The following is a 55,881-nucleotide window of genomic DNA, read 5'->3' as shown; positions in this document are numbered from 1 at the left end:
CCGTCCGGGCCGCGGTGCAGGCCTCGCCGCTGGAGGTGGAGGTCCGTGTCGCGGTGCTGCTGGCCGATTTGGTGGACCGAGCCCAGGCGCGCGACATCGGCCTGCGGCTGAAGTTCCCCAACAAGGTGGCGGACCTGGTGGCGCTGCTCGTCGAACACGCGAAGGCGGAGACTCGTGTGGGGGAGCCGGACGCCGCGCTTCGCCGGCTCCTGGCTCGCCTGGGGCCGCCGCAGCTTCCGCTGTGGGCAGCGGTCGTTCGCGCCCGGGTCGGAGTCCGCCAGCCGGACGCGCTCCCAGCGGTGGAGGCGCTCATTGCCCGCGTGGAGGCGCTCGCCGCCGCGAAGCCGCCGTTGACGGCGAAGGACCTGTCGCTGACAGGAGGCGACATCATGGCCGCCCTGGGCGTGGGGCCTTCTCCCATCGTGGGCGAGGCCACCCGCTTCCTCGTCGAGTCCGTCCTGGATGATCCGAGCCTGAACACGGCCGACGCCCTGCGGCAGCGGTTGCAGGCGTGGCAGGCGCAGGTTGCTCGCTGAGCCGGCGGGCTGCACGGAGTGACGGGGAGCGGGAAAGGGCGCCCTTCGCGTCCTCCCCGCGTGCGCCCGGACGCGCGGGCGTGTAGGAAGGAGCACCATGCGAGTCGTCGTTGCGATGAGCGGCGGGGTGGATTCCTCGGCCGCGGCTGCCCTGCTCAAGGAGCAGGGCCACGAGGTCATCGGTATCACCCTGCGCGTCTGGTCCTACGAGGGCAAGGCGACGTGTGGGAGTTGCTGCAGCCCGGATGACATCGATGACGCGCGGGCCGTGGCCCAGACGCTGGGGATTCCCTTCTACGTGGCCAACGCGGAGGAGATCTTCCAGGACCGGGTCATCAACCCCTTCGTCCAGTCATACCTGGGCGGGCGCACGCCCATCCCCTGCGTCGCCTGCAACCGGGACGTGAAGTTCAACTTCCTCCTCAAGCGCGCCCGAGCGCTCGGCGCCCGGCTGGCCACGGGCCACTACGCCCGCGTGGAGGAGGTGGACGGCCGCTTCGTCCTGCGTCGCGCCGTCGATGCCGCCAAGGACCAGAGCTACTTTCTCTTCACGCTCGGCCAGGACGAGCTGCGCGATATCCTCTTCCCCGTGGGCGGCATGACAAAGGCGGAGGTCCGCGCCGTCGCGGAGCGGCACGGCCTGGTCACCAGCCAGAAGCCGGAGAGCATGGAGATCTGCTTCGTGCCGGACGGCGACTACGCGGGCTTCGTGGAGAAGGTCGCCGGGCCGCAGCCGGCCGGGGACATCGTGGACACCGAGGGCAACGTGCTCGGCACCCACCAGGGCATCCACCGCTACACCGTGGGCCAGCGCAAGGGGCTCAACCTGGGGGGCGGCGAGATTCGCTATGTCCACCGGCTGGAGCCGGAGACGCAGCGCGTGGTGGTGGGCCCCGCCGAGGGCACCGGCCGCGACAACTTCGGTCTGCTCCAACCCCACTGGGTGGACGGGCCGCCTCCGGCCAGTCAGCCGGTGGAGGTCCGCATCCGGCACCGCCACTCGGGCGCGCAGGGGCGGGTGCATGTCTCGCCGCACGGGCTCGTCTCCGTGAAGCTGGACGCGCCCGCGCGCGCCGTCACCCCCGGGCAGGCCGCGGTGGTCTACGATCAGGACCGCGTGCTCGGCGGCGGTTGGATTGTCTGACCCGCGTTGCCTCGGAGGGTGCAGCACATGGCGCAGCGCCTCGTGGGATGTCTGATCGCGGTCGTCACCGTCTTCGCGGCCGCTGGCTGCAAGGAGCGCTCGGACAAACCCGTCGCGGGGCTGCTCGCCGCCGGTGCGCCGGTGCTGCGCGCGGAAGGCAAGCAGTGGCGGCCCATCGCCGTCGGCTCGCAGTTGCTGGGGCATGACGAGCTGAAGGCCACCGGCCCCGCGGTGCTGGAGTTCTTCGGTGGTGGCCTGCGCTTCCTGGAGAAGGGCGACACGCTGGAGGTGGGCGAAGCGGACGAGGCGAAGCTCCATGGCGTCAACCTGCCGTCCCGCCACATTGTCGAGGGCAAGCTCCAGGAGGCGCCGCGCCCGCTGCGCATCATCGCCGCGCGCTACACCCAGGTGCAGGTGACGCCCGCGAGTGCCCAGCAGGAAGACCCGTACAGCTCCAACGGCTACTTCGTCGCCTTCTTCACGCCCAACGGGCTGTCGCCCAACAAGACCTCTGACGAACCGTCGCGGGATGGCCCTCGCAAGCCGTTGCCGCCTCCGCCACACCGCCCCCGCGTGCCCCACATCCACGCAGGCAACCTGGGCGAGGGCGGTCTGGTGGCCACCGTGGAGGATGGCTTCATCGTGGCGGAGACGGACGACCTGGCCACCGCCGTGCTGCTGGAAGGGGGCGATGTGCCGCTGGGCCGCACGGTACGACTGATGGTGCCCGCCGGCACGGAGGTGGTCCTGCGCACGCAGCAGGGACGCAAGATTGAAGTCGAAGGGCCCGCGGACGTCCGGTTGCGGTGAGGGGACGGGGAGGGTGGTTTGTCCTTTGGGGGCCCGCTTCGGTAGAGTCCTCGGTCGCCCAGCGGGAGGTGTGCATGACGCGCAGTGAGCTCATCGAGCGCATCGTGGAGCGTGCCACGCATGTTCCACGGCGTGAGGTGGAAGCCATCGTCCACGCCGTCTTCGAGGAAATGTCCCAGGCCCTGATCGCCGGACGGCGAATCGAGCTGCGGGGCTTCGGCGTCTTCTGCGTCCGCACGCGCCGGGCTCGCACGGGCCGTAACCCCAAGACGGGCCAGCGCGTGTCGGTGCCCGCGCGGCGCACGTTGTCCTTCGCCGCCGGAAAGGACCTGCGCGAGCGGCTCAATGCCCCACCCGCCATGGCGGCTTCCCCCGTTCCGGACACCCCACCCGGGGAGGCGCTGTCGCCGCTGCCGCTCGCCGCGGGGGCTTCGTTCTCCGTGCCCGTCACGGGTTGACGGTGAGGCTTGGAGTCGTTCCGCGAATTTGACCGGCTCAGGGGTGGGGCGTACTTTGCCCTCCATGCCGTCGCTACAGGCCGCAACACGGATTTCGTGTGGCCGTTGCGACCGCGCCCGAGGACTTTCAAGCCATGCGTGATGCTCACCGGATGAAGGAGAAGTTCGACGTCTCTCTGGACAACCGGCAGATCGTCAGCCTGCTCATCGCCGGCATTGTCGTGATGGGCGCGGTCTTCGTGCTGGGGGTCGTCGTCGGCAAGAAGCTCGCGGGCAACGCGGATGCCGTGGCCGCGCCGGACCTGCTCTCCGCGTTGGATGCCAACGCGCAGGCGCTCCAGAATGTGCAGCAGGAGCAGCCGCTCACCTTCCCGGACGAACTGACCCGCAAGGCCGCTGCCGAGCCGGTGGCCCCGCCGCAGCCCAAGCCCGTTGTCGCCAAGGCTCCGCCGCCGACGGAGAAGCCCGCCGCCGCGAAGCCGCCCGAGCCGAAGCCGGCCGCCGCGCAGCGCGCCGCGCTGGCGCCCACGCCGGACCCGGACACGGGGGAGCTGCCGCCGGAGGAGCCCAAGGCCGAGCCGGAGCGCGTCGTGGTCGCCGAGGCCCCCACCGCTCCGACTCCCGCGAAGGCCGTGCCGGTGTCGGGCAAGGTGGAGGCGTCCGCCGTCCCCACGCGCACCACCACCACGGAGGGTGGCGGCCTGAAGGAGGCCATTGCCCGCGCCACCCAGCAGCCGGCGCAGCCCGCCTCGCCGCCCGCGCAGGCCGTGAAGGGTGGGGCCTTCACGCTCCAGCTCTCGGCGTTCCAGGACAAGCAGGAGGCCGACCGCTTCGCCGCTCGGTTGCGTGATCGGGGCTATGCCCCCTATATCCTGACGGCCGAAGTGGCCGGTAAGGGCACGTGGTACCGCGTCCGCATGGGAAGCTTCGCCTCCCGGGATGCGGCCACCCGGTATCTGTCAGACTTCAAGCGTGAGACTTCGCTCGACGCATTCGTGGCCGGCACGAACTAGAGCGGGACGAGGAAGACGGGAAGCGCCATGACGACGACGAAGCGGGTGGAGAAGCCCTGGGGATACGAACTCATCTGGGCTCACACCGAACGCTACGTGGGCAAGCTGTTGCACGTGAAGCAGGGCCACAAGCTCAGCCTGCAGTTCCACAACCGCAAGGATGAGACCATCCACGTGCAGAGCGGCAAGCTGCTCTTCGTCGTCGACGAGGGCCAGGGGCTCATCGAGAAGGAGATGAACCCCGGTGAGAGCTACCACATCAAGCCGCTCACCAAGCACCGCATGGTGGCGCTGACCGACTGTGACATCCTCGAGGTCAGCACCCCGGAGCTGGACGACGTGGTCCGGCTCGAGGACGCCTACGGGCGCACCGGCACCAGCAACCCGTAGCCGTTGTCCACCGCGGCGGCCCGCCTATTCGCGGGCCGCGTTGTTCGGGTTGCGGGTCCACTTGTCCACCGTGCCGTCCCCGTCCAGGTCCTCGCCGATGCGATCCACCTGGCCACCTTCCCAGTACTCCCAGTAGTCGATGCGGCCCGTCCCGCGCGTGTCGCGCTCCTTGCGCACCAGCTTGCCGCCTTCGTAGTACGTGAAGCTGTCCGGGCGGCCATCACCGTTGGTGTCGCGCTCGCGGCGCGTGTTGACGCCCTTCTCATGGAAGTAGGTGGCGTCCACGCGTCCGTCGAAGTCCAGGTCCAGTGACTCACGCGCCTTGTCGCCGTTGGCGTCGAAGTAGCGCGTCAGGTCCACGCGGCCGTCCCAGTTCAGGTCCAGCTCCTGGCGCACCTTCCGCCCGTCCACCGTGTAGGTCCACACGTCCGGGCGGCCGTCGCCGTTGGCGTCCTGCTGCGTGACTTCCTCGTTGGCCCCGCGTTCCGGGCGGATGGCCTCCCCGGCCTGCCGGCCCCTCGCGGTGCCCGCGCCATCCTGCTCCGCCGACTTGCTACTGGCGCAGCCTGCCAGGGCCCCCGAGGTCATGAGGCCTAGGAAAATCAACTGCTTGTAGCGTGGCATCGAGAACTCCCAGGGTCTGGGGGCCGCTTGGCGACGTCATTCGCACGAGATGCTTTCGCGCGACACGTCATTTCATATATTTTCACATATCGCCATGGCCCGAAAGAAAGTCAGCACCACCATCTACATCACCCCGGAGCAGAACGAGCTCCTCAAGGCGCTGAACCAGAAGACGAAGGTGCCCGTGGCCGAGTACATCCGCCAGGGCATCGACCTGGTCCTGGAGAAGTACAAGGCGCAGTTGCCGGGGCAGTCGACGTTCGACGAGCTGTGAGAGAGAGGCGTGACGTGAAGAGCATGCGTGGGAAGCGGGTAGCGGTCCTGGGCGGCGCCGGCTTCGTCGGGTCGCACCTGTGTGAGCGTCTTCTGGATGACGGCGCGGCGGCGGTCATCGCCGTGGACAACCTCATCACTGGCAACGAAGAGAACCTGCGCACGCTGAACGGGCGGCCGGGCTTCTCCTTCGTCAAGGCGGACATCACCGAGCGCATCCCGGTGGAAGGGCCGCTGGACTACGTCTTCAACATGGCCTCGCCGGCCTCGCCCATCGACTACGCGCAGCTCCCGCTGGAGACGCTGCGTGTGGGCTCCATTGGCACGGAGAACGGGCTGAAGCTGGCGGAGGCGAACAAGGCGGTGTTCCTGATGGCCTCCACGTCGGAGGTATACGGGGATCCGCTGGTGCATCCGCAGCGCGAGGACTACTGGGGCAACGTGAATCCCATTGGCCCCCGGTCCGTCTACGACGAGGCCAAGCGCTATTCGGAGGCCATCACCGCGGCCTACGGGCGCACCAAGGGCGTGCAGGTCCGCATCGTCCGCATCTTCAACACCTACGGTCCGCGCATGCGCCTCAATGACGGCCGCGTGGTGCCGGCCTTCGTGGGCCAGGCGCTCAAGGGCGAGGACTTCACCGTCTTCGGGGACGGCAGCCAGACGCGCTCGTTCTGTTACGTGAAGGACTTGGTGGACGGGCTGGTCCGGCTGATGCTGTCGGATGAGTCGAACCCGGTGAACATCGGCAACCCCCGGGAGATGACCATCCGTCAGTTCGCGGAGGCCGTGCGCGCGGCGGCGGGTGGGGGTGGGAGCATCATCGAGAAGCCGCTGCCCAAGGATGATCCGAAGCAGCGTCAGCCGGACATCACCCGGGCTCGGACGCTGCTGGGCTGGGAGCCGAAGGTTCCGCTGGAAGAGGGTCTTCGGGAGACCATTGCGTGGTTCCGAGAGGTTGCCGGCACGAAGCCCCCGGCATAGTTTGCCGGCGCGAAGATCCTGCATGGCCTGCAGGCGGGAGGTTGCGTGAAGGTCCTGGTGACAGGTGGCGCGGGCTTCATTGGCTCGCATGTGTGCGATGAGTTCCTGCGCGGTGGTCACGACGTCATCGCGTTGGATGACCTGTCCGGCGGCAAGCGGGAGAACCTGGACCCGCGTGTGCGCCTGGCGGTCCACGACATCCGCAGCCGCGAGGCGTCGGAGCTCATCAAGTCCGAGAAGCCCGACGTGCTCTGCCACCTGGCGGCGCAGATGGACGTGCGCCGCAGCGTGGACGACCCGAGCTTCGACGCGGACGTGAACATCCGCGGCATGCTCAACCTGCTGGAGGCCGCCCGCGTCTCCGGGGTGAAGAAGGTCATCTTCAGCTCCACCGGCGGCGCCATCTACGGCGAGCAGGACGTGTTCCCCGCGCCGGAGAGTCACCCCACGCGGCCCATTTCTCCGTACGGTGTCTCCAAGGCGTCCGGTGAGCTGTACCTGGGCTACTACCGGGCGCAGTACGGCCTGCCCTACGTGGCCCTCCGCTACGCCAACGTCTACGGCCCGCGGCAGAACCCGCACGGTGAGGCGGGTGTGGTGGCCATCTTCAGCCAGCGGCTGATCGCCGGTCAGGGCTGCACCATCTTCGGCGAGGGCAAGCAGACCCGCGACTTCGTCTTTGGTCCGGACGTGGCGCGCGCCAACCGGCTCGCCTTCGAGAACGACTACGTGGGCGCCATCAACATCGGCACGGGCGTGGAGACGGACATCAACCGCCTCTACGCGCTGCTGGCCGAGGCGGCGGGCTCCAGCGTCTCCGTCGCCCACGCGCCCGGCAAGCCGGGGGAGCAGATGCGCTCCTGCGTGGACAACGCGCTGGCCAGGAAGGTGCTTGGCTGGGAGCCGAGCGTCGACGTGCGCGAGGGCCTGCGCCGCACGCTTGAGTACTTCCGTCAGAAGGCCGGCGCGCCCGCTCGCGCGCACGGCTGAGCGGCGTCCAGCGCCCCCGCTGGCGGTCGAGGCGGGGGAGGGCGGTACCCCTTCCCACGGACGTACCCGGGCCGGCCCTGAGGGCCGGGGACCGGGCGTGCCGGGAGGGGCTCAGGGCCTGTCCCAGGGGAGTTCGCCCGGGATGGGCGCTGATGAATTGGGAACAAACAAGCTCTCCCGGTGGGTTGCTCATCGGGCGTACGCGTGCGCGTAGATTTTCGCGCGATTCCCTGTTACGCACGCCCGCTTCTTCCGACGAGCGCCCTGAACATGCCGGCTGAAAACGCGCATATCCGCAACTTCTGCATCATCGCCCATATCGACCATGGAAAGTCGACGCTGGCGGATCGTCTCCTCGACAAGACGGGGACTCTGACCAAGCGCGAGGCGCAAGCCCAGTTCCTCGACAACATGGCCATCGAGCGCGAACGGGGCATCACCATCAAGGCCCAGTCCGTGCGGATGAACTACACCGCGAAGGACGGCAAGCAGTACGTCCTCAACCTCATCGACACGCCGGGACACGTCGACTTCGCCTACGAGGTCAGCCGCAGCCTGGCCGCGTGCGAAGGCGCGCTCCTGGTCGTGGATGCGACGCAGGGCGTGGAGGCCCAGACGCTGTCCAACGTCTACATGGCGTTGGACCACAACCTGGAAATCATCCCGGTCATCAACAAGATCGACCTGCCGAGCGCGGACGTGGATCGCACGCGCGCGGAGATTGAAGACGTCATCGGCATCGATGCGTCCGTCGCCGTGCCGTGCTCCGCCAAGGAGGGCATCGGCATCCAGGACATCCTGGAGTCCGTCGTGCAGAACGTGCCGCCTCCGAGCGGCTCCGCGGACGCGCCGCTCAAGGCGCTGATCTTCGACTCCTGGTACGACAACTACCGGGGCGTGGTGACGCTGGTGCGCGTGCTGGAAGGCACGCTCAAGCTGAAGCAGAAGATCAAGCTGTTCAGCAACAACAAGGTCTTCGAGGTCCAGGAGCTGGGCGTGTTCAGCCCGTTCTCCCGCCCGGTGCCGCAGCTCATCGCGGGCGAGGTGGGCGTGCTCGTGGCCAACGTGAAGGAGCTGCAGGACGCCAAGGTCGGTGACACCGTCACCGAAGAGTCGCGTCCCACGGCCGAGCCGTTCCCGGGCTTCCAGGAAGTGAAGCCCATGGTGTTCTCCGGCATCTTCCCGGTGGACTCCGCGGACTACGAGAACCTGCGCGACGCGTTGGCGAAGCTGGTGCTCAACGACTCGGCGTTCACCTATGAGCCGGAGTCGTCCACCGCGCTGGGCTTCGGCTTCCGCTGCGGCTACCTGGGCCTGCTGCACATGGAGATCGTTCAGGAGCGCCTGGAGCGCGAGTACAACCTGAACCTCATCACCACCGCGCCCAGCGTGGTGTACCGCATCACCACCAGCAAGGGTGAAACGCTGCTGGTGGACAACCCGGCCAAGCTGCCGCCGGTTCAGCACATCGAGAAGTTCGAGGAGCCCATCCTCACCTGCCACATCCACGTCCCCAACGACCACCTGGGCGCCATCCTCAAGCTGTGCCAGGAGCGCCGCGGTGTGCAGAAGGACATGAAGTACCTGGGCAGCAGCGGCCAGCGCGTGCAGGTCACCTACGAGATGCCGCTGGCGGAGGTCGTGTTCGACTTCTTCGACAAGCTCAAGAGCGTCTCGCGCGGCTACGCCAGCCTCGACTACGAGCTGGCGGGCTACATCGAGTCCGACCTGGCCCGGCTGGACATCCTCATCAACGGGGACCCGGTGGACGCCCTCAGCGTCATCGTGCACCGCGAGCGCGCCTACCTGCGCGGCCGCGAGGTGTGCCAGAAGCTGAAGGAGGTCATCCCGAAGCAGATGTACGAGGTCGCCATCCAGGCGGCGATTGGCGCGAAGATCATCTCGCGTGAGACCATCTCCGCCATCCGGAAGAACGTGCTCGCCAAGTGCTACGGTGGTGACATCAGCCGCAAGCGCAAGCTCCTGGAGAAGCAAAAGGAGGGCAAGAAGCGCATGAAGCAGGTCGGAACGGTGGAGATTCCGCAGGAAGCCTTCCTCGCGGTCCTCAAGTCGGAGCAGTAGCCCATGAACGCGGCCATGCCTTCCGCCACCCCTCCCGCGAAGCTCTCCGAGGCGATGGCGGCCCGCCGCACGCCGGAGATGCTTCGCGCCCGCAATGTGCTGGTGTGGCGCGAGCGCCTCACCAGCCTCTGGGCTCCGTTGATCATCCTGGCGCTGCTGTACGTGCCGTACACGGTGATCATCGAGTACTCGCGCGCGTCCGCCGTGTGGGCCCAGCCGGTGATGAAGGGGCTGGGGCTGCTGCTGGTCCTCTACTTCGTGGCCCTGCTGGTGTGGCGCAACGTCTCCCCCAAGGAGAAGGCGCTGCGCGGCGTGCGCCATGATGCGAACGAGCTGCTGGAGGAGAACGAGCGCATCCTCCGCAAGCCCGGCGTGAGCGCGAAGGTGGCGGGGCCGGTGCTGGACCGCATCGCCGAGCAGGCGCTGCGCGTGGAGCAGGCCTCCGCCGCGGGTGACGCGGAGCAACTGCGCACCGAGGTGAAGGGCCTGGAGGCGTTGACCGCGCAGCATCTGGGCGCGTTCCGCAAGCAGTCCGCCATGGACTTCCTGGGCGGGTTCGGCAAGGCGCTGCTGGTGGCGCTGGTGTTCCGCACCTTCATCGTGGAGCCGTACCGAATCCCCTCCGGCTCCATGCTCCCCACGCTGGAGATTGGCGACCAGGTCTTCGTCAACAAGTTCATCTACGGCGTGCGCGTCCCGTTCCTCAACTTCGTGCCGTTCGTCATCGTCCGGCCGCCGGAGCGTGGAGACGTCATCGTCTTCAACAACCCGGTGAACGAGTCGGTGGACTACATCAAGCGCGTGGTCGGCGTGCCGGGCGACGTGGTGGAATTCATCAACGGCGTCGTCCACATCAACGGCCAGCCGCAGAAGCGCGAGCTCGTCTCCAACGAGTTCACCGTCCACAACATCACCGACGACGGGCGCTGGTACGACCAGCAGGAGACCCTCTACGAGGAGAACCTGTCCGGCGTGGCGCACGCCGCGTTGCAGACGCTGCCGCGCATGCCGCGCCGGGAAGGCCCCTACGAGGTTCCTCCGGGCCACGTCTTCGCCGTGGGTGACAACCGGGACAACAGCGCGGACAGCCGCCACGGCCTGGGAGTCACGGGGTACGGCAAGGCGGAGTACGTCCCCTACGGCCACATCAAGGGCAAGGCCATGGTGGTGTGGCTGTCGCTGGGCTATCACGGGCTGCTGCACGGCCTGTTCGGTGGCACCGGCCTCCGCGTGGATCGGTTCTTCGAACCGGTCCGTTGAGGCGTTCGCTGAAAGCAGGCAGGCCGCCGCGCCGCGCACGACGCTTGACGTGCCGCACGCCCCGGGGTACGCGGCGCCCCCGGCCATGAGACACCTGCTTGGAATCGAAGGCTGGCGCCGGGACGAGCTGGAGTCACTGCTCGACCGGGCGAAGGCACACCTCCCCGGCGGTCCCGACACCACCCACCTGCTTCGCGGCAAGGTGGTGGCGAATCTCTTCTTCGAGGACTCCACCCGGACCCGAACGTCGTTCCACATGGCAGCGAAGGGTCTGGGGGCCAGTGTGCTCAACTGGACTCACACCGGCTCCTCGGTGTCCAAGGGTGAGACGCTGCTGGACACCGCCCGCAACATCGAAGCGACGGGGCCGGTGGCCATCGTCATGCGTCATCGCTCGTCTGGAGCGCCGCACCTGGTGGCGAAGCACGTGAAGTGCGCCGTCATCAACGCGGGTGATGGCACGCACGAGCACCCCTCCCAGGCGCTGCTGGACGCCTTCACGCTGCGCCAGCGCTGGGGCTCGCTGGACGGGCGCACGGTGCTCATCGTGGGCGACGTGCTGCACAGCCGCGTGGCCCGCTCCAACCTGCACTGCCTCAAGGCGCTGGGCGCCCAGGTGGTGATGTGTGGCCCGCCCACGCTGCTTCCGCCGGGGCTGGAGTCGCTGGGCGCGGAGGTGACGCACAACCTGGATGCTGCGCTCCCTCGCGCGGACGCGGTGATGTGCCTGCGCGTCCAACTGGAGCGGCAGGAGCAGGCGTTCCTGCCGTCCACGCGTGAATATGCACGGCTGTTCGGCCTCAACGCGGCCCGCGAAGAGCGGATGAAGGCGGGCGCGGTGGTGATGCATCCGGGCCCCATCAACCGGGGCGTGGAGCTGGCGCCGGCGGTGGCGGATGGCGCCCGCAGCGTCATCCTCGAGCAGGTGTCCAACGGCGTCGCCGTGCGGCGGGCCATCCTGGAGGTGTGTACGGCATGAGCTCCACGGTGCTCTTCAGGCGGGGGCGTGTCATCGACCCTCGCAACGGGGTGGACGGCGTCCGCGACGTGCTGGTCCGCGACGGCAAGGTGGTGGAGGTGTCGGTGACCCTGCTGCCAGTGCCCTCCAGCGCCGAGGTGGTGGATGCCACCGGCAAGTGGGTGCTGCCGGGCTTCATCGACCTGCACGTCCACCTGCGCGAGCCGGGCGAGGAGGGCAAGGAGACGGTCCTCACCGGCTGCCGCGCCGCCGTGGCGGGTGGTTTCACCGCCGTGGTGGCCATGCCCAACACCAAGGTGGTCAACGACAACGCCATGGTGACGGAGCTGGTGCTGAACCGCGCCCGCGCCGCGGGCCTGTGTCATGTCTATCCCGCCGGGGCCATCACCAAGGGCCTCAAGGGCGAGGAGCTGGCGGAGATGGGCGAGCTGGTGTCCGCCGGCTGCGTGGCCATCACCGATGACGGCCGCCCGGTGATGAACGCGTCGCTGATGCGGCGCACGCTCCAATACGCCACCCAGTTCGACGTGCCCGTCATGGTCCACGAGGAGGACCTGACGCTGTCCGCGGGCGGGGCCATGCATGAAGGCACCACGTCCACGCGGCTGGGCCTGCGCGGCATCCCCGCTTCCGCGGAGGTGGCCATGGTGGCGCGAGACCTGGTGCTGCTGGAGGAGACGAAGGGCCGGCTGCACGTGGCGCACGTGTCCTGCGAGGGCAGCGTGCGGCTCATCCGCGAGGCCAAGCGCAGCGGTCTGCGCGTCACCTGCGAGGTGGCGCCACACCACTTCATCCTGGATGACCGCGCGGTGGGGGACTATGACACCCACGCGAAGATGGCCCCGCCGCTGCGCGCGGACACCGATGTGCAGGCCCTGCGCGAGGCGCTGGTGGACGGGACGGTGGACGCCATCGCCACGGACCATGCGCCGCACGGGGTGTTGGACAAGCAGGTGGAGTTCGAGAAGGGCATCAACGGCATCGTGGGGCTGGAGACGGCCCTGGGGCTGACGCTGGAGCTGGTGCATGCGGGCGTGCTCACCGCGAACCGCGCGGTGGAGCTGCTGACGCACGGGCCCGCGAAGGCGTTCGGCCTGCCGGGCGGTCACCTGGCGCCTGGGGCGCCAGCGGACGTCACGGTGGTGGATCCGGACGCGGAGTGGACGGTGGACGCCCACCAGTTCCATTCCCGCAGCCGGAATACACCGTTCCATGGCCGGAAGCAGAAGGGTCGCGTTATCCAGACGTGGGTCGCGGGCCACAAGGTGTTCGACAAGGGCCAGGTCGGCCAGAGCAAGGAGTCGCGGTGATGACGAAGCGGGCAGTGCTCGCCCTGGCGGATGGCACCACGTTCGAAGGCCGTGCGTTTGGCGCGGTGGGCGAAACGGTGGGTGAAGTGGTGTTCAACACGACCATGTACGGTTACCAGGAGGTCCTCACGGACCCCTCGTACGTGGGCCAGATTGTCACCATGTCGTACCCGGAGATTGGCAACGTCGGCGCCAACCCGGAGGACGAGGAGGGCTCCCGGGTGCACGCGGTGGGCATGGTGGTGCGCGCCCTCAGCGAGCAGCCGTCCAACTGGCGCGCGAAGGAGTCGCTGGACGCGTACCTGAAGCGCAACGGCGTCGCCGGCATCGAGGGCATCGACACCCGCCGCCTGGTGCGCCACCTGCGCACGCATGGCGCGCAGATGGGCGTCATCTCCAGCGAGGGCCTGTCCCCCCTGGCCCTGGTGGAGCGTGCCCGCTCCGCGCGCGGCATGGAGGGCCTGGACCTGGCCACGGGCGTGTCCACGAAGGAGGCCTACACCTTCACCCAGCCCTCGCCGGACGTCTTCACCGGCTTGGGAGAGGTGCGGGTGCCGGCCGAGCCCCGCTTCGACGTGGTGGCCTATGACTACGGTCTGAAGAAGTCGATGCTGCACTTCCTGGTGGATGTGGGCTGCCGCGTGACGGTGGTGCCGGCCAACACCTCGGCGGAAGAGGTGCTGGCGCGCAAGCCGAACGGCGTCTTCCTGGCCAACGGCCCTGGAGATCCGGCGGCGGTGAAGGGCGCGGACCGCACCGTGGCGGCGCTGCTGGGCAAGGTGCCGGTGTTCGGCATCTGCCTGGGGCATCAAATCATGGCGCTGGCCCTGGGCGGCCGGACGTACAAGATGAAGTTTGGCCACCGGGGCGGAAACCAGCCGGTGAAGGACCTCACGACGGGCAAGGTGGAAATCACCGCGCAGAACCACGGCTTCGCCGTGGATGACGCCAGCCTCAAGGGCCTGGCCGTCGTAACGCACATCAACCTCAACGACGGCACGGTGGAGGGCCTGGCCGTCCCGGACGCGCGGGCCTTCAGCGTGCAGTACCACCCCGAGGCCTCGCCCGGCCCCCATGACGCGCGCTATCTCTTCGACAGGTTCGCGAAGCTGATGGCGGGGTAGGATGGCGCCACCGAATATGACCTCGTCGCTGTCACCGCTCTCCTATCAGCCGTATCTGGATCTGCTCATCGCCTTTGGCAGTGCCGAGCCGCGCAAGGAGGATTTGCTCCAGGCCAAGGCGGAGTACTTCCGTCTGACGGGCGAGGTCTTCGAGGACGACAAGCTCTTCGAACTGCGGATGGCGTCCTTCCTGGACTTCTACCTCTATGACCGCGTCTCGCCGCTGACGAACAAGACGCCGGCCACGGAGTTCTACGAGCAGCGCCTGGCCGGTTCCGCGCCCGAGGAGGCCAACGCCTTCCGGAGCTTCACGGAGACGGTCCATGGCCTCTTCGAGGTCCGCAAGCTGGGCAAGGGCGAGGTCCGTCTTCGCGAGCTGTACTCGGGCAAGGACTTCGACGTGACGGAGCGCCGCCACGTCGCGGGCCTGGAGACGGGGGACATCATCGAGGCGCGCCTCATTCCCTTCGGTGGGCACCTGCTGTTCTCCTCCGCGTTCTGCTACCACCCCCGCATGGCCGTGAAGGCCATCAAGGCGGAGGTGAAGCGCCGAAAGAAGAAGGAGCCGGACCGCACGCCCAACGAGCTGGTGTGGGAGTGCGCCCGCCGTTCGCTCAACATGGAGCGCTACCGGCAGCTCGCCGTCGAGAAGATCTACGACTTCGAGCAGAAGGTCCTCTGAGCCCGCTGGCCACGGAGCCCCGGTGACGGCAAGTCCCGGGGCCTCCACGGGCCCGCTCAGATGCGGTGGATGCTCATCAGGTTGGTGTTGCCCGGGACGTTGAGCGGGACACCGGCCACCACCACGACGGGCGTGCCGGGCGCGCAGAGCTTCTCCTTCCGGCACAGCTGACGCACCTGGGTGAGCATGGCGTCCGTGGTGGACACGCGCGCCACCTGCATGCCCGTCACGCCCCAGTAGAGCGCCATGCGATTCACGGCCGTCTCGCTCGGCGTGAGGGCGATGATGCGCGCGTGGGGCCGGAACTCGGAGATGAGGCGCGCGGTGTGGCCGCTCTCCGTGTAGGCGACGATGGTGCCAATGCCCAGTTGCGTCGCCGCCGCCACGGCCGCCGCGGCCACGCCGGTGCCCAGGTCCTCGGAGCGCTCGAAGGGGGAGTGGTGCTGGTGCTTCACCACGCCGCGCTCCGTCTCCTCCACGATGCACGCCATGGTGGACGCCGCTTCGACGGGGTACTTGCCCGCGGCCGTCTCGCCCGACAGCATGACGGCGTCCGCGCCGTCGAGGATGGCGTTGGCCACGTCGGACACCTCGGCGCGGGTGGGGCGCGCATTGGCCACCATGCTCTCCAGCATCTCCGTGGCGACGATGACGAGCCCGCCCATGCGGTTCACCGCGCTCACCATGTGCTTCTGGATGGCCGGCAGGCGCTCCAGGGGCATCTCCACGCCCAGGTCGCCACGCGCCACCATGATGCCGTCCGCCACGGCGGCAATCTCTTCCACGCGCTCCACCGCCTGGGGCTTTTCAATCTTCGCGATGAGGGGCGTCTTCAGCTTCGCCACGTGCGCGCGCGCCTTCTTGATGTCCTCGGGCGTGCGGACGAAGGACAGCGCCACGTAGTCCACGCCCACCTCCTGCCCAAAGGCCAGGTCCACCGCGTCCTTGCGCGTAATCGTGGGCACCGACATGGGCGAGCCGGGCAGGTTGAGGCCCTTGTGATTCTTGAGCACGCCGCCCACCTCCACGCGGCACTGCACGTCCTGCCCGTGGACGCGCAGCACCCGCAGCCGCACGCGCCCGTCGTCCAGGAGGATTTCGTGGCCCTTGGCCACGTCCTTCACCAGCGACTTGATGGGGGTGGGGATGACGCCGTCCTGGCCCAGGACGTTGCGCGTCGTCACCGTGACGGACTGGCCCTGCTTCACCAGCAGTTGCCCCCCGTCGAAGCGGCCCAGGCGGATCTTCGGCCCCTGGATGTCCTGGAGGATGGCCACCGGCGTGCCCAGGCGCTTCGCGACCTTGCGGATGGTTTCCACTCGGCGGCGGTGCTCCTCGTGCGTGCCGTGCGAGAAGTTCAACCGCGCCATGTTCATGCCCGCGCGGATGAGCCCTTCGATGACCTCGGGCGTGTCCGAAGCGGGGCCCAGGGTGCAGATGATTTTCGCCTTGCGCATATTGCCGCGCATCCTAGGCGGCGGGGTGCCCGGCTTGACAGCCTTGCGCCCGCGAGACTAACTCTTCGACCCACGCGGGCCCGGCTTCGGGCCGCGCGGAGCCTTTGCGCTCTCGATGGCAGAGAGAGAAAGCCCGGCATCCCTGGGAGGGGGGCCGGGCTTTCTTGCAAGTGCCTCTCAGCAGGCCCTAGAGCTCGATTTCCTTGCCCGTGCCCAGCGGCGTCTTGGGCATCGAGTGGCCCGGCGGCAGGCCCTCCATGTCCATGTCGATGGGCGGCTCGCTCGGGGCGCCCGGGGCAGGGAAGCCGGGCGCGTCCAGCGGCCCGCTGCCGCCCACGCCGGGGCCTTCCTGCTGGAGGCCCTCGATCTCCTCGCGGGTGATGCCGGCCAGCGTCAGTACCTTGCGGGTGACGCGGATGCGGGCATGGCTGGTGAGCGCCATGGCGATGGAGTCTGACGGCCGGGCGTCCAGCGTCATCTTCTTCTTGCCCTGTTCCAGGAAGACGCGGCCCGAGTAGACGTTGTCACGCAGGTCGTCGATGCGGACCTCCGTCACCTTGGCGCCCAGCTCCGTCACCACGTCGTCCAGGAGGTCCTGTGCGAGCGGCTGGGGTGGCTGGCGCTCCGCCAGCCGGAAGGCGATGGAGATGGCCGAGGCCTCGTCCACGAAGACCGGGAGGACGATGCCCTTGTCCTTGGTGGCCAGGACCACGGCGTGGGCCTGGGCCTCCTCCAGCGGGACGACATCCTGCACCTCGAGCTCGACGAGCTCGGAGCAGGCCTTGGGGTCGTCTTCACCTTCGGTGATGCAGGGCTGACCCTGAGCCTTTCCCAGGGCCGCCAGCGCTACGGGTGGAGTGAACGCGGGAAACATCAGCAGCCCTCCGAGCGCCAGAAGCACGGCCGAGAGAGGTGCGACGAACAAAGTGGCGCGGTTGGGCGTTTTCACGCCTTTAAGCTACGCACCCGGCCATCTGTCGGGAGGGTTGCGCTCCAGGCCCGGTTACCCCCGACTGCGTGGGGTGCTCCCCGGGCTGGAGGGCAGGCGGACAGGCTCAACGACGGTCGTCGTCGTCCTCGTCCTCGTCGTAGTCCTCCTCGTCGTCGACGTCCTCGTCCTCGTCCTCATCGAGGTCGTCGTCCTCCGATTCGTCCTCGTCGTCTTCCTCGTCGTCGTCGTCGAGCATGTCCTCCAGGTCTTCGGACTCCAACGTCATGGACACGGCGAACCGCTTGTCGAGCGCGGCAATCTGCGCGCGCATCTCCGTGAGCGCTGCGACGAAGTCCTCCGTGAGGTTGGCGGGCGCCTTGGCGTCGCAATGCGGGCAGACGATTTTTTCAGTCCCTTCGATGAGGTCCTGAGCGTCCAGCTCGAAGCTCGCCTCGCACTTCTGGCAGGTGAAGTCGATGCTCATGGTCGGGCGCGGCATACAAAGCACTCCAACCAGCTGTCAACGTCCGAGACGGGGGGACATTGGTAGGGGGCCTTGCTTCCGCTAGCGTTCGGGGCATGGACCTTCCCAAGTCGGTGGTGCATGCGCTCCATGACCGGGCCGCGCAACAGGAGCAGCGCCCAGCCCTGTGGACGCGCCGTGGGGGCGCCTATGCGCCCACCTCGTGGTTTGAATATGCGCAACGGGTGCGGCGCTTCGCCCTGGGGTTGCACGCGCTGGGGGTCGGTGCGGGCCAGCCGGTGGGCATCCTGAGCTTCAACCGCGAGGAGTGGCACGTCGCCGATCTGGCGGCCATCGCCATGGGGGGCGTCCCTGTCGGTCTCTACACCACCAGCGCCCCGGAGCAGCTGGAGTACATCCTGGGGCACTGCGAGGCCACGCTCCTGGTGGTGGAGAACGAGAGGCACCTGCGCACCGCCCTGGCCCTGCGCGAGCGGTTGCCCAAGCTGCGCCACGTGGTCGTCATCGACGCGCCCACGGTGCTCCCGGAGGGCGTGCTGCGTTACGCGGACGTCATGGCCCTGGGCACCGGCGCCGACGAGAAGCCCTACTGGGACAGCGTCCACGCCCTGAAGCCGGAGGCCATGGGCACGCTCATCTACACCTCCGGCACCACCGGCCACCCCAAGGGGGTGATGCTCAGCCACCACAACCTGGTGTGGACGGCGAAGCAGCTCACGGACTCGGTGACGTTCGGCCAGCCCGCCGCGTCCTCGCTCGTGTCGTATCTGCCGCTGTCGCACATCGCCGAGCAGATCATCTCCCTCTACAGCCCCTTGCTGAACGGGGTGCAGGTGTACTTCGCGGCGTCGGTGGACACGATGCCGCAGAGCCTGCGGGAGGTGCGCCCCTCGTTCTTTTTCGGCGTGCCGCGCGTGTGGGAGAAGTTCAAGGCGAAGGCGGAGGAGGGGCTGGCCTCGCAGCCGCCCTCGAAGCGCCGGGTGGTGGCCTGGGCGCGCCGGGTGGCCTCGGAGCGGCATGAGCGGGTGATGCGCCACCAGAGCGTCCCGATGACGCTGGAGGCCCAGTATCTGCTCGCCAGGCGGCTCGTGTTTGCCCCGCTGAAGGAGCGCATCGGCATGGAGCGGGTGTCCTTCTTCGCCACGGCGGCGGCGCCTGTCGGCCGGGAGGTGCTGGACTTCTTCGCCTCCATCGACATGGTCATCCACGAGGTGTGGGGCATGACGGAGGTGACGGGCCCCGGCACGGTGAGCACCGAGTCCCACACGCGGCTGGGGTCCGTGGGCCGGGCAATGATGGGGGTGGAGCTGCGCATCGCGGACGACGGCGAGCTGCTGGTGCGCGGCGGCAACGTCTGCATGGGGTACTACAAGAACCCGGAGGCCACCGCCGAGCTGCTGGCGGACGGGTGGCTGCACTCTGGTGACGTGGGCCAACTGGACGCGGACGGCTACGTCCAGATCACCGGCCGCAAGAAGGACATCATCGTCACCTCGGGCGGGAAGAAGACGTCTCCCTCCAACATCGAGGAGCTGCTGACGGCCCTGCCCGGTGTGGGGCATGCGGTGGTGCTGGGCGAGCGCCGCAACTTCCTGGTGGCCTTGCTGACCTTGGACGTGGAGAAGGCGCGGGCCCTGGCCAAGGCGCAGGGGTGGCCGGAGGACGCGGCTCGGCTCGCGGAGGACGCCCGTCTGCGCCAGTTCCTCCAGGAGCGCGTGGAGCGCGACGTGAATCCGAAGCTGTCCCGCTTCGAGACCATCAAGCGCTTCGCGGTGCTGCCGAAGGACTTCTCCGTGGAGGGCGGTGAGCTGACGCCGAAGCTGAGCGTGCGCCGCAACGTGGTGGCGGAGAAGTACGCCGGCCTCGTGGAGTCGCTCTACGACGAGTCCCCGCAGGGCGGTTCTCAGACGGGCTGAGCGTGCCGGCGCCGCGGGAAAGCGAAAGGGGCGGGGAACCTCGCGGTTCCTCGCCCCTTCGTGCTTCAGGCCCACGCGAGACGCGCGGGCCTTGGGTCACGGCCTACTTGACGGCGCGCTTGTCCATGGGGACGTAGTCGCGGCGCGGGGCGCCCGTGAACACCTGGCGCGGACGGGCAATCTTCTGCTCGTTGTCCGTCACCATCTCCTCCCACTGCGCGCACCAGCCCACCGTGCGGGGGATGGCGAAGAGCACCGGGAACATCTCGACCTGGAAGCCCATCGCCTCGTAGATGAGGCCCGAGTAGAAGTCGACGTTCGGGTACAGCTTCCGCTTCACGAAGTACTCGTCCTCGAGCGCGATGCGCTCCAGCTCGACGGCGATCTCCAGCAGCGGGTTCTTGCCCGTCACCTCGAAGACCTCGTCGGCCACGCGCTTGATGACCTTGGCGCGCGGATCGTAGGACTTGTAGACGCGGTGACCGAAGCCCATCAGCTTCTTCTCACCCTCGCCGCTCTTCACCGACTTGATGAACTCCGGGATCTTGGAGACGTGGCCGATGTCGCGGAGCATGCGGAGCACCGCCTCGTTGGCGCCGCCGTGCAGCGGGCCGTAGAGGGCGCCGATGCCCGCGCTGACCGCCGAGTACGGATCCACCTCGGACGAGCCCACCGTGCGCACGGACGTGGTGGAGCAGTTCTGCTCGTGGTCCGCGTGCAGGATGAAGAGGATGTCGAGCGCGCGCTCGAGCACCGGGTGGACCTTGTAGGTCGACGTGCCGATGCGCTTGATCATCGCCAGGAAGTTGGCGACGTAGGACAGGTCGTTGTCCGGGTAGATGTACGGCAGGCCCATCGTGTGCCGGTAGGAGAACGCGGCGATGGTGGGCATCTTCGCGATGAGCCGCGTGATCTGGATGCGGCGGCTCAGCGGGTCCTTGATGTTCTTCGCGTCGGGGTAGAAGCTGGACAGCGCCGCCACCGTGGAGCTCACCATGGACATGGGGTGCGCGTCGTAGCGGAACCCGTCCATGAAGCTCTTCACGTTCTCGTGCACGTAGGTGTGGTGCGTGACGAGGTGGTTGAACTGCTGCAGCTCCTTCTCGGAGGGAAGCTCACCGTTCAGCAGGAGGTAGGCGACCTCGAGGAAGCTCGACTTCTCCGCGAGCTGCTCGATGGGGTAGCCCCGGTACTCCAGGATGCCCTTGTCTCCGTCGATGAAGGTGATGGCGCTCTTGCAGTTGGCGGTATTGAGGAACGCCGGATCGTAGCCCATCAACCCAAAGTCATCGTCGCCCGTTTTGATCTGGCGGAGAGCATTGGTGCGAATACAGCCGTTCTCGATCGGGACCTCGTAGGTCTTCCCGGTCCGATTGTCGGTGATCGTCAGCGTGTCCTTGGCCATGGGGCGGAGATTTCACAGGGGGGAGAGTGCTTTCAACAAAAAAGAACGATAAGTCTGCTGGACGGACACTGGGGGTCTCATCCTGCATCAGTTATCCGAACACCCACCCTGGACAACTGGCGCCAGAACCCAGGAAAGCTCTTTTCCACGCACTCTGGACCGGTGAGTGTCAGCGGCGTGCCGGACAGGACACACAGTGTCGCAGCGGTCATCGCGAGACGATGGTCCCCCTCGCTGCTCATCTCGAAGCCCGCAGGTGGCGTGCGGGGTGGCTGGATCAGCAGCTGTTCTCCTTGGAGCTCCGTGGTTCCGCCGAACGCCTTCACGAGCGTCCGGATGCCCTCGAGACGGTCGCTCTCCTTGACGCGGAGGATACCCACCTCCGTGAGCGTGGAGGGCGCGGGAAGCACGCAGGCGAGGGCGGCCAGCGTGGGGAGCAGGTCCGGGCATTCCTCGCCGGAGGCGCGAAGGCCCCCTGAAAGCTGGCCCTCCACCTTGAGCGTGAAGGGAGGGCCCGCGGGCACCGCGCGCAGGCCCACCTGCTCAATCAACCGGACAATGGCGTCGTCCGGGTGGGCACTGCCTGTGTCCGCGCGCACCACGGTGCCGCCCGTCTTCCACGCCACCAGCAGCAGGTAGCCCAGGGACGACCAATCCCCCGGAAGCGTGGGGACGGCCGGGGGCGCCGCGTACCCGGCCACGGTGTAGCTCGACGGGGAGCGCAGGATGTCGAAGCCGAAGCGGCTCAGCCACGTGAGGGTCAGCTCCAGGTATCCCGCGCTGGTGAGGGGCCCGTCAATCTCCACGCGCCAGGGGCGGCGCTCGCGCAGGTACAGCGCCGCGCAGCCCAGCAGCAGGCTGGAGGCGTACTGGCTGCTCTGGGCGCCCGGCACGCGGAACACGGGAGTGGCGTTCGACGTATCACGGGGCGCGCGCAGCTCCACGGGCCAGGGCGTGCCCTCGGTGAGCGTGAGGCCCATGGGACCCAGGGCCTCGCGCAGGGACGTGAAGAGCGGGCCGTGGGGCCGCTCGCCCAGGCGGGGTGTGCCGGTGAAGCGCGCCTGAGCGCCGGGCGTCACCGCCGCCTGGGTGGCCAGGATGCGGAAGGGCGCGCCACCGTCCGCGCAGTCGATGTCGCGCACGGCGTCCGGAGGCAGACGCAGGGCCTCGACGCCCTGGCGCAGCACGCGCACGTCGGCGGGGAGGTCCTCGTCCGCCTCGGCCTGCACCGAGGGCAGCGGCCACGAGCCCGTGAGGTGCCCCAGCACCAGCGCCCGCTGCGCGTCCGACTTGGACACTGGCGGGGTGAGGGGCGCGGCGTGCAGCGCGGATGGGTCCACCACGATACGGGAAGCCTTCGCCGTGCTCATGGTCGCTCCCCCTTCGTCCACGCGGGCCACAAGGCACGCCAGCTTGATTCGTCCACGTCACGCACCTCGGTGGCGCCAATGGCCGTCAGCAGCACCATGCGCAGCTCGCCCTTGGCGCCGGCCTTCTTGTCGGCGGTGAGCAGCGCCCGCACGTCCTTCATCGGCGCGCGGCGGAGCAGGGCGGCGGCGCGCTCGCGGCCCTGCACGCCGGGGCCATTGGCCAGGGCGGCTTCGACCTCGGCGGCCACGGGCTCCGGTGTCACGCCCAGGTGACGGCCCACGTCCAGGGCCAGCAGCATGCCCAGACCCACGCCGTCACCGTGGGACAGCTTGAAGCGGGACACGCTCTCCAGCACGTGGCCGAAGGTGTGGCCGAAGTTGAGCACCCGGCGCAGCCCCGTGTGCTCGTACGGGTCCTGCGCGCAGATGCGCTCCTTGAGGGCGCGGGCGTCCTTCACGAGCTTCTCGAGCGCGGGCGGCTTGCGCACATAGCGGCGGAAGAGCGGCGCGTCGAGGCTGACCACCATCTTCCAGGCCTCCAGCGCGCCCTCGCGGCGCTGCGCATCGGAGAGCGTGTCGAAGAACTCGGGGCACACCCAGCCTTCGTCCGCGTAGTGGAAGACGCCGGCCGGGTTCTTCACCACGCGCCCGCGCACCGTCATGTCGACAGCGCCCTTGCCGCCAACGCTGCTGTCCACCGCCGCCAGCAGCGTGGTGGGGACCTGCACCAGGCGCACGCCGCGCTTGAGGACATGCGCGGCCACGGTGGAGACGTCACCGATGGTGCCGCCGCCCACGGCCACGAGCGTGCCGGAGCGCGGAAGGGCCAGTCCGTTGGCGAGGACCTTCTCCAGGGCGGTGAACGTCTTGGCGCTCTCGCCGCCGGTGAGCTGGATGATGGCGCGGGGGCTGCGCGCCTCCAGGGTGGGGATGAGGGAGGGGTGGAGCTTCGCGACGGTGCGGTCCACCACCGCCACGCTGCCCTCGGGCAGGTTCCTGGCGAGGCGGGCGAAGGTGCCCCAGCGATCGGACGGCGGACGGTAGGCCCCGGGAGGAAGAGCACTCATGGCGCGTGGGGCCTCGCGTTGAAGTGGAGGACGAGGTCGGCGATGACGAGCGACACCATGGCCTCCAGCACCGGGACTGCCCGGGGCATGATGCACGGGTCGTGACGGCCGCCCTTCGCATGCTCCTGCAGCGTCGCGGGCGGCTTGAAGAAGGTGCGAATCTGCATCGGCTCACCGTTGGCGAGCCCGCCCTGGATGCCGCCGTATGCGTCCTTCACGGCGTGGAACTGGATGCCGGGCTGGCCAATGCGCTCGAGCAGGTCCGGCGGACCCCAGACGACGCCCGTGACGGCGCCGATGCTGCCCAGGGCCTGCGCGATGCGCGCCTTGAGCTTGCCGAAGATGGGCTCGCCCAGACCCACGGGCAGGCCCTCCACGCGCACGTCAATGGCGCCGCCCAGGCTGTCGCCCGCCTCCTTCGCGGTGAGGATGCGCCGGGACATCTCGTCGCGGATGGCGACGTCCGGGCAGCGCGTGGCGTGGGCGTCCACCTGCTCGCGGGTGAGTCCCGGCGCGGGCACGGCGGCCACCAGGTTGCCCACCTGGGACACGTAGGCGACGGTGCGGATGGAAGGCACGTCACGGGCGAGGTACGCCTCGGCGATGGCGCCGCCGATGACGCGGCAGAGCGTCTCGCGCCCGCTGGTGCGCCCGCCGCCGCGGTGGTCACGGTGCTTGAAGCGCTCGCGCCACACGGCGTCCGCGTGGCCGGGCCGGTCCTCGGCCTTCAGCTTCTCGTAGTCCCCCGAGCGCTGGTTGGTGTTGCGCACGATGGCGGCGATGGGCGTCCCCAGCGTCTTGTCCTCGAAGACGCCGGACAGGAGCTCCACCTGGTCCGGTTCGCTGCGCGCGGTGGTGATGGTGGACTGGCCGGGGCGCCGACGGTCCAGCGCGACTTGAATCTGCTCGCGCGTCAGGGGCACGCCGGCGGGGCAGCCATCCAGGATGGCGCCGAGAGCGGGCCCGTGGCTCTCTCCAAACGTCGTCAGGCGAAACAGTTCGCCGAAGGTATTCATGTCGCGGACTCCCAGAGTTGGCGCTGACGCCGGGCTTGCGCGATGAACCACGCCGCACCCAGCAGGACTGGAGTACCGCCGCGTTGGACAATCTCCGCGGCGATGCGCCGGCCCGGGGCTCCGTAGGCGATGACCGCCACACGGGCCCCGTCGAAGCGCAGGTCGTCAGGAGCGGGCACCCTATCGGGCCAGGTCCAGACGCCCGCCCCTGTGAGAGGCGCCTGGATGTCGGCGCGTCGCAAGACGCGCAAGTCGCAGCTCAGCTCCGCCGCCACGGACCGGAGCGCCGAGGTGGCGCCACCGTCCCCCAGGACGAAGACTTCGCGAGCCCCGAGCCGCTCGAGCACCGTGCGGGCGCCGAACGTGTCGGTATTGAAGGCTTCCCACCGGCCGCCCCGGCGGACCAGCGTGTTGATGGCGTCCAGCGAGGACCCCGTGTGCTTCGCCAGCCGCAGCTTGAAGGGGCTGGTGACGGCGAAGCCTCCGTAGTGAGGCAGGAGCGCGTCCACCACGGCCTCCACCGGCCCGTCCTCCGGCAGGTCGATGCGGTCGAAGGGCTGACGGTGGATGCGGGGCGAGCGCGAGTGGACGATGGACGTCCCCAGGATGCCCAGCCGCAGCGGCGGCGCCACCGTGTACCGGTCCGCGCCGCGCAGCGCTCGCACGGCGTCGTCCAGCAGCCGCTGGCCGGGCGCCGCGACCCAGGCGCCTCCCGCCGCGACGTAGTCCAACACGTTGTTCTGGGCGAGCAGCGCCCGCGTGGGCAACGCCACCGCGCCCATGCCCAGCACCGTGACTCGCGTGGCACCGAAGCGCTCCACCATCCGCCGCTGCGTCTCCATCAGTGTGACGAGGTGGGCCGGGTCCGTCATCGGCTCCACATGCTTCACCAGGGCGTCGGCGGGCAGCTCACGCTCCCATAACTGGAGCGCTTCCTCCGTGGAGAGCTGCCGGCTCGCGTGGTGCGACGCGAGCAGCTTTCCGGGAGGTGCCGCCAGCGATGCCTGCTGCCCCGACGCGTCCATCAAGTCCCTGTCCACGCGCCAGGCCGCGGCCACCCAGGGGGCGGGCAGCGGCTTGCCCCGCTCGGAGACGAGCAGCGGCAGCACCGCCGCCAGCGCCTCGGGCGAGATGGCGTCAGGGGCGTGCAGGTCCGTGCGGATTTCCAGGACGTCCGCCCCACGGCGCTGGCCGTCTCGCGCGAAGCGGACAGCGTCTTCGCCGAGCAGGGTGGGGGGCAGGGTGACGACGCGCCGGGCGGGCGTCACAGGGGCACCTCGGGGGCAAGGCAGCCTCGGAGGAAGTCCTCCAGGGCCACGGTGGGGACGCGGGCGTGCAGCACCTCGCGCTCATGGAACACCGCGGACAATTCTTCTTCGAGCGACATGTCGGCGCGCAGCCGCGGGCGCGTCCGGTCCGTGAGCAGCCGCTCACGGTAGGTGTCGAAACAGATGGGGACGACCAGGGTGAAGAGCCCGGTCAGCGCGTCGGGGTGGTGCGACAGGAAACCGCCTCCCACGGCCACCAGCCCTCCGGCCGGCAGTCCTTGCAGGGCGCGGCGTTCAGCGGCCCGGAACTCCTGCGGCGCTTCCGCCACCCATCTGCGCAGCGGGCGCCCGTGCAGGCGTTCCAGGTGTGCGTCCAGGTCCAGCCCGGGGCGCGCTAGCATGCGGGCCACCATGGGCAAGAGGCGCGACTTGCCCGCGCTCCGGTGGCCGGCGAGCACCACCGTCTGACTGGAGCCGGGGAGCGGGGAGGGGCCCGGGCGGGCTACCGCCTCCCTCAGTCCCGGCGCGAGCCGGGGATCCACCGAGGCGAGAATCTGTTCAACGAGGTGCCGCCGCTCCTCAGCGGACGGTGCCGACATAGACGTAGGCGGTGCCGAACGTGAGCGCATGCGCGGACTTTGCCGCGTAGGCCCCGGACTGGTCCATCAACTCCAGGAACTTGTCACCGGCCGGGAAGGAGGCGGACGTCTTGGGCAGGTACTGGTACGCGGCGCGGTTGCCCGTCAGCAGCCCTCCAATCGTGGGCATCACCGTCTTGCTGTAGAAGCGGAACAAGGCCCCGAAGGCCCCCGTCGGCTGGCCGAACTCCAGCACCACGACGTGGCCACCGGGCCGGACCACCCGCGCCATCTCCTTCAGGCACTTCACCGGGTCATCCACGTTGCGGATGCCGAACGAGATGGAGGCCACGTCGAAGCTGTCGGCCGCGAAGGGCAGGTCCATCGCGTCGGCCACCTGGAAGTCCACCTGGAGGCCCGCCTTCTCCGCCTTGGCGGGGGCGCTCTCCAGCATCTCCGGGCAGAAGTCCGTGCCCACGACACGGCCGGACACGCCCACCTTGCGCTTGAAGGCCAGGGCCAGGTCGCCAGTGCCCGAAGCGCAGTCGAGGACGCGGTCTCCTTCCTTCGCGGTGCTGAGCCGGACGGCCTTCCGGCGCCACAGCCGGTGGATGCCGAACGAGAGGACCTCATTCGTCACGTCGTACTTCGTGGCGATGGAAGAGAACATCTCACGGACTTCAGTACTCATCGCGCCCTCACGACCTGGGCCGGGCTTTCCGGCCGCCAAAGGTGTCGGTCCACCGCGTCTAGCACGGCTGGCAGCCGCCGCATCAACGTCTCGAAGCGTTCAGGCGTCAGGGCCTGGTGCCCATCGCACATGGCCTGCTCGGGCTTCGGGTGGACTTCAATCAACAATCCGTCCGCCCCCGCGGCCGCGGCCGCCAGCGACATGGGGAGGATGAGCGCCGGGTCGCCCGTCGCATGGGACGGGTCGACGATGACGGGCAGGTGGGAGCGCTGCTTCGCCCAGGCCACCGCCGCCAGGTCCAGCGTGTTGCGCAGCTCCGTCTCGAAGGTGCGGATGCCGCGCTCGCACAGCATCACCTGTTCGTTGCCGCCGTCGAGGATGTACTCGGCGGCCAGCAGCCACTCCTGCAACGTGGCCGACAGGCCTCGTTTGAGCAGCACGGGCTTGCGCACCTTCCCCAGCGCCCGAAGCAGCGAGTAGTTCTGCATGTTGCGCGCACCCACCTGGAGGATGTCCGTGGACTCCTCCATGAGGGGAATCTGCGCCGACTCCATCACCTCACTGATGATGGGCATGCCGTGGCGGCGCCCGGCCTCCGCCAGGACGTGCAGGCCCGGCTCACCCATGCCCTGGAATGCGTAGGGACTGGTGCGAGGCTTGAATACGCCACCGCGCAGGACATGGGCACCCGCGGCGGCCACCACCGAGGCGGCGTGCTGCACCTGCTCCGCGCCTTCCACCGCGCAGGGGCCAGCCATTACGACGAACCCGGGGCCTCCGACTTCCACGGGGCCCACTCGCACGCGAGTGCCTTCGGGCCGCTCCACGCGAAGCACCCGCAGCGCGCCCGGGGCCCGTCCGGACCCGGCTGGTTCGTCTGGCCGCTTGCCTCCCACGGACCCTCCCATTCATGGAGTTCAAGAGGTTTTGAACTCCTTGGTGCATGTATAGCCGAGATGGCTTAGAAGACAACCGAAGGTGATTGCGACGCAATCGCCGATGAGGAACGCTGATGAAGACGCACACTCCCGTTGAGAGCCAGCGCTGGGTGGCCGGAATGACGCCCCTTGCGGTGGTGGATCCGCTCGCGGGTGCGGACGTATTGGGCGTTCCGACCGTCTACTGGGAGCGTCCGCTGGCGCAGGACGCGGCGGCGGGGTGGGGTGAGGCGGCGGTGGTGGAGGCGCAGGACGCCTCCGACATTCCTGACGTGCTGGCCTCGCTGGGCCGCGTGCAGGTGCGCTGGCTGGGCGAAGCCCCGGAGTCGATGCCGGGCCCCTGGTTTGGCGGCATCCGTTTCGGTGACTCGGGCACGGTGGACACGGCGTGGGCGTCGCACGGTGTGACGCGCTGGACGCTGCCCGAGGTGCTGGTGTTCCGCACGGCGCGCGGCGCGTGCGTCGTGGCGTTCGCGCAGGAAGGCCGCGGGGGTGAGGACCTGGTGCGCTCGCGGCTGGAGCGCGTCCGTGCCTGCTTCCCGGAGTCGTACCGGCATGCGCGCGGCGAGCCCGTGGCGTTGGAGTTGCGCGCGTCGCGGCTGGACTTCGAGGTGCGGGTGCAGCGCGCGCTGGACGCGATTGCGTCCGGGCACCTCCAGAAGGTGGTGCTGGCGCGCCCGCTGGATGCGGAAGGGCCCGCGCCCTTTGATGTGGTGGACGTGCTGGCGCGGCTGCGTGAGCAGAATCCCCGCTGCGCCACCTTCCTGTTCCGCGCTCCGGACGACACGTGCTTCCTGGGCGCGACGCCGGAGACGCTGTGCCGGGTGGACGGTCAGGTGCTGGAGACGGAGGCCCTGGCGGGCACGGCCGCGCCCGGCCAGGCGGACGGGCTGCGGGGCCATGACAAGAACGTGCGCGAGCACGCGTCCGTGGTGCGCTACCTCGTCACCGCGTTGACGCCGCTGGCGGAGCAGGTGTCGTCGGACGCGGAGCCCGCGCTGCTGGCCTTGAAGAACGTCGTTCACCTGCGGACGGGGTTTCGCGCCGAGCTGCGGCCGGGGGTGACGCCGGCGCAGGTGGTGGAGGCGCTGCATCCCACGCCGGCCGTGGGCGGTACGCCTCGTGAGCGGGCACTGTCGTTCCTGGTGGAGCACGAAGGCCTGGACCGTGGGTGGTACGCGGGACCGGTGGGCTGGGTGGGGCCTGGGCGGGCGCACTTGATGGTGGCGCTGCGCTCGGCGCGCGTGAAGGGCGCGAAGGCCCGGCTGTTCGTCGGCGTGGGGCTGGTGGCTGGCTCCAACGCGGACTCGGAGTGGCGGGAGACGGAGATGAAGAGCCTGGCCATGTTGCGGGCCTTGGGAGGCGGGGATGTCGTCCGACGCTAACCTCAACGTGTTGTGGGCGCGCGCGTTGCTGGAAGAGCTCGTGCGCGGTGGGGTTCGTCACGCGGTGGTGTGTCCGGGTTCCCGGTCATCGCCCCTGGCCCTGGCCTGTGCCGGGACGGAGGGGCTGCGCACGTGGTCGGTCATCGACGAGCGCAGCGCGGGCTTCTTCGCCCTGGGGCTCGCGAAGCAGTCGCGCGCACCGGCCGTGGTGGTGGCGACCAGCGGCACCGCAGGCGCGCACTTCTACCCGGCGGTCATCGAGGCCGCGCTGTCTCACGTGCCCCTGGTGGTGCTGACGGCGGACCGGCCCCTGGAGCTTCAGGGCTGGGGCGCGCCGCAGACCGTGCCACAGGCGCGCTTCTTCGGAGAGCACGCGCGCTTCTACGCGGACCTCGGTCAGCCCGAGGCGCATGACGCGGCGTTGATTCACATGCGTGCCACCGTTGCCCGCGCGGTCGTCAGCGCGTGGCGCGCGCCGCGGGGCGCCGTGCAGCTCAACGTCCCATTCCGCGAGCCGCTGGCCCCCATCGCCGAGCCCTTCCCCGAGGCCTCCCTGAGCGCGCTCGCGAAGTCGGGCCGCGCCGGTGCGCCGCTGACGCGCATCGTCCCGCCCGAGCCGGTGCCGGACGCGTCCACCCTGGACGAGGTGCGCCGCCGGATTGCCGCGACCACTCGCGGCGTCATCGTGTGTGGCCCGCGAGATGAGATGGATGGATTCGCGGCGGCCATCAGCGCGCTGTCGCAGGCCACGGGCTATCCCGTGCTGGCCGAGTCCACCTCGCAGGCCCGCTATGGCGGCGGCCCGCTCACGCTGTCCTATTACGACGCGATGTTGCGGCATGCGCCGTTCGCGAAGGCGCACCGTCCGGAGCTCGTGTTGCGCTTCGGGGGCGGGCTCACGCCGAAGGTGCCTCAGCAGTGGCTGGACGGCTCGGGCGCGGACACCGTCCTCTTCAGTGACGGCGGCGGGTTGTTCGACCCGGCGCACCGTGCGTCCACGGTGGTGGAGGGCTCGGCGGTGGCGGCCTGTGAGGCCCTGACGCGAGGACTCGCGCGCGGCGTGGGGGCGTGGGCACGAGGCTTCCTGGCCGCGGAGCAACGGGTGCGCACGGCGCTGGAGGCCGCGTTCGCGGAGCAGCCCGATGTGCTCTCCGAGCCGCGTATCGCTCGCGAGGTGGTGGCGGCGCTTCCCGCGGGCGCGCCGCTCTTCGTATCCAGCAGCATGCCCATCCGCGACCTGGATGCCTTCGCTCCGGCGGGCACGGTGCCGCTGCGGGTGCTGGCCAATCGGGGGGCCAACGGAATCGACGGCATTGTCTCCAGCGCGCTCGGCATGGCGGCCGCTGCGGGCCGCTCCGCGGTGCTGCTCACGGGGGACCTGGCGTTGCTGCATGACGTGGGAGCCTTCGTCACCGCGTCGCGCACGCGAGTGCCGCTCACGGTGGTGGCGGTGAACAACGATGGGGGCGGCATCTTCTCGTTCCTCCCCATCGCCCAGGTCGCGCCGCGGGACACGTTCGAGACGCTCTTCGGTACGCCGCACGGTGTGGACCTGTCCCACGCGGCGGCGCTGGGCGGCGCCCGGCTCCACCGGCCGGAGACGCCCGTCGCGCTCAGGTCGGCCGTGCGCGAGGGCCTGGAGGGCGGGCTCCACCTGGTGGAAGTGCGCGTGGACCGCAACGCGAATGTGGATGAGCACCGGCGGCTGTTCGCTCGAATGGCGGCCTCACTGGGAGAAGGACCATGGGCGTGAAGCTGGCTTACGAGACGTGGGGTGAGGGCTCCCGTCCGCTCGTGTTGCTGCACGGCTTCACCGGCAGCCGCAGGGCCTTCGACGGGCTGCGTCCGCTCCTGGGCCGCGACGTGCGCGCGGTGGCGGTGGACCTCCCCGGTCATGGGGCCACGCCGCTGCCGGACCAGCGGGGGCGTGAGGCCTTCGTGGAGACGGTGGACGCGCTCGTCGCGCTGGTGGACTCGCTGGGGCAGGGGCCCGTGGACCTGCTGGGCTATTCGCAGGGGGCACGCGTGGCGCTGGCGGCGGCCGTGCGCGCGCCGGACCGCTTCGGCCGGCTCATCATGGAGAGCGGTTCGCCAGGGCTGCATCGGCGCCAGGAGCGCGCGGCCCGGCGTGAGGCGGACGGACAGCTGGCGGCCTTCATCCGTTCGCGGGGCGTGGACGCCTTCGTGGACCGCTGGGAGCAATTGCCGCTGTTCGACGGCCTGCGCCAGCTTCCGCAGGAGCGTAGGGACGCGCTGCGCTCACAGCGCCGCGCCTGCACGGCGGAGGGGCTCGCGGGCGCGCTGGAGTGTCTGGGGCTGGGTGTCCAGCCGGATTTCTGGCCGGAGCTGCATGCCCAGCGGCTGCCCACGCTGCTCCTGACGGGCGCTTCGGATTCGAAGTTCACCCAGATTGCCCGCCGCATGGCCACGGAGCTGCCGGTGGTCTGGCGCCACGCCTTCGAAGACTGTGGCCACGCGCCGCACCTGGAAGCGCCGGAAGCCTACGTCCGTGAAGTCCTCGGGTTCCTCCAGACTCCCTGGTACGAGGCCCCGCAGTTCGACAGCCCCATGCCCGTGCGCGAGGGAAGGGTGGCGTCGTGAGCACGTCGGTTCCGGCGCCGGGCCCGCTGTCGGTGAAGCCCCGTCCCGGGGTGAAGCACTGGGTGATGGCGGCGCGCCCCAAGACGCTGACGGCGGCGCTGGTGCCGGTGTTGGTGGGCACGGGGCTCGCGTTCGGCTCGGGCGTGGGGCGCCTGCTGCCCGCGTTGGCAGCGCTGCTGGGCGCGGTGCTCATCCAGATTGGCACCAACTTCATCAACGACTACTACGACTTCAAGAAGGGCGCCGACACGCACGAACGGCTGGGCCCTCAGCGCGTGACGCAGAGTGGCCTCATCGCGCCGGGCACTGTGCTGGCGGGCGCGGGCGTGTGCTTTGCGCTGGCCACGGCCGTGGGCATGTACCTGGTGGCGGTGGGCGGCTGGCCCATCATCGCCATCGGCCTGACGTCGCTGCTGTGCGGCTACGCATACACGGGCGGCCCCTTTCCCCTGGGCTACAATGGCCTGGGAGACGTGTTCGTCTTCATCTTTTTCGGCTTGGTGGCGGTGACGGGGACCTACTACGTGCAGGCGGGGACGGTGGACCCCGCGGCGTGGTGGGCGGCGGTTCCCGTGGGCGCCAGCGGCACCATGCTCATCGTCGTCAACAACCTGCGCGACGTGACGACGGACGTGAAGGCTGGCAAGCGCACCCTGGCGGTCCGCTTCGGCACGGGCGTGGGGAAGGCGGAGTACCTCCTCCTCCTGGTGCTGTCGTACGCCACGCCCTTCGCGATGTACGCGCTGAAGCTGGCCAGCCCCTGGGTGTTCCTGTCCCTGCTGAGCCTGCCCCTGGCGGTTCCCCCGTTGCGGCAGGTGTTGAAGCAGGAGGGGGCCGCGCTGAATCCGGCGCTGGGGTCCACGGCCAGACTCCAGCTCGTGTTTGGAGTGCTGTTCGCGTTGGGCCTCTACCTGCGATGATGTGAGGCCATGCGGATTGCCCAGGTTTCGCTCATTCCCCTCCGGTTGGAGCTGCGCCAGCCCCTGAAGACGTCACAAGGGGGGCACGCGGTGCGAGAAGGCTTCCTCGTCCGCGTCGTCGACGAGGAGGGGCGCGAAGGTCTGGGCGAGGCGATGCCGCTGCCCGCGTTCGGCACCGAGTCGCTCGAAGACTGTGGCGTGACGCTGAACGCCTGGCTGTCCGAGCTGAAGGGCCAGTTCCTGGGCGACTCGGTCCGGGCCATCGAGGACACGTTGTCGCCGTTCCCCCCTGCCGTGGCGCGAGGCGACGGCGTGCGCATCCGTGCACGTCAGGTGACGCCAGCGGGCGCCATGCCGGCCGCGGAACACGCGCTGGAGCTGGCGCTGCTGGACCTGCTCGCGCAACGCCAGGGTGTTCCGCTGTGCTGGCTGCTGGCGGAGGAGGCGCGGACGGAAGTGGCGGTGAACGCGCTGCTGGGCGCCGACACCCCCGAGGCCCTGGCGGGAGAGGCCCGGCAGGCCGTGGCCGAGGGCTTCGGCACGTTGAAGCTGAAAGTCGCCGGCCGGCCGCTGGACGCCGACGAGGCGCGAGTGAAGGCCGTGCGCGATGCGGTGGGGCCGGACGTGAAGCTTCGGCTGGATGCGAACGGCGGCTGGTCCGAGCCCGACGCGAAGCGCGCCCTGGACCGGCTGGGTTGGTACGGCCTGGAGTTGGTGGAGCAGCCCACGCCGCCGGAGGACCTCGCGGCGCTCTGGCGCGTTCAGCGCCGCGCCCCCTGCACGGTGGCGGCGGACGAGTCCCTGGCTTCTCCCGATGCGCTCCGGGCGCTGCTGACGGTGGACCCGTTGCTGGGCGGTGGCCCGGCGGTGGGCGCGGTGGTGCTGAAGCCCATGGTGCTGGGCGGACTGTTGCCGTGCCTCGTGGTCGCGATGCGCGCGGCGCGGCTCGGAATGCAGGCCTATGTCACCAGCTCCATTGATGGCGTGGTGGCGCGGGCTGGCGCGGCACACCTCGCGGCGGCACTGCCATCCGGAGCGCTGGCCTCCGGGCTCGCTATTGGGCGCTTGCTGGCGAAGGAGCCGGAAGATCATCCGTACCATCCGCAGCAAGGCGTCATTCGCCTGTCGAGCACCCCGGGGCTCGGACTGAGCTCCCAGTCCCTGGTGTGACGGCTCGGCGCATGGGAGCCCCCGGCTTGGCCTCCGTTGATGAAGCCCAAGGTGACGGAATGTCGGTCCTGCTGTGTCCCATTCGAGTAGGCGCTCGTCATCACCCCCAGGCAGAGGCCCTGACGTTCGCGGGCCGCTCCTGGTCCTATGAAGCGCTGGATGCGGAAGTCTCCCGATGGGTTGCCGCACTCGAGGCGGAGGGCGTCGGCGCTTCGGACAGGGTGGCGTCGCTCGCGACGAACCACGTCGCCTCCGTGTGCCTCTTCTGGGCGCTGGGCCGGCTGGGCGCGGTGTTGGCGCCGCTCAATGCCCGCCTCACGTCCGTGGAGCTGGCGCCCATGGTGGAGGACATCCAGCCCCGTTTGAGGCTGGCGCTGGGGGCCCTGGCGGAGCGGCTCCCTGGAGCCCGGCCACTCGAGTCCTTCGCGGAGGCCGTCTCCACGGGGGCTTCCACGTGCCAGCCCCTGGAGGCATCGTCGCCCCGGGTTGTGCTCTTCACCAGCGGGACCACGGGCCGGCCCAAGGGCGCGGTCCTCACCGAAGGCAACTTCCGGGCGTCTTCACGAGCGTCGGCGGGCAACCTGGGGGCGCATCCAGCCCCGCGTTGGCTGGGCACATTGCCGCTTTTCCACGTGGGGGGCATCGCCATGCTCACTCGCACTGCCTACGAGGGAGGCTGCCTCGTCCTGCACGAACGCTTCGACGCCGATGCGGCCAACCGGGCCATCGACGGGGAGGGCGTGTCCCACGCGAGCCTCGTGGCTACGACGCTGGAGCGAGTGCTGGAGGCCCGAGGTGACCGGCGCATGCCGGACTCCTTTGCATGGGCGCTGATAGGCGGAGGTCCGGTGCCCGTGCCCCTCCTCGCACGAGCGAGGGCCGCGGGCCTGCGAGCCCTTCAGACGTACGGCCTGACGGAGGCCTGCTCACAAGTCACGACTGAGCGCCCGGACACTGCGGACGGCCGCACCGCTGGTGTCCCGTTGCTGGGTGTCGAGGTGCGCATCGTCGGCGCAGGGGGCGAAGTCCTCGGTGCTGGGGCGGAGGGCGACATCGAGGTGCGCGCGCCCACGGTGATGGCCGGGTACTGGCAGCGTCCGGAGGCCACCCAGGAGGCGGTTCGCGACGGCTGGCTGCGCACGAAGGACGTCGGTGTGCTGGATGGTGGGGGGCGGCTCACCGTGCTGTCACGCCGCACGGACCTCATCGTCCGAGGTGGGGAGAACATCTACCCGGCGGAGGTGGAAGCGGTGCTCGTCAACCACCCCGCGGTGCAGGAAGCCTCCGTGGTGGGCTTCCCGGACGACCGCTGGGGCGAACGGCCCGTGGCCTTCGTCGCGCCGCGCCAGGGGCAACCGCACCCCGGGGATGAGGAACTGGCGGCGTGGTGCCGTCAGTCCCTGGCGGGCTTCAAGACGCCCGCGCGTTTCGTGTGGGTGGACGCGCTGCCTCGCAACGCCATGGGGAAGGTCGAGCGCACCGTCCTGAGACGGCACGCCCTCCGCTGACCCACGGGGGTGGGGCGGGCGCCCTGTCTCAGCACTCCGAGATCGGGTGGCCCCAGGGATTGGTCCGCGGGAACTGCCGCAGGACGGTGCTCAGCCGGCAGGTGGCCGACACGGTGGTGGCAGCCCCGGACCGACGGGAGGCCTGCGGGCCCCGGTGCTCGAAGGTGCCCAGTCGGGCCGCCTGCATCGCCAGCTGCTTTTCGACCTCCGGGGACCAACGGGAGAACTCAAGCCATTCCATGTGCGTGCTCCTTCGCGCCGCAGTGTTCGGGCACATCCGACCTCTTCAAGTCGCGAAAATCACGACGCCACGCGTTGAAGCTGGCGGTCAGTGGCGATTTCCCGACAAGGGTCGCCGTCTCAACCCGCGGACGTGGTCGCCATCTTTCAAAAGCCACTCCGGGATGTCGTGTTCCCGCGCGGCCGCCTGCCCTCCGAGGAGGGGCCTGCATTTCCTGCGCGGACCTGGGACACGTGGACATTCTTGCGTCGTCCTCGCCGTGCCCCCGTCGTGATTGCTGATACGGCTGCAACCTTTCACTCCCAAGGTCAAAACTCAAACATGCAAGGAATTCCACAGCCGACGTTGAAGAGTTGAAGAGACAACGCGGGGGGAGGGTGAGGAATGACGCCGGCTTCCGAGTGAAAACAGGACATTCCAGGTCGTGGCTGATTTTGATATCGAAATGACTCAAAGGCAGCTCAGCACACGTACTCGCAACGGGAGGGAGAGATGGCTCCGGAGTCCGTTGATGTCATCATCGTGGGCAGTGGTCCGGTGGGAGCGATGGCGGCGAATCTCCTGGGACAGCAGGGGATTCGGACGCTGGTGGTGGAGCGTGAAGTCACGCCTCATGGCCAGTCCCGCGCCATCAGCGTGGATGACGAGGGCCAGCGCATCTTCCAGTCCGCGGGGCTGGTGGGCGACCTGGGCGCGGGCTTCTATCCGTGCAAGCGGCTGCAGTACCTGAATGACTCGCTGCGCTCGCTGGCGGAGGTGGACTTCACCCGGTTGGACCGGCCGTTCGGCTACGTGCCCGCGGCCTTCTTCCAGCAGCCGCGCATGGAGGCGGTGCTTCGTCAGGGACTGAAGCGCTTCCCGCACGTGGACCTGTGGCTGGGCCACGAGGTGGAGTCCTTCGTCCAGGACGAAGACGGCGTCACCGCCCGCGTGAAGGAGGTCGCGGGGGAGCGTGCCGTCAACGTGCGCGCGCGCTTCCTGCTCGCGTGCGACGGCTCGCACAGCTCCATCCGCCGGCGGCTGGGTCTGAAGCTCGTGGGGACGACGGCGCTGGAGCACTCGCTGGCCATCACCGTGAAGACGCGCTCACCCGAGCCCGAATTCACCAGCTACCTGTGCGGCCCCGTGCGCCGGGGGTTCATCGCGCGCACCGCGCCGAACGAGATTCGCTTCGACATCATCCTGGAGCCAGATGCGGACCTGAAGGCGGCGCGCTCGCTCGAGAACGTGCGGCGGCTGATCGGCTACTACCTGGACCCGGATTCGGTGGAGCTCGACTCCGTCAAGATCTTCTCGTACCACAGCCGCATGTCCGAGCAGTGGCGGGTGGGCCGCGTGTTCCTCCTGGGCGACGCGGCGCACCTGATGCCGCCCTTCCTGGGGCAGGGGCTCTGCGCGGGCCTCCGGGACGCGGCGAACCTGACCTGGAAGCTCGGGCTGGTGCTCGCGGGCGCGGCGGATGCGTCGCTGCTCGACACCTACGAGGAAGAGCGGCGTGGCCACGTGTCGGAGGTGATTCGCGGCTCGGACGCCATGGGCCGGGTGATGATGTCGGGCGGGCGGGTGATGGCTCGCGTCCGCAACGCGCTCATCCAGGTGATGTACCGGCTGCCGGTGACGGGCGACTTCATCCGCGACTACAAGGTGAAGCCGCAGATGCCGCTGCGCCGGGGCTTCATGCTCGGCGCCCAACGCGAGAAGGGGGACGTGCCGGAAGGCTCCTACTTCCCGCAGCCGCGCGTGGAGCGGCCCGACGGGGAGACGGCGCTGCTGGATGACTGCCTGGGCGAGGGCTTCGTGGTGCTGACGCGTCCAGGTGCTTCCCAGGAGGCCCAGCGCGAGGCACGGGCCCTGGCGGACGAACTCGGAGCACGCTGGTGGCAGGTGGCCGCGGCGGACCGCGCGGGAAGTGGCGGGCCGGACACGCTGGTGGACCTGGACGGCCGGCTGGGCGCCTGGTTCGTGCAGTACGCGGCCGACCTCGTGGTGCTCCGGCCGGACCGCTACGTGTTCGGCATCGCAGGGGGTGGCAAGCGGGGCCACCTCCTGGGCTCGCTCAAGGGCCGCGTCCGCCCTCACTCGCGTCCGAGTGGCGCGGAGGTCCGGCGGGCGGGCTGAAACGCGGGGGAACGGAAAAACAACAGGCGCCCGGGCCGGGGCGCCCTACGACCGCGAAGTGGGGCTGCGGGGAGGCTCAGGCCGCGGCGGCGGACTGGACCAGCTTCCCGGCGCGCTCCACGCAGTCGCCCATGAAGCGCAGGTAGATGTCGAGCGCGCTGGCACCCGTCTTGGCGATGATGGGCGCCTTGTCCGGCACCTGCGACAGGAGCTTGTTGAGCATCACCTCGTTGAGCGCGGTGTGACCCACGTCAATCTCCGTGTGCTCCTTGAGGAAGGACATGCCCTGGAGGATTTCCTCGCCACAGACGCGCTTGGCCTGCTCGAGAATCACGGGGCCGAGCACCGTCGACAGGCCCTCGATTTCGTACTCGATGGCCACCTGCGCGGCGGGCATCTCACCGGTGATGGTGTTCTCGTGAATCTCCCGGTACTCCTTCATCGCCTCCGTGGGCGGCTGGGCGATGAGCTCCTCGGCGTTCAGCTTGGGGCTGCGGCGCTCGTTCCACCGGGCCACCAGGTGCTTGGTGTCCTCGACCATCATCAGGTGGTGGCCGGCCTCGTGCTTGGCGTGGGCGATGAGCTTCTGGCCCACGTCGTCCAGGCCCGCCTTTACGGTGGCCTCACCGGCGCGGCGAATCCACCCGTCCACCGGCTCCGTCATGTAGACGCCCAGCGAGTTCCAGGTGATGAGGAATGCCTCGAAGAGCGCGGGGTCCGCCTTGTCATCCAGCAGCACCTTCAGCCGGGGGTCCGTCTTGATGCGCTCACGGGTGGCAGTCAGGTTCGGCGTGTACAGCTCCTCCACGAGTTGCTTGCTCATGTTCATTACCCCTGGCGAGTGTTGGGAGCGCTTCGGCGCCCGATGGAGACTTCACTGATGTGTTCGAGATAGTCGGGGATCAGCTTCGCGGAGATGATCCACATGTACGGGTCCGGACCTGCGTGAATCCCGGCGTCCTGTACGTACTGCCCACCGTCGTCCTCACAGAGATAGTGGAACGAACGGCGGTGGCGGGCGGCGTACCAACGGCGTGCCGCATCCACCAGGGCGACGTAGGTGGACGGCCCCGCGTCGCTCAGGGGGAACAGCCGTGCCATGTCGAGCAGGCTGTAGAGATTGGTGCCCTGCTGGCCCAGCTCCAGGACGGCGGCGCCCACGGCCACGCCATTGCGGCGCGCGATGAGGATTTCGCGCTCGCGCTCCAGGCCAAAGGTGTTCCACTGCCCCTGCACCGCGCGCATGTCGATGCGGTCGCGCGTGAAGTCGAGCGCCTCCACGTAGCAGGACGGACGCGAATGGGCGATGTGGTCCGTCAGCAGCGTCAGCTCGGCGGAGGTGGCGGGGCTGATGGTGATGCCCTCGTGCAGCCGGCCCGTCTGCTCGTGCGTGTAGACGTCCATCATGTGGACCTTGCGCGTGAAGGCCAGCTCCGGGTTCGCCGCCATGTGCCGCTCGCCGTAGCGGACGTGCGCGCGCGCGATCCAGGGGTTGAGGCCTTCCACGTAGGCCACGGCCCAGCGGAAGTCGGCGTCGCTCTGCGGGTGCTCGAAGCAACGCACGTACAGGTCGTGCATGATGCGGCCCGGCTCCAGTCCCTTGAGGGCGGGCTTGCCCGGGCGCTTCGCCACCTGGTGTCCCATCCAGGTGTGCCGGTACGACTTCATGATGGACAGCGTCGCCTCGGGGCCGCGCTCGGACGGCCAGACGGCCTGGCAGAAGAGCTGCGGAACTTCCGCGGCGCGCTTGGCCATGTGGCTGAAGGCTTGCTTCAGCGCGTCGAATTCCTGAGAGGACTTGTTCGCCAGGCTGAAGAAGCCAGACAGCGTGAAGACATCCCAGAGCCCCTCTTCCTGCACATCACTGGTGCAAGTGTTGGGATTGGTCGTCTGGGAGACGAAGCGCACCCAGCGCGCCTCGTCGGAAGAGTAGGGCGACACGCTCAGGCCACACAGCACGGTGCCGTCAGCGCGCGCGCTGGTGACGTAGCGGATTTCACCGCGCAGGCTGATGGACTGGCCGTCCGGCGTGTGGAGCTCGAGCAGGGGCGGCAGCAGGCCCGGGAACAGCAGGTCCTCCGGGCGGCAGCGGATGCACATGCCGGAGAAGGACAGGTCCAACACCGCGCGCTCCATCTCCCCCTGCTCGCGCCACAGCGGGTGGTGGAAGGTGACGCGCACGCCCTCGGGCGCGGGCGAGCGGCGGTGCCAGCGGTGACGGATGCGGAAGAGGACGTCGGGCAGCGGCGACGTGAAGCGCTGGCCGCCCGGCGTTCCCGCCTCCAGGCGCATGCGGTACGCGCTGTTGTGGCCGATGACGTCGATGTCGTAGGGCGCCTCGCCCCAGTCGGTCACCGGGTCCTCGGCGTGCCACTCCAGTTGCTCCGTCTCCGCGTTGTAGCGCTCCAACACCAGGCGGACGGTGCGGCCCATGCGGCGCAGCACACCCTTGTTGCCCGCGGTGCTGATGGCCAGGAGGATGGCGCGGATGCGCTCGGCCTCGTCGATGGTGTCCTGTACCGGAAGGGCAGACGCGGCCGGCTCCGCGACGCCACGCTTCAGCGCGTCCGCCAGCAGCGTCAGGATTTGACGGCCCTGCTCAAGGGAGACGTTCGCCAACTGCAGCCCCACCGGGGTCCCGGCCGTCTCTGCGTCCGTGCGGATGAAGGCGCCCCGGATGGGACCCAGCGTCACGCCGCAGCCGGACAGATAGACGGGCAGGGCGCGCGCGTCGGAGGTGTCCACCTCACCCTTGGGCATCACCCACACCACGGTGGGGCTCAGCCGCGTCACCACGCCAATGGCGCCATCCAACGTGCCCACGGAGCAGGTGATGGCATCCGCGCCCGTCCCGTGCAGGGAGTAGCCCGAATCATCCAGCGCGGCCTCGGCGGGCGGCAGCGGAATCACGTTGAACAGCGCGTCACGGCTGCGGAACTCGACCGACCGACGGTCGGAGAGCGGGTTTCCCCCTTCCATAATCAGGCGCCCCCTTCTCCGGTGCTGAGGAACCCCTGATGCAGTCGTCGAAATTGCAAGCACGGTTGTTCCTCCCTGCTCCAGCGGTGCTGCGTTAGGCGGCGAATCGCTATAGGTCCGTATCATACGGATTTCCGAGGAACAGTCAAATCGGATTTGTGCAGTCAGGCTGTTTTCTGGCTGGCGGAATGGACGTCCGTGGGTCGTAGGTGACAGCAGCCCACTTCCAAGTCTTACGAAGCGATTCGCCGCGACGGCACACTCATACGGCCAAGATGCTGCGCGGCTGTAATGTCATAAGTCTGGCAGGCTGTGCGTACTTTCTCTTAGTGAAATGGCGTTCGTCAGACCCGCTCGTTAGAGTTCCCTCAGTCCAGCGAGCGGGAGGTGTGAGGGATGAGTGCTGTCATGAGCGCTGTGGGAGGAACGCAGGCTTTGGAGCAACTCCAGGCGCCTGTTCACGGCCGCGCCGTGGGCCTGGTGCCGGTGGACTCGCCAGACGTACTCCGAGTGGATGTCGCGGAGGTCGTTGGCGGCGCGGTGGAGCTCCTCTCAGTCACGCGCCGCTTGCGAGGAGTGCGGGTTTCCCTGGAGCTTCCAGAGGATCCGGTCCCCGCTAATGTTAGTCACCGGCGGCTGCAGCAGGTGCTGCTGCTGTTGCTGGCGCACGCGGCGGATGCATCGAACGGGCAGGGCGTTCGTGTGATGGTGGATTCCGCTGACGACTTCGGGGACCTGCCGCCCCGCTTCCAGGTCCAGGTCGCGGGGGCGTCGCTGTCCTCGCGGGAGCTCCAGGCGGTCTTCCTGTCTCCGATGTTGGTGGGGCCGCTGCACCGCAAGCTGGCCCGGGCCCGGGAGCTGACGGAGTCCATGGGTGGCACCTTGGAGGTGGCCAGCAGCGCGGCCGCCGGCATCACCGTGACGGTGGAGTTGCCCGCACCGGGGATGTCCAGCTGGTAGTCCGGGCGGGCCGCCATGCCCGCCGCTGAGCCACGACTTGAAGAGGAAGAGGAGGGCGGGCCGCCAGTGCCTGGCCCTCCTTTTTCGTTGAGTCGCCGGGGATGCCGGCCGTGTCGTTTCGCGCTCGCGCGGCGGCCGGCCGTTCTTCCGCGCCCGGCCATTGGCTCCGATAAGTCGTTCCGCGTGAGCCCGTGGCCAAACTCCTTGACGTCGCGGGGCGGGTTCTCGACTATCCCGCGCCGATTCTTACACGGTCACACCTTCTCAGGAGCACATCCATGGCGCCCCCGTCATCCGGAGAAAAGATCTCCCTGCAGAGCGGCAAGCTGTCCGTCCCGGACAACCCGATCATCCCCTTCATCGAGGGCGATGGCACCGGCCGCGACATCTGGCGTGCGTCCCAGGCGGTGTTCGACGCCGCGGTGGAGAAGGCCTACAAGGGCAAGAAGAAGATCGCCTGGTACGAAGTCCTGGCCGGCGAGAAGTCCTTCAAGGCGGTCAACAACTGGCTGCCCGAGGAGACGGTCGAGGCGTTCCGCACCTATCTGGTGGGCATCAAGGGCCCCCTGACGACGCCGGTGGGCGGCGGCATCCGGTCGCTGAACGTGGCCCTGCGGCAGATGCTGGACCTGTACGTCTGCCTGCGCCCCGTGCGCTACTTCAAGGGCGTGCCCAGCCCGGTGAAGATGCCGGACAAGGTCGACATGACCATCTTCCGTGAGAACACGGAAGACATCTACGCGGGCATCGAGTTCGAGGCCGGCACGGCCGCCGCGGAGAAGTTCCTGGGCCTGCTGAAGCAGGAGTTCCCGAAGGAGTTCGGGAAGATCCGCTTCCCGTCCGACGTGGGCCTGGGCATCAAGCCGGTGTCCCACGAGGGCAGCGACCGGCTGATCCGCGCCGCCATCCAGTACGCCGTGGACCACAAGCGCAAGAGCGTCACGCTGGTCCACAAGGGCAACATCATGAAGTTCACCGAGGGCGCCTTCCGCAAGTGGGGCTACGAGCTGGCCGCCCGGGAGTTCGGTGACAAGGTCTACACCTGGGACCAGTGGGAGGCCACCAAGGCCGCCAAGGGCGAGGACGCCGCCAACGCGGAGCAGAAGGCCGCGCTGGCCGCCGGGAAGATCCTGATCAAGGACTCCATCGCGGACATCACCCTGCAGCAGGTCCTCACCCGTCCGGATGAGTTCGACGTCATCGCCACGCTGAACCTCAACGGTGACTACCTGTCGGACGCGCTGGCGGCGCAGGTGGGCGGCATCGGCATCGCGCCGGGCGGCAACATCAACTACGTCACGGGCCACGCGGTGTTCGAGGCCACGCACGGCACGGCGCCCAAGTACGCCGACCAGGACAAGGTGAACCCGGGCTCGGTCATCCTCTCCGGTGAGATGATGTTCCGGCACCTGGGCTGGTACGAGGCGGCCGACCTGATGATCCAGGGCATGGACCGCGCCATCGCCAGCAAGACGGTGACCTACGACTTCGCCCGCCTGATGAAGCAGGAAGGGCAGAGCGGCGTCTCCGAGGTCAAGTGCTCCGAGTTCGGGCAGGCCATCATCAAGAACATGTAGTCCCCGGTCGGGGATCTGGAAGAGGCGAATCCATGGCTCAGAATGGCAAGAAGAAGATCGGCCTCATCGGCGGCGGTCAGATCGGCGGCAACCTGGCGCTGCTCGCCGTGCAGAAGTCGCTCGGTGACGTGGTGCTGTACGACATCCCGGCGGCCGAGGGTCTGGTCAAGGGCAAGGCGCTGGACATCAACCAGCTGGCCGCGGTCGACGGTTACGACTGCCGCGTGAAGGGCACCACGGACTGGAAGGACGTGGCTGGCTCGGACGTGATCATCATCACGGCCGGCATGCCCCGCAAGCCGGGCATGTCCCGCGAGGACCTGCTCGAGATCAACCTGAAGATCATGACGGACGTGGCGGGCAACATCAAGCAGCACGCCCCCAACGCCTTCGTCATCAACGTGGCCAACCCGCTGGACGCGATGGTGTTCGCGCTCCACAAGATCGCCGGTCTGCCCAAGCACATGGTCGCGGGCATGGCGGGCGTGCTGGACACCAGCCGCTTCAAGTGCTTCGTCGCCGAGGCGCTGGGCTGCTCCATCCGCGACGTGGAGGCCCTGGTGCTGGGCGGCCACGGCGACGACATGGTCCCGCTCGTCCGCCACAGCACGGTGGGCGGCGTGCCCCTGACGGAGCTGATCGCCAAGGACAAGCTGGACGCCATCATCAAGCGCACCCGTGAGGGCGGCGCGGAGCTGGTCGGTCTGTACAAGACGGGCAGCGCCTACTTCGGCCCCGCGGCGTCCGCCATCGCCATGGCGGAGAGCTTCCTGCAGGACCGCAAGCGCGTGCTGCCGGCCGCCGCCCTCCTGGAGGGCCAGTACGGCATCAACGGCTACTTCTTCGGCGTCCCCGTGCAGATCGGCGCGGGCGGCGTGGAGAAGATCCACACCGTCGAGCTGAACGATGGTGAGAAGGCCGAGCTGGAGAAGTCCTTCCAGTCGGTGAAGAAGACGGTCGACTCCGTCAAGCTGTAGTCGCTGGACAGTCACGTGCGGCCCGCTGGGGAAACCTGGCGGGCCCTGTGCCTGATGCTGTGGATGACGCGGGCTAATTGCCCCGGACGCCATCGTTGCAGCGCGTTTTCACCAAGTTAACTAGCCTGTAGAACTCGCACGGGACGTCCGGGCCCTGGCGCGCCACCTGGCGGGCCGGCTCAACCGAGCAGTGTCCGACGTCCGGCAGTCAAGGAGACGATGATGGCACCAGCAGCGCGGTTCACGGTGGTGGGCGGCGGCCTCGCCGGGCTGATGACGACGATCAAGCTCGCGGAGGCGGGCCACCAGGTGGATGTGCTCTCGCTCGTCCCGGTGAAGCGTTCCCACTCCGTTTGTGCCCAGGGCGGCATCAACGGCGCGGTGAACACCAAGGGCGAAGGCGACCACCCGGATATCCACGTGAAGGACACGCTGCGCGGCGGCGACTTCCTCGCGGAGCAGGTTTCGGTGAAGGGCATGTGTCATGCCGCGCCCGGCATCATCTACCTGTTGGACCGCATGGGCGTGACGTTCAACCGCACGCCGGAAGGTCTGTTGGACTTCCGCCGCTTCGGCGGCACGCTGCACCACCGCACGGCCTTCGCCGGCGCCACCACCGGCCAGCAGCTGCTCTACGCGCTGGACGAGCAGGTCCGCCGCTATGAGGCCGAGGGCAAGGTCACCAAGTACGAGTACTGGGAGTGGCTCGGCACGGTGAAGGACGACAGCGGGCGCTGCATCGGCAGCGTGGCCGTCGACCTGCGCACCATGGAGATCCGCACCTTCCCGGCCGAGGCCGTCTGCCTGGCCACGGGTGGTCCGGGCATCGTCTTCGGACGCTCCACCAACTCCATCATCAACACCGGCACCGCCGCGGGCCGCGCCTACATGGAGGGCGCGCACTACGCCAACGGTGAGTTCATCCAGGTGCACCCGACGTCGATTCCGGGCGAGGACAAGCTCCGCCTGATGAGCGAGTCGGTGCGTGGCGAGGGCGGCCGCGTCTGGGTGCCCCGCAAGAAGGGCGACACGCGGGCGCCTCAGCAGATCCCGGAGGCGGAGCGCTGGTACTTCCTGGAAGAGAAGTACCCCAAGTACAAGAACCTGGTGCCGCGCGACGTGGCCACCCGCGAGATCTTCATGGTCTGCCGCGAGCTGGGCATGGGCATCAACGGCCGGGACGGCGTGTACCTGGACGTCACGCACATCCCCGCGCCGGTGCTGGACGCCAAGATCAAGGGCGTCATGGAGATCTACGAGAAGTTCGTCGGTGACGACCCGCGCAAGGTGCCCATGGTCATCTTCCCGGGCATGCACTACTCCATGGGCGGCCTGTACGTGAACTTCGAGGCCGACCCGAAGACGCAGACGCCGGCCGAGGGCAGCCCGAAGAACCAGTCCACCACCATCCCCGGCCTCTACGCCGCGGGCGAGGCGGACTACGCCTTCCACGGCGCGAACCGCCTGGGCGCCAACTCGCTGCTGTCGTGCATCTACTCCGGCATGATCGGCGGCCCGGCCATGGTCTCCTTCGCCAAGAGCCAGGGCACCAGCGCCGCGGCGATGCCGGAGAAGCACTTCCAGGCCGCCCGGCAGTACTGGCAGGACCGCTTCGCCACCATGCTCAAGATGAGTGGCACGGAGAACCCGTACGGGCTCGCCAAGGAGCTGGGCGACACCATGACGGAGAACTGCACCGTCGTGCGCTACAACGACCGTCTGAAGAAGACGATCGAGAAGATCCGCGAGCTCAAGGAGCGCTGGAAGAACGTCAACGTGCTGGACACGGGCAATGTGGCCAACCGCGCGCTGTCGTACACCAACCAGCTGTGGAACATGTTCGAGCTGGGCGAGGTCATCGCGACCAGCGCGCTGCTCCGCGACGAGAGCCGCGGCGCCCACTACAAGCCGGACTTCTCGCTGCCCGAACCGAAGACGAAGGACCCGACGCAGGACCCGGAGTGGATGAGCCTGTGGCGTGCGCGCCACGAGAAGTGGGCGAAGACGACCGTCGCGACGTACAGCGAGGCCGGCCCGAAGATCCACTACGAGGACATCCCTACGCCCGTGCTGGACCCCGAGCCGCGCTGGTACGCCTGAGACGGGAACCACTCAACCGATTTGGAAGTGAAGGGTCGAGCCACATGGACACTGCACAAGCATCCGCTGTCACCACCAAGACCATCACCTTCCGCATCTGGCGGCAGGATGATCCCGCGAAGCCAGGCCACTTCGATGAGTTCAAGGTTCCCTATGCGAAGGGCGCCAACGTCATCTCGTGCCTGATGGAGATCCAGCGCAACCCCGTCACCGTGGAGGGCAAGCGCGTGGCCCCGGTGATCTGGGACGCCGCATGTCTGGAAGAGGTCTGTGGCAGCTGCGCCATGAACATCAACGGCCGCGTGCGCATGGCCTGCTCGGCGCTGATCGACAAGCTGGAGCAGCCGATCACGCTGGAGCCCATGAGCAAGTTCCCCGTGGTGCGTGACCTCACGGTGAACCGCGACCGCATGTTCGACGCGCTCAAGCGCATCAAGGGCTGGGTGCCCATCGACGGCACGCACAACCTGGGGCCGGGGCCGCGCCAGGCGCCCGTGGACCAGTCGGTGATGTACGTGCTGTCCACGTGCATCACCTGCGGCAGCTGCCTGGAGGCGTGCCCCCAGGTGACGCAGGAGAACGACTTCGTGGGCGCGGCGGCCATCAGCCAGGCCCGCCTGTTCAACATGAACCCCACGGGCAAGATGAACTCCGAGGAGCGCGTGCGCTCGCTCATGGGGCCCGGCGGCATCCAGGACTGCGGCAAGGCGCAGAACTGCGTGAAGGTCTGCCCGAAGGAGATTCCGCTCGTCACGTCCATCGCGGTGATGAACCGCGAGGTGACCAAGCTCACCATCAAGGACATCTTCTTCCAGGACGAGGCCCCCAAGGGCCACGGCAGCGGTCCGGGGTAGGGCGCTCGCCAGCGACTTCCCGGCGTTCTCTGGCTTCAAGCGGCCCCGGGCCGGCGTCCATTCGAGACGCCGGGCGGGGCCGCCGCTGTTTGGGTGTCCGTGGAAAACCCTGCGGTGAAGGCAGGCTCATCTTCGCGGACATCCCTGATTATCTGCCGTGCACCCTGTCGGACGATGCAGGTGTACCGGGGTCAAACGGTCTTGCACTCCGTCCTTTTCTGCGCAATGAGGGCCCGGCGCTGACGCCTCTGTTCAGGCTGTCTCCCTCGTCTCCACCGGAGCCTCGATGAAGATCCACGAGTACCAGGGCAAGGAAATCTTCCGGAAGTACGGCGTGCCCACGCCGAAGGGCATCCTCGCCGTTTCCGCCAACGACGCGGAGGCCGCCGCGAAGGAGCTCGGCACTTCTGTGGTCGTCGTGAAGGCCCAGATCCACGCAGGTGGCCGTGGCAAGGGCGGCGGCGTGAAGCTGGCCAAGAGCCCCGCGGAAGCCAAGGAGCTGGCCAAGCAGATGCTTGGCATGAAGCTCAAGACCATCCAGACCGGGCCGGAAGGCCAGACGGTCCACAAGGTCTACATCGAAGAAGGTCTCGCCATTGGCCAGGAGCTGTACCTGGGCGTGACGCTGGACCGCGCCACCAGCCGCATCACCTTCATGGCCTCCCGCGAGGGCGGCGTGGAGATTGAAGAGGTGGCGGAGAAGCACCCGGAGAAGATCCTCCGCGAGTCGGTGGACCCGGCCGTGGGCTTCCAGGACTTCCAGGGCCGCAAGCTGGCCTTCGGGCTGGGCCTGACGGGCCCCACGGTGAACAAGTTCACCCAATTCTGCTCGGCGCTGTACCGGATGTTCATGGACACGGACGCCTCGCTCGTGGAGATCAACCCGCTGGTCATCCTGAAGGATGGCGGCGTGGTGGCGCTCGACGCGAAGGTGACCTTCGACGAGAACGCGCTCTACCGGCACAAGGACCTGCTGGAGTACCGCGACCTGGCCGAAGAGGAGCCCCGTGAGATCCAGGCCAAGGAGTGGGATCTGGCCTACATCGCGCTGGATGGCAACATCGGCTGCATGGTGAACGGCGCCGGCCTGGCGATGGCCACCATGGACACCATCAAGCTGGTGGGCGGCAGTCCGGCCAACTTCCTGGACGTGGGCGGCGGCGCCAACAAGGAGAAGGTCACCGCGGCCTTCAAGCTCATCCTGGCGGACCCGGCCGTGAAGGCGGTGCTGGTCAACATCTTTGGCGGCATCATGAAGTGCGACGTCATCGCCGAGGGCATCATCGCCGCGGCGAAGGAGGTCCAGCTCAAGGTTCCGCTCGTGGTGCGGCTGGAAGGCACCAACGTTGAGAAGGGCAAGGAGCTGCTGAGCAACTCCGGCCTCGCCATCACCCCGGCGGACAACCTGCGTCAGGCGGCGGAGAAGGCCGTCGCTGCGGTGAAGTAATCCCGCGCACTCTTTCCTGAAAGAACGCCATGGCCATCCTCGTCAACGAAAACACGAAGGTCCTCTGCCAGGGCATCACCGGCTCGGCGGGCTCGTTCCACGCGAAGCAGATGCTCGAGTACGGCACGAAGCTCGTTGCCGGCGTGACTCCGGGCAAGGGCGGCACCACGTTCGAAGGCAAGGTCCCCGTGTTCAACACGGTGGCCGAGGCGGTGAAGGAGACGGGCGCGAACACGTCCGTGGTCTTCGTGCCGCCCCCCTTCGCCGCTGACTCCATCATGGAGGCTGCGGACGCGGGCGTGGCCCTCATCATCGTCATCACCGAGGGCATCCCGGTCAACGACATGGTGCGCGCCAAGCGCTACCTGCAGGGCAAGCCGGGCATCCGGCTGGTCGGCCCCAACTGTCCGGGCGTCATCACCCCGGGCGCGCTGTGCAAGATCGGCATCATGCCGGGCCACATCCACAAGCCGGGCCGCATCGGCGTGGTGTCCCGCTCCGGCACGCTGACCTACGAGGCCGTGCACCAGCTCACCCAGCTGGGCCTGGGCCAGTCCACCGCCGTGGGCATCGGCGGTGACCCGGTCAACGGCACGGACTTCGTGGACGTGCTGAAGCTCTTCAACGCGGACCCGGACACCGACGCCGTCATCATGATTGGCGAAATCGGCGGTGACGCCGAGGAGCGCGGCGCCGAGTACGTGGCGCGCGAGTTCACCAAGCCCATCGCCGGGTTCATCGCGGGCCAGTCCGCGCCCCCGGGCAAGCGCATGGGCCACGCCGGCGCCATCATCTCCGGCGGCAAGGGCACGGCGACCGAGAAGATCAAGGCCATGGAGGCCGCGGGCATCCTGATGGCCGCCAGCCCCGCCGAGCTGGGCACCACCCTTCAGGAGGCCCTCAAGCGGGGCGCTCCGAAGAAGCGCTAAACCCCAACGGAAACACGAGAAGGAGCCAGTCACATGGCTATCGAGCGTACGCTGTCCATCATCAAGCCGGACGGCCTGGAGAAGGGCGTCATCGGGAAGATCATCAGCCGCTTCGAGGAGAAGGGGCTGAAGCCGGTCGCCATCCGCCTGCAGCACCTGTCCCAGGCGCAGGCCGAGGGCTTCTACGCGGTCCACAAGGCCCGGCCCTTCTTCAAGGACCTGGTGCAGTTCATGATCTCCGGCCCGGTGGTCCTGATGGTGCTGGAAGGTGAGAACGCGGTCCTGGCCAACCGGGACATCATGGGCGCCACCAACCCCGCGCAGGCGGCCGAGGGCACCATCCGCAAGGACTTCGCCACCAGCATCGACAAGAACACGGTGCACGGCTCCGACAGCCTGGAGAACGCGAAGATCGAGATCGCGTACTTCTTCCGGGAGACGGAGATCCACTCCTACCCGTACCAGAAGTAGCCGGCCGGCCGCCTATGGGGCCGCCGTTCCAGGCCCGGTGTCCGTGCTCTCAGAAGGCGCGGGCCCGGGCCGCTGTTCTTCCAGGAGACACTACCGGGTAGTGTCCACGAGGCGGGCAGGGGAGCATGGGCTCCTTTGACTTGCCGTGCCCAGGTGTGGGAAGGGACGCCCCTGGGCCCACCGTTAAGCGCAACGACGATGTCAGAGACCTCCGCCACCTCCCTGCCAGTCACCGAGCCATTGCCGGCTCCCGCGCCCGCCAAGCTGGTGGACGTGGCCAGCCTGTCGTTGGAGGCGCTGTCGCGCTTCGTCACCGAGGAACTGGGTGAGCGCGCCTTCCGTGCCCCGCAGATCTACCGCTGGCTGCACCAGCGAGGCGCCACCTCGTTCGACGAGATGACGGACCTCTCCAAGGTCCTGCGTGAGAAGCTCAGGGCGCGCGCGGAGATCGTCCCCCTGGTGAAGGACTGCGAGCTGCGCAGCACCGACGGCACCATCAAGTACCGGTGGAAGACGCGGGACGGGCGCTACATCGAATCCGTCTACATGCCCACCGAGGACCGCAGGACGTTGTGCGTGTCCACGCAGGTGGGCTGCGCCATGGCCTGCGGCTTCTGCATGACGGGCACCATGGGGCTCAAGCGCAACCTGACCCCCAGCGAGATTGTGGCCCAGGTCCACGCGGTGAACCGCGAGGTTCGCAAGAACGAGGGGCACGAGACGCTCCGCCCGCTCTCCAACCTGGTGTTCATGGGGATGGGGGAGCCTCTCCACAACTTCGAGAACCTGAAGACGGCGCTCTCCATCCTCCAGTCCGAGGACGGGCCGAACTTCAGCCACCGGCACATCACCGTCTCCACCGTGGGGCTGGTGCCGATGATTGAGCGTTTCGGCAAGGAGACGGACGTCAAGCTGGCCATCTCCCTCAACGCCAGCACAGACGAGCAGCGCAGCAAGACGATGCCCGTCAACCGCAAGTGGAACATCGCGGCCTTGCTGGACGCCTGCCGGAAGTTCCCGCTGCGTCAGGGGCGCCGCATCACCTTCGAGTACGTCCTCATCAAGGGCTTCAACGACGCGGACGAGGACGCGCACCGGCTCATCGAACTGCTCAAGGGCATCCCGGTGAAGGTGAATCTGATCCCCTACAACGAGAATCCCGGCCTGGGGTTCCACACCACCGGCGAGGAGCGGGCGGAGGAATTCCGCGCCATCCTCGCGGACGGCCACGTCGCCGCCTACATCCGCAGGAACCGGGGCCGGGACATCGCCGGCGCCTGCGGGCAACTCGCCAATCGCGGCGAGACACAAGCCGGGACCGATAGTACGACATAAGTTCCCGAACTTCCTTGACAATCCAACGGGTGCAGCGTTAAGAGCGCCACCCCTTTCCTAAGACGTTTCCTGTTCGTTGGAGAGCATTCAATGGCCGTTGTCCTCCGTCTTGCCCGCGCGGGCGTCAAGAAGAAGCCGTACTACCACGTGGTCGCCACCGACTCCCGTAACCCCCGGGACGGCAAGTTCATCGAGGCCGTGGGCGCGTACGACCCGAACCAGGAGCCGCCGAAGGTGGAGTTCAACGAGGAGCGCCTCAACTACTGGCTGAAGACTGGCGCGACGCCGTCTGAGACCGTTGCGGACCTGATCAAGGTCGCCGGCAAGGCCAAGCCCGCTCCCGCGGTCTGAGCCACGCCCGAGTGGACGTGGAGCAGCTTCTCAACTATCTGGCGCGGGCCCTGGTCGATCATCCTGACCAGGTCAGCCTGCGCATTTCCGAGGCGGAAGGGGCCCGGCTCTTCGAGCTGAAGGTCTCCGCCGAGGACGTCGGCAAGGTCATCGGCCGTGACGGGCGCACCGTGAATGCCCTCCGGACGCTGCTCAATGCCGCCGCACAGAAGTCCGGGCAGAAGGTCCGCCTGGAGATTCTCGACGACCGGCGCAATGCAGCAGGCGCTCCGGTCGCGCCGGACTCCGCTCAGTGACGGCCACCAGTCCCTATCTGGAGCTGGGATACGTCGCGCGCGCTCACGGGCTGCGTGGCGAGGTCGCCATTCGCGCGCTGGATCCGGCGTCGGAGACGCTCGACACCGTCGATCGCATCTGGGTGCGGACGCGCGCCGGTGTGGAGCGGGAAATGCGGCTGGAGGCGCTCCGGCCCACGCCCAAGGAGGACATCGTGGTCCTCGAGGGCGTGGAGTCGCGGAACGACGCGGAGGCGCTCGTGGGCGCCAAGGTGTTCGTCTTCCGCGAGGATCTGGAGCCGCCCGCGGAGGGCGAGTTCTTCCAGGGTGACTTGGTGGGGCTCGATGCCGTGGACGCCAACGGGAACGCGTTGGGCCGGGTGGAGGAGATCTGGACCACCGGCGAGGTGCCCAACCTGGTCATTCGCGCTTCCGGGCGCGAGGAGCTGGTGGTTCCCTTCGCCGACGAGTTCGTCCCCACCGTGGACCTCGAGGCGCGGCGCATCGTCATCCATCCGCCCGAGTACGTGGAGGCGGGACGCAAGGGCGCCGAGTCAGGAGGAGGCCCGGAGGACGCGGAATGAGCCCACCGTATCCGGTGGAGATCCTCACGTTGTTCCCCGGCATGGTGACCGGTTACCTGGGGGCCAGCATCCTCGGGAAGGCTCAGGAGAAGGGCCTGCTGGCCACCACCATCACCGATATCCGCGAGTACGCCGAGGGCAAGCACCGCGTTACCGACGACGCACCCTACGGCGGTGGCGCCGGCATGGTGATGAAGCCGGAGCCCCTGGTCGCCGCGATTGAGGCGGCCAAAGCGCGGCATCCGGGCGCGCGGGTGCTGCTCATGAGCCCCCGAGGGCCCACCTTCACCCAGGCCACTGCGCGTGAGCTGGTCCGTCACGAGGCGGGCCTCATCCTGGTCTGCGGCCGCTACGAGGGCGTGGACGAGCGGGTGATGGCGCACCTCGACGGGGAGCTGTCTCTGGGGGACTTCGTTCTCACTGGCGGCGAGCTGGCGGCCATGACGGTGGTGGATGCGGTGGCGCGGCTGGTGCCCGGGGTGCTGGGCAACGTGGACTCGTCCGTCACGGAGAGCTTCGAGGAAGGCCTGCTGGAGCATCCCCAGTACACCCGCCCGCCTGTCTTCCGGGGCGTCGAGGTGCCGGCCGCCCTGCAGTCCGGCGACCATGCCCGGATTGCCCGCTGGCGGCGCTGGAAGTCGTTGGTGCTCACCCATGAGCGCCGCCCGGACCTGTATGCCCGCGTGGTGCTGTCAAAGGCTGACCAGAAACTTCTGGCCCGTCGGGAGGAAGAGCTGTAACCCTGAACGTTGCTAGCGGGTTGGATCATCAGGGCTTGTCCGACACCGCTCTCTCTGTTAGTACGGCCCGCTCTTCACGCGACCATCGCGTCAGTTCAAGTTTTCCGGAGTTTGTCATGCGCAACGCCGCCATTCAGCACATCGAGGCCAAGTTCCTGCGCCAGGATGTCACCGTGTTCAATACCGGTGATTCCGTGCGCGTCCACTGGAAGGTCAAGGAGGGCGAGAAGGAGCGCGTGCAGGCGTTCGAGGGCATCGTCATTCGGAAGACCAAGGGCAACCACCGCGCTACCTTCACGGTGCGGAAGCTCTCCTTCGGCGTCGGCGTGGAGCGCGTGTTCCCGCTGCACAGCCCCCGCTACGAGAAGATCGAGGTCCTGTCGCGCGGTGACGTGAACCGCAAGCGCCTGTTCTACCTCCGCGCCCTCAAGGGCAAGGCGGCGCGCGTCGACGTCATCGAAGAGCCGAAGCCGTCCAAGAAGGCCGCCTCGGCCTCCTGAGCGCTTCCAGCGCCTGGGCAGTGAAAAGGAGCGTCCGATCCCGGACGCTCCTTTTTTCATTCGCGCTAACATGCGCGAGCCATGCAATTCGCCGAAGTCGCCGTCCAGAACGTCCGCGGTTTCTCCCCCGCGGGGCGCTTTGCCCTGAAGGCGGGATATCTCGTCCTCAAACCGCCCTCGGCGGAGTCGAGCCCCCTGGCGGGCCTCTCCCTCGCGCTGCTCTTCGCGGATGGGCGTGGCACTGACGCCAGCTTCATCGCCACCGGTGCGAAGTCGGGCAAGGCGGCCCTGACGTTCGCCGGAGTGGATGGGGTGACATACCGCGTGCTGCGCGACCTCGGCGGCTCCGGGACATTGCACCGGATGAATCCCACGACGCAGCAGCCGGAGCTCGTCTCTTCGGATGCGTCGGAGATCAGCCAGTTCCTTCGCGGACAGGCGGGACTTCCACCGAAGACCACGTTCGAGCAGGTGTACTGCCTCCAACTCGGGCAGCTTCCCTCGCGGCGCCCGAGGAAGGCCGCTGCCGCCGCGGCGAAGGTGGACCCCAGGACGTCCGGCCGGTACCCGTCCCTGGCGTCCGCGTCCACCGTGTTGCCCGCGGAGGACATCCCCGCTGCCGAGGCGAAGCTGCGCGCGCTGGAGCAGGAACTGGCTGCCTCCACGGAGGTGGACAGCCTTCAGTTCAAGGCGGACGGCGTGGCGTCCCAGATCTTCGACGCCGAGCAGCGGCTGAAGGGCACCGAGGGGCTCAAAGTGGCCATCTCCGAGGCCGAGGCCGCCTGGCGCGCGGCGCCTACGCCCGAGTCCCTGGGGCTGCCTCAGGACATCGTGAACCGCCTGAAGCGCCACCCCAAGGTGATTGCCAGGCGTGACGAGGCCCTGGCGCGCCTCAACGCGGACCGGGAGAACGAAGCGGAGGCACGACCCGCCTCGGTACCGTCCCTGACGCAGAACATGGGGTTCTGGGCCGGCCTGGGCGCGGGAGTGCTGTTCCTGGCGCTGGCCGTGGGCCTGGGCTTTGGAGTGGACCGGACCTTCCGCTACCTGGCGCTGCTGGACATCCCGGCCTTCGGCGTCGCCGCCTTCCTGGCGCTGCGCTACGTGGATGACCTGCAGAAGGCCACGCGTCATGGCAGCAAGGAGAACCGCTTCGACATCCGGGAGAAGAAGATCCTCGAGGAGTACGAAGCGGAAGCCGCGCCGCTGCGCATGGCGCAGAAGGCGCTCGACGTGGAAGAGCTGGACGGCATCGCGCCGGCCCTGGAGCGCAGGGAGCTGCTGGCCGCGCGCGTCGCGGAGCTGCAGGACCAGTTGCACACCATGGAGTCGGATCCGGACTACCTCGCGGCGGCCGCTCAGGTTCAGTCGCTGAAGGCGGAGGCGGAAGCGCTCAACGACGAGCTGACGCAGAAGGGCACCTACGTGCGCGACGTGCGCGAGGTGGAGCGTGAGATGGGCCGGCTGAAGGAGTCCATTGCCCTGGCCAAGGCGCCTCCGCCGCCGGCCGCGCCGGGCCCGGATGGCTCCGTGCCCGTGGAGACGCTGGAGGATCCGTCGCCCATGCTCCTGTCCCAGGCGGCGGACGTGTTCACCACGGACATCCTGTCCGTGCAGGCGATGCTGAAGGAGCGGTGCGTCCAGTACCTCACCGCGCTCACGGACCGGCGGTACCAGAGCATCGAGTGGGACCGCGAGGGCAAGGCCTTCGCCCTGGCCTCGGGCCGGCGGGTGCCGGTGGGCGAGCTCCCTGCGAAAGATTTGGACCTGTACTACCTGGCCCTGCGGATGACGGTGGTGGAGAAGGCGAGCGCCCGAGTGAAGCGTCCCTTCCTGCTGGAGGACGTCTTCACTGGGATGGAGGAGGTGAAGCTCCCCCTCATCGCTCGGATGCTGAAGCACCTGGGTACGCTGACGCAGGTGCTGCACGTCACCTCGCACCCGGGCTTCGCACAGATGTCGGACGGGCCCGTTAACGTCTGAGGCGACGTGGCGGGTTACCTCCAGGGGGAGGGCCGTCAGGGGAGGGGTGGATGCGACGGGCGGCGCCGGCTGAGCGGCGGGAGTATGGGAATGCGG

General features: G+C 68.6%; 53 protein-coding genes (1 of these 53 only partly in view). 38 read left to right on the top strand and 15 right to left on the bottom strand.

Annotated elements, in window-relative coordinates:
- The 6 genes from FMQ63_RS11965 to FMQ63_RS11940 all read left to right on the top strand — a co-directional run.
- Positions 1-536 carry the 3' end of a CCA tRNA nucleotidyltransferase gene (locus tag FMQ63_RS11965; RefSeq protein ID WP_011553528.1) on the top strand. Its footprint begins 733 nt before the window's first position, so 536 of the gene's 1,269 nt are visible here — the last part of the coding sequence; the start codon falls outside the window, past its left edge; its stop codon occupies positions 534-536.
- Positions 537-633: 97 nt separating this feature from the next.
- Positions 634-1,680 (top strand): tRNA 2-thiouridine(34) synthase MnmA, encoded by a 1,047-nt coding sequence (mnmA, locus tag FMQ63_RS11960; RefSeq protein WP_011553529.1) that lies wholly within the window; start codon positions 634-636, stop codon positions 1,678-1,680.
- Between the two features lie 27 nt (positions 1,681-1,707).
- Positions 1,708-2,490: a hypothetical protein gene (locus tag FMQ63_RS11955; protein WP_171452204.1), complete on the top strand. Its 783-nt coding sequence runs from the start codon at positions 1,708-1,710 to the stop codon at positions 2,488-2,490.
- A 74-nt stretch (positions 2,491-2,564) separates the two neighbouring features.
- Entirely contained in the window at positions 2,565-2,948 is a 384-nt protein-coding gene (locus FMQ63_RS11950; protein ID WP_011553531.1) for an HU family DNA-binding protein, read from the top strand.
- Positions 2,949-3,082: 134 nt separating this feature from the next.
- Positions 3,083-3,961, top strand: a complete 879-nt coding sequence (locus FMQ63_RS11945) for an SPOR domain-containing protein (RefSeq protein ID WP_171452203.1) — start codon at positions 3,083-3,085, stop codon at positions 3,959-3,961.
- Between the two features lie 27 nt (positions 3,962-3,988).
- A complete protein-coding gene (locus FMQ63_RS11940) occupies positions 3,989-4,351 on the top strand; it encodes a cupin domain-containing protein (RefSeq protein WP_011553533.1) in 363 nt (120 codons plus the stop codon).
- Between the two features lie 24 nt (positions 4,352-4,375).
- On the opposite strand, the gene FMQ63_RS11935 is transcribed toward FMQ63_RS11940, so the two are convergent.
- Positions 4,376-4,975, bottom strand: coding sequence for a hypothetical protein (locus FMQ63_RS11935; protein ID WP_011553534.1), 600 nt, complete (start codon positions 4,973-4,975; stop codon positions 4,376-4,378).
- 94 nt (positions 4,976-5,069) lie between these two features.
- Between FMQ63_RS11935 and FMQ63_RS11930 the strand changes: the two genes are divergently transcribed.
- From FMQ63_RS11930 to FMQ63_RS11890, 9 genes are all read left to right on the top strand, one after another.
- Positions 5,070-5,249, top strand: coding sequence for a ribbon-helix-helix domain-containing protein (locus FMQ63_RS11930; protein ID WP_002640579.1), 180 nt, complete (start codon positions 5,070-5,072; stop codon positions 5,247-5,249).
- Between the two features lie 23 nt (positions 5,250-5,272).
- Positions 5,273-6,232, top strand: coding sequence for a UDP-glucuronic acid decarboxylase family protein (locus FMQ63_RS11925; RefSeq protein ID WP_011553536.1), 960 nt, complete (start codon positions 5,273-5,275; stop codon positions 6,230-6,232).
- 45 nt (positions 6,233-6,277) lie between these two features.
- Positions 6,278-7,222 carry an NAD-dependent epimerase/dehydratase family protein gene (locus FMQ63_RS11920; RefSeq protein WP_011553537.1) on the top strand — a complete coding sequence of 315 codons (945 nt, stop codon included), beginning with the start codon at positions 6,278-6,280 and terminating at the stop codon, positions 7,220-7,222.
- A gap of 270 nt (positions 7,223-7,492) precedes the next feature.
- The gene (lepA, locus tag FMQ63_RS11915) at positions 7,493-9,304 is read left to right on the top strand and encodes a translation elongation factor 4 (RefSeq protein ID WP_011553538.1); all 1,812 of its coding nucleotides are present in this window, start codon (positions 7,493-7,495) and stop codon (positions 9,302-9,304) included.
- 3 nt (positions 9,305-9,307) lie between these two features.
- A complete protein-coding gene (gene lepB, locus FMQ63_RS11910; protein WP_011553539.1) occupies positions 9,308-10,564 on the top strand; it encodes a signal peptidase I in 1,257 nt (418 codons plus the stop codon).
- A gap of 85 nt (positions 10,565-10,649) precedes the next feature.
- The gene (locus tag FMQ63_RS11905) at positions 10,650-11,543 is read left to right on the top strand and encodes an aspartate carbamoyltransferase catalytic subunit (protein WP_011553540.1); all 894 of its coding nucleotides are present in this window, start codon (positions 10,650-10,652) and stop codon (positions 11,541-11,543) included.
- On the top strand, positions 11,540-12,853 hold the full coding sequence (locus FMQ63_RS11900) for a dihydroorotase (RefSeq protein WP_011553541.1): 1,314 nt from the start codon (positions 11,540-11,542) through the stop codon (positions 12,851-12,853). The genes FMQ63_RS11905 and FMQ63_RS11900 overlap by 4 nt, the downstream gene beginning before the upstream one ends.
- Positions 12,853-13,977: a glutamine-hydrolyzing carbamoyl-phosphate synthase small subunit gene (gene carA, locus FMQ63_RS11895; protein WP_011553542.1), complete on the top strand. Its 1,125-nt coding sequence runs from the start codon at positions 12,853-12,855 to the stop codon at positions 13,975-13,977. Before FMQ63_RS11900 ends, carA begins: the two co-directional genes overlap by 1 nt.
- Before the next feature lie 16 nt (positions 13,978-13,993).
- The gene (locus FMQ63_RS11890; protein WP_026114005.1) at positions 13,994-14,659 is read left to right on the top strand and encodes a hypothetical protein; all 666 of its coding nucleotides are present in this window, start codon (positions 13,994-13,996) and stop codon (positions 14,657-14,659) included.
- Positions 14,660-14,715: 56 nt separating this feature from the next.
- Here FMQ63_RS11890 and pyk read toward each other — a convergent pair whose 3' ends face one another.
- The 3 genes from pyk to FMQ63_RS11875 all read right to left on the bottom strand — a co-directional run bounded on the left by pyk (position 14,716) and on the right by FMQ63_RS11875 (position 17,546).
- Positions 14,716-16,116 (bottom strand): pyruvate kinase, encoded by a 1,401-nt coding sequence (gene pyk / locus FMQ63_RS11885; RefSeq protein WP_011553544.1) that lies wholly within the window; start codon positions 16,114-16,116, stop codon positions 14,716-14,718.
- A 187-nt stretch (positions 16,117-16,303) separates the two neighbouring features.
- A complete protein-coding gene (locus tag FMQ63_RS11880; protein ID WP_011553545.1) occupies positions 16,304-16,990 on the bottom strand; it encodes a bifunctional nuclease family protein in 687 nt (228 codons plus the stop codon).
- Positions 16,991-17,171: 181 nt separating this feature from the next.
- Entirely contained in the window at positions 17,172-17,546 is a 375-nt protein-coding gene (locus FMQ63_RS11875; protein ID WP_171452202.1) for a hypothetical protein, read from the bottom strand.
- Between the two features lie 80 nt (positions 17,547-17,626).
- Between FMQ63_RS11875 and FMQ63_RS11870 the strand changes: the two genes are divergently transcribed.
- The gene (locus tag FMQ63_RS11870; protein WP_171452201.1) at positions 17,627-19,447 is read left to right on the top strand and encodes a long-chain fatty acid--CoA ligase; all 1,821 of its coding nucleotides are present in this window, start codon (positions 17,627-17,629) and stop codon (positions 19,445-19,447) included.
- A gap of 103 nt (positions 19,448-19,550) precedes the next feature.
- Here the strand turns inward: FMQ63_RS11870 and FMQ63_RS11865 are convergent, their stop codons facing one another.
- The 8 genes from FMQ63_RS11865 to aroF form a co-directional block, all read right to left on the bottom strand.
- Positions 19,551-20,852 carry a citrate synthase gene (locus FMQ63_RS11865; RefSeq protein ID WP_011553549.1) on the bottom strand — a complete coding sequence of 434 codons (1,302 nt, stop codon included), beginning with the start codon at positions 20,850-20,852 and terminating at the stop codon, positions 19,551-19,553.
- 77 nt (positions 20,853-20,929) lie between these two features.
- A complete protein-coding gene (locus tag FMQ63_RS11860) occupies positions 20,930-22,222 on the bottom strand; it encodes a 3-phosphoshikimate 1-carboxyvinyltransferase (RefSeq protein WP_011553550.1) in 1,293 nt (430 codons plus the stop codon).
- Complete coding sequence (locus tag FMQ63_RS11855; protein ID WP_020478309.1) at positions 22,219-23,289, bottom strand: 3-dehydroquinate synthase family protein; 1,071 nt, start codon at positions 23,287-23,289, stop codon at positions 22,219-22,221. Before FMQ63_RS11855 ends, FMQ63_RS11860 begins: the two co-directional genes overlap by 4 nt.
- Positions 23,286-24,305: a chorismate synthase gene (gene aroC, locus FMQ63_RS11850; protein ID WP_011553552.1), complete on the bottom strand. Its 1,020-nt coding sequence runs from the start codon at positions 24,303-24,305 to the stop codon at positions 23,286-23,288. Before aroC ends, FMQ63_RS11855 begins: the two co-directional genes overlap by 4 nt.
- Complete coding sequence (locus FMQ63_RS11845; protein ID WP_020478308.1) at positions 24,302-25,573, bottom strand: shikimate 5-dehydrogenase; 1,272 nt, start codon at positions 25,571-25,573, stop codon at positions 24,302-24,304. Before FMQ63_RS11845 ends, aroC begins: the two co-directional genes overlap by 4 nt.
- Positions 25,570-26,115 (bottom strand): shikimate kinase, encoded by a 546-nt coding sequence (locus tag FMQ63_RS11840; protein WP_228556406.1) that lies wholly within the window; start codon positions 26,113-26,115, stop codon positions 25,570-25,572. The genes FMQ63_RS11845 and FMQ63_RS11840 overlap by 4 nt, the downstream gene beginning before the upstream one ends.
- A gap of 37 nt (positions 26,116-26,152) precedes the next feature.
- The gene (gene ubiE / locus FMQ63_RS11835; protein WP_011553555.1) at positions 26,153-26,842 is read right to left on the bottom strand and encodes a bifunctional demethylmenaquinone methyltransferase/2-methoxy-6-polyprenyl-1,4-benzoquinol methylase UbiE; all 690 of its coding nucleotides are present in this window, start codon (positions 26,840-26,842) and stop codon (positions 26,153-26,155) included.
- A complete protein-coding gene (aroF, locus tag FMQ63_RS11830; protein WP_011553556.1) occupies positions 26,839-27,750 on the bottom strand; it encodes a 3-deoxy-7-phosphoheptulonate synthase in 912 nt (303 codons plus the stop codon). Before aroF ends, ubiE begins: the two co-directional genes overlap by 4 nt.
- A gap of 104 nt (positions 27,751-27,854) precedes the next feature.
- Between aroF and FMQ63_RS11825 the strand changes: the two genes are divergently transcribed.
- Genes FMQ63_RS11825 through menE form a run of 6 tightly spaced genes read left to right on the top strand, consistent with a single transcriptional unit; the run spans position 27,855 to position 35,364 of the window.
- A complete protein-coding gene (locus FMQ63_RS11825; RefSeq protein WP_011553557.1) occupies positions 27,855-29,165 on the top strand; it encodes an isochorismate synthase MenF in 1,311 nt (436 codons plus the stop codon).
- Positions 29,149-30,918: a 2-succinyl-5-enolpyruvyl-6-hydroxy-3-cyclohexene-1-carboxylic-acid synthase gene (menD, locus tag FMQ63_RS11820; RefSeq protein ID WP_011553558.1), complete on the top strand. Its 1,770-nt coding sequence runs from the start codon at positions 29,149-29,151 to the stop codon at positions 30,916-30,918. The genes FMQ63_RS11825 and menD overlap by 17 nt, the downstream gene beginning before the upstream one ends.
- Positions 30,909-31,766, top strand: a complete 858-nt coding sequence (gene menH, locus FMQ63_RS11815; RefSeq protein ID WP_011553559.1) for a 2-succinyl-6-hydroxy-2,4-cyclohexadiene-1-carboxylate synthase — start codon at positions 30,909-30,911, stop codon at positions 31,764-31,766. The genes menD and menH overlap by 10 nt, the downstream gene beginning before the upstream one ends.
- Complete coding sequence (locus FMQ63_RS11810; RefSeq protein ID WP_011553560.1) at positions 31,763-32,686, top strand: 1,4-dihydroxy-2-naphthoate polyprenyltransferase; 924 nt, start codon at positions 31,763-31,765, stop codon at positions 32,684-32,686. Before menH ends, FMQ63_RS11810 begins: the two co-directional genes overlap by 4 nt.
- Before the next feature lie 9 nt (positions 32,687-32,695).
- The gene (gene menC / locus FMQ63_RS11805) at positions 32,696-33,856 is read left to right on the top strand and encodes an o-succinylbenzoate synthase (protein WP_011553561.1); all 1,161 of its coding nucleotides are present in this window, start codon (positions 32,696-32,698) and stop codon (positions 33,854-33,856) included.
- A 59-nt stretch (positions 33,857-33,915) separates the two neighbouring features.
- Positions 33,916-35,364 carry an o-succinylbenzoate--CoA ligase gene (gene menE, locus FMQ63_RS11800; RefSeq protein ID WP_011553562.1) on the top strand — a complete coding sequence of 483 codons (1,449 nt, stop codon included), beginning with the start codon at positions 33,916-33,918 and terminating at the stop codon, positions 35,362-35,364.
- Between the two features lie 28 nt (positions 35,365-35,392).
- Here the strand turns inward: menE and FMQ63_RS11795 are convergent, their stop codons facing one another.
- Positions 35,393-35,605, bottom strand: coding sequence for a hypothetical protein (locus FMQ63_RS11795; RefSeq protein ID WP_020478306.1), 213 nt, complete (start codon positions 35,603-35,605; stop codon positions 35,393-35,395).
- A 492-nt stretch (positions 35,606-36,097) separates the two neighbouring features.
- On the opposite strand from FMQ63_RS11795, the gene FMQ63_RS11790 reads away from it, so the two are divergent.
- Positions 36,098-37,723: a bifunctional 3-(3-hydroxy-phenyl)propionate/3-hydroxycinnamic acid hydroxylase gene (locus FMQ63_RS11790; RefSeq protein ID WP_011553563.1), complete on the top strand. Its 1,626-nt coding sequence runs from the start codon at positions 36,098-36,100 to the stop codon at positions 37,721-37,723.
- Positions 37,724-37,799: 76 nt separating this feature from the next.
- On the opposite strand, the gene FMQ63_RS11785 is transcribed toward FMQ63_RS11790, so the two are convergent.
- Positions 37,800-38,546: a hypothetical protein gene (locus tag FMQ63_RS11785; RefSeq protein ID WP_225888927.1), complete on the bottom strand. Its 747-nt coding sequence runs from the start codon at positions 38,544-38,546 to the stop codon at positions 37,800-37,802.
- A 5-nt stretch (positions 38,547-38,551) separates the two neighbouring features.
- Positions 38,552-40,702 (bottom strand): hypothetical protein, encoded by a 2,151-nt coding sequence (locus FMQ63_RS11780; protein ID WP_225909258.1) that lies wholly within the window; start codon positions 40,700-40,702, stop codon positions 38,552-38,554.
- A gap of 408 nt (positions 40,703-41,110) precedes the next feature.
- Here FMQ63_RS11780 and FMQ63_RS11775 point away from each other — a divergent pair, with 408 nt between their 5' ends.
- The 15 genes from FMQ63_RS11775 (at position 41,111) to FMQ63_RS11705 (ending at position 55,785) form a co-directional block, all read left to right on the top strand.
- Positions 41,111-41,662 (top strand): ATP-binding protein, encoded by a 552-nt coding sequence (locus FMQ63_RS11775; protein ID WP_020478305.1) that lies wholly within the window; start codon positions 41,111-41,113, stop codon positions 41,660-41,662.
- 278 nt (positions 41,663-41,940) lie between these two features.
- On the top strand, positions 41,941-43,239 hold the full coding sequence (gene icd / locus FMQ63_RS11770) for an NADP-dependent isocitrate dehydrogenase (protein ID WP_011553566.1): 1,299 nt from the start codon (positions 41,941-41,943) through the stop codon (positions 43,237-43,239).
- A gap of 32 nt (positions 43,240-43,271) precedes the next feature.
- Positions 43,272-44,216 (top strand): malate dehydrogenase, encoded by a 945-nt coding sequence (mdh, locus tag FMQ63_RS11765; protein ID WP_011553567.1) that lies wholly within the window; start codon positions 43,272-43,274, stop codon positions 44,214-44,216.
- Between the two features lie 222 nt (positions 44,217-44,438).
- A complete protein-coding gene (sdhA, locus tag FMQ63_RS11760) occupies positions 44,439-46,316 on the top strand; it encodes a succinate dehydrogenase flavoprotein subunit (RefSeq protein WP_026114003.1) in 1,878 nt (625 codons plus the stop codon).
- 44 nt (positions 46,317-46,360) lie between these two features.
- The gene (gene sdhB, locus FMQ63_RS11755; RefSeq protein WP_011553569.1) at positions 46,361-47,170 is read left to right on the top strand and encodes a succinate dehydrogenase iron-sulfur subunit; all 810 of its coding nucleotides are present in this window, start codon (positions 46,361-46,363) and stop codon (positions 47,168-47,170) included.
- 286 nt (positions 47,171-47,456) lie between these two features.
- Positions 47,457-48,617, top strand: coding sequence for an ADP-forming succinate--CoA ligase subunit beta (gene sucC / locus FMQ63_RS11750; RefSeq protein ID WP_011553570.1), 1,161 nt, complete (start codon positions 47,457-47,459; stop codon positions 48,615-48,617).
- 29 nt (positions 48,618-48,646) lie between these two features.
- On the top strand, positions 48,647-49,546 hold the full coding sequence (gene sucD, locus FMQ63_RS11745) for a succinate--CoA ligase subunit alpha (protein WP_011553571.1): 900 nt from the start codon (positions 48,647-48,649) through the stop codon (positions 49,544-49,546).
- A gap of 33 nt (positions 49,547-49,579) precedes the next feature.
- Entirely contained in the window at positions 49,580-50,017 is a 438-nt protein-coding gene (ndk, locus tag FMQ63_RS11740; RefSeq protein ID WP_011553572.1) for a nucleoside-diphosphate kinase, read from the top strand.
- Between the two features lie 198 nt (positions 50,018-50,215).
- Positions 50,216-51,352: a 23S rRNA (adenine(2503)-C(2))-methyltransferase RlmN gene (gene rlmN, locus FMQ63_RS11735; RefSeq protein WP_011553573.1), complete on the top strand. Its 1,137-nt coding sequence runs from the start codon at positions 50,216-50,218 to the stop codon at positions 51,350-51,352.
- A 90-nt stretch (positions 51,353-51,442) separates the two neighbouring features.
- Entirely contained in the window at positions 51,443-51,703 is a 261-nt protein-coding gene (gene rpsP / locus FMQ63_RS11730; RefSeq protein WP_011553574.1) for a 30S ribosomal protein S16, read from the top strand.
- A gap of 11 nt (positions 51,704-51,714) precedes the next feature.
- A complete protein-coding gene (locus FMQ63_RS11725; protein ID WP_011553575.1) occupies positions 51,715-51,999 on the top strand; it encodes a KH domain-containing protein in 285 nt (94 codons plus the stop codon).
- Positions 51,996-52,562, top strand: a complete 567-nt coding sequence (gene rimM, locus FMQ63_RS11720) for a ribosome maturation factor RimM (RefSeq protein WP_011553576.1) — start codon at positions 51,996-51,998, stop codon at positions 52,560-52,562. Before FMQ63_RS11725 ends, rimM begins: the two co-directional genes overlap by 4 nt.
- Positions 52,559-53,302, top strand: a complete 744-nt coding sequence (gene trmD / locus FMQ63_RS11715) for a tRNA (guanosine(37)-N1)-methyltransferase TrmD (protein WP_011553577.1) — start codon at positions 52,559-52,561, stop codon at positions 53,300-53,302. The genes rimM and trmD overlap by 4 nt, the downstream gene beginning before the upstream one ends.
- A 116-nt stretch (positions 53,303-53,418) precedes the next feature.
- The gene (gene rplS / locus FMQ63_RS11710; protein WP_011553578.1) at positions 53,419-53,802 is read left to right on the top strand and encodes a 50S ribosomal protein L19; all 384 of its coding nucleotides are present in this window, start codon (positions 53,419-53,421) and stop codon (positions 53,800-53,802) included.
- Positions 53,803-53,883: 81 nt separating this feature from the next.
- Complete coding sequence (locus FMQ63_RS11705; protein ID WP_011553579.1) at positions 53,884-55,785, top strand: ATP-binding protein; 1,902 nt, start codon at positions 53,884-53,886, stop codon at positions 55,783-55,785.
- Positions 55,786-55,881 lie beyond the last annotated feature (96 nt).

The organism is Myxococcus sp. CA005, assembly GCF_006518205.1.
GTDB lineage: Bacteria > Myxococcota > Myxococcia > Myxococcales > Myxococcaceae > Myxococcus > Myxococcus xanthus.
Note: the sequence above shows the minus strand (reverse complement) of the source record. Positions and strands in the feature narration are given on the sequence as shown.

Coding starts and splice junctions, on each gene's coding strand:
- FMQ63_RS11875 (WP_171452202.1), bottom strand. CDS start 17,546: ATGCCGCGCCCGACCATGAGCATCGACTTCACCTGCCAGAAGTGCGAG.
- rpsP (WP_011553574.1), top strand. CDS start 51,443: ATGGCCGTTGTCCTCCGTCTTGCCCGCGCGGGCGTCAAGAAGAAGCCG.
- mdh (WP_011553567.1), top strand. CDS start 43,272: ATGGCTCAGAATGGCAAGAAGAAGATCGGCCTCATCGGCGGCGGTCAG.
- menE (WP_011553562.1), top strand. CDS start 33,916: ATGTCGGTCCTGCTGTGTCCCATTCGAGTAGGCGCTCGTCATCACCCC.
- FMQ63_RS11860 (WP_011553550.1), bottom strand. CDS start 22,222: ATGAGCACGGCGAAGGCTTCCCGTATCGTGGTGGACCCATCCGCGCTG.
- FMQ63_RS11925 (WP_011553536.1), top strand. CDS start 5,273: ATGCGTGGGAAGCGGGTAGCGGTCCTGGGCGGCGCCGGCTTCGTCGGG.
- FMQ63_RS11705 (WP_011553579.1), top strand. CDS start 53,884: ATGCAATTCGCCGAAGTCGCCGTCCAGAACGTCCGCGGTTTCTCCCCC.
- FMQ63_RS11880 (WP_011553545.1), bottom strand. CDS start 16,990: ATGTTTCCCGCGTTCACTCCACCCGTAGCGCTGGCGGCCCTGGGAAAG.
- carA (WP_011553542.1), top strand. CDS start 12,853: ATGACGAAGCGGGCAGTGCTCGCCCTGGCGGATGGCACCACGTTCGAA.
- sdhA (WP_026114003.1), top strand. CDS start 44,439: ATGGCACCAGCAGCGCGGTTCACGGTGGTGGGCGGCGGCCTCGCCGGG.
- FMQ63_RS11825 (WP_011553557.1), top strand. CDS start 27,855: ATGAAGACGCACACTCCCGTTGAGAGCCAGCGCTGGGTGGCCGGAATG.
- FMQ63_RS11795 (WP_020478306.1), bottom strand. CDS start 35,605: ATGGAATGGCTTGAGTTCTCCCGTTGGTCCCCGGAGGTCGAAAAGCAG.
- FMQ63_RS11855 (WP_020478309.1), bottom strand. CDS start 23,289: ATGAGTGCTCTTCCTCCCGGGGCCTACCGTCCGCCGTCCGATCGCTGG.
- sucC (WP_011553570.1), top strand. CDS start 47,457: ATGAAGATCCACGAGTACCAGGGCAAGGAAATCTTCCGGAAGTACGGC.
- mnmA (WP_011553529.1), top strand. CDS start 634: ATGCGAGTCGTCGTTGCGATGAGCGGCGGGGTGGATTCCTCGGCCGCG.
- sdhB (WP_011553569.1), top strand. CDS start 46,361: ATGGACACTGCACAAGCATCCGCTGTCACCACCAAGACCATCACCTTC.
- FMQ63_RS11790 (WP_011553563.1), top strand. CDS start 36,098: ATGGCTCCGGAGTCCGTTGATGTCATCATCGTGGGCAGTGGTCCGGTG.
- FMQ63_RS11865 (WP_011553549.1), bottom strand. CDS start 20,852: ATGGCCAAGGACACGCTGACGATCACCGACAATCGGACCGGGAAGACC.
- pyk (WP_011553544.1), bottom strand. CDS start 16,116: ATGCGCAAGGCGAAAATCATCTGCACCCTGGGCCCCGCTTCGGACACG.
- menH (WP_011553559.1), top strand. CDS start 30,909: ATGGGCGTGAAGCTGGCTTACGAGACGTGGGGTGAGGGCTCCCGTCCG.
- FMQ63_RS11890 (WP_026114005.1), top strand. CDS start 13,994: ATGACCTCGTCGCTGTCACCGCTCTCCTATCAGCCGTATCTGGATCTG.
- menD (WP_011553558.1), top strand. CDS start 29,149: ATGTCGTCCGACGCTAACCTCAACGTGTTGTGGGCGCGCGCGTTGCTG.
- lepA (WP_011553538.1), top strand. CDS start 7,493: ATGCCGGCTGAAAACGCGCATATCCGCAACTTCTGCATCATCGCCCAT.
- FMQ63_RS11870 (WP_171452201.1), top strand. CDS start 17,627: ATGGACCTTCCCAAGTCGGTGGTGCATGCGCTCCATGACCGGGCCGCG.
- FMQ63_RS11780 (WP_225909258.1), bottom strand. CDS start 40,702: ATGGAAGGGGGAAACCCGCTCTCCGACCGTCGGTCGGTCGAGTTCCGC.
- FMQ63_RS11930 (WP_002640579.1), top strand. CDS start 5,070: ATGGCCCGAAAGAAAGTCAGCACCACCATCTACATCACCCCGGAGCAG.
- aroC (WP_011553552.1), bottom strand. CDS start 24,305: ATGAATACCTTCGGCGAACTGTTTCGCCTGACGACGTTTGGAGAGAGC.
- icd (WP_011553566.1), top strand. CDS start 41,941: ATGGCGCCCCCGTCATCCGGAGAAAAGATCTCCCTGCAGAGCGGCAAG.
- FMQ63_RS11900 (WP_011553541.1), top strand. CDS start 11,540: ATGAGCTCCACGGTGCTCTTCAGGCGGGGGCGTGTCATCGACCCTCGC.
- rplS (WP_011553578.1), top strand. CDS start 53,419: ATGCGCAACGCCGCCATTCAGCACATCGAGGCCAAGTTCCTGCGCCAG.
- FMQ63_RS11945 (WP_171452203.1), top strand. CDS start 3,083: ATGCGTGATGCTCACCGGATGAAGGAGAAGTTCGACGTCTCTCTGGAC.
- rlmN (WP_011553573.1), top strand. CDS start 50,216: ATGTCAGAGACCTCCGCCACCTCCCTGCCAGTCACCGAGCCATTGCCG.
- ndk (WP_011553572.1), top strand. CDS start 49,580: ATGGCTATCGAGCGTACGCTGTCCATCATCAAGCCGGACGGCCTGGAG.
- FMQ63_RS11905 (WP_011553540.1), top strand. CDS start 10,650: ATGAGACACCTGCTTGGAATCGAAGGCTGGCGCCGGGACGAGCTGGAG.
- sucD (WP_011553571.1), top strand. CDS start 48,647: ATGGCCATCCTCGTCAACGAAAACACGAAGGTCCTCTGCCAGGGCATC.
- FMQ63_RS11955 (WP_171452204.1), top strand. CDS start 1,708: ATGGCGCAGCGCCTCGTGGGATGTCTGATCGCGGTCGTCACCGTCTTC.
- FMQ63_RS11785 (WP_225888927.1), bottom strand. CDS start 38,546: ATGAGCAAGCAACTCGTGGAGGAGCTGTACACGCCGAACCTGACTGCC.
- ubiE (WP_011553555.1), bottom strand. CDS start 26,842: ATGAGTACTGAAGTCCGTGAGATGTTCTCTTCCATCGCCACGAAGTAC.
- aroF (WP_011553556.1), bottom strand. CDS start 27,750: ATGGGAGGGTCCGTGGGAGGCAAGCGGCCAGACGAACCAGCCGGGTCC.
- FMQ63_RS11950 (WP_011553531.1), top strand. CDS start 2,565: ATGACGCGCAGTGAGCTCATCGAGCGCATCGTGGAGCGTGCCACGCAT.
- FMQ63_RS11775 (WP_020478305.1), top strand. CDS start 41,111: ATGAGCGCTGTGGGAGGAACGCAGGCTTTGGAGCAACTCCAGGCGCCT.
- lepB (WP_011553539.1), top strand. CDS start 9,308: ATGAACGCGGCCATGCCTTCCGCCACCCCTCCCGCGAAGCTCTCCGAG.
- FMQ63_RS11935 (WP_011553534.1), bottom strand. CDS start 4,975: ATGCCACGCTACAAGCAGTTGATTTTCCTAGGCCTCATGACCTCGGGG.
- menC (WP_011553561.1), top strand. CDS start 32,696: ATGCGGATTGCCCAGGTTTCGCTCATTCCCCTCCGGTTGGAGCTGCGC.
- trmD (WP_011553577.1), top strand. CDS start 52,559: ATGAGCCCACCGTATCCGGTGGAGATCCTCACGTTGTTCCCCGGCATG.
- FMQ63_RS11940 (WP_011553533.1), top strand. CDS start 3,989: ATGACGACGACGAAGCGGGTGGAGAAGCCCTGGGGATACGAACTCATC.